69 protein-coding genes, 4 tRNA genes and 1 rRNA gene (1 of these 74 running past the window's edge) are annotated in these 54,559 nt (G+C 52.1%); 16 read left to right on the forward strand and 58 right to left on the reverse strand.

The annotated features are described in order from the left end of the window. Both hisS and F7C38_06620 read right to left on the reverse strand, forming a co-directional pair. Window positions 1–285 carry the 5' end (the start) of a histidine--tRNA ligase gene (gene hisS / locus F7C38_06615; GenBank protein ID MCE4601219.1) on the reverse strand. Its footprint begins 1,032 nt before the window's first position, so 285 of the gene's 1,317 nt are visible here — the first part of the coding sequence; the start codon lies at window positions 283–285; the stop codon falls past the left edge of the window. Window positions 286–340: 55 nt separating this feature from the next. Further along, window positions 341–1,294 (reverse strand): radical SAM protein, encoded by a 954-nt coding sequence (locus F7C38_06620; GenBank protein MCE4601220.1) that lies wholly within the window; start codon window positions 1,292–1,294, stop codon window positions 341–343. A gap of 202 nt (window positions 1,295–1,496) precedes the next feature. On the opposite strand from F7C38_06620, the gene F7C38_06625 reads away from it, so the two are divergent. After that, window positions 1,497–2,483, forward strand: a complete 987-nt coding sequence (locus F7C38_06625) for an AbrB/MazE/SpoVT family DNA-binding domain-containing protein (protein ID MCE4601221.1) — start codon at window positions 1,497–1,499, stop codon at window positions 2,481–2,483. A gap of 19 nt (window positions 2,484–2,502) precedes the next feature. Here the strand turns inward: F7C38_06625 and F7C38_06630 are convergent, their stop codons facing one another. The 12 genes from F7C38_06630 to F7C38_06685 form a co-directional block, all read right to left on the reverse strand. Next, window positions 2,503–3,243: an ABC transporter ATP-binding protein gene (locus F7C38_06630; GenBank protein MCE4601222.1), complete on the reverse strand. Its 741-nt coding sequence runs from the start codon at window positions 3,241–3,243 to the stop codon at window positions 2,503–2,505. 7 nt (window positions 3,244–3,250) lie between these two features. Continuing rightward, complete coding sequence (locus F7C38_06635) at window positions 3,251–4,240, reverse strand: iron ABC transporter permease (protein MCE4601223.1); 990 nt, start codon at window positions 4,238–4,240, stop codon at window positions 3,251–3,253. Between the two features lie 2 nt (window positions 4,241–4,242). Then, a complete protein-coding gene (locus tag F7C38_06640; GenBank protein ID MCE4601224.1) occupies window positions 4,243–5,541 on the reverse strand; it encodes a helical backbone metal receptor in 1,299 nt (432 codons plus the stop codon). 166 nt (window positions 5,542–5,707) lie between these two features. Next, entirely contained in the window at window positions 5,708–6,592 is an 885-nt protein-coding gene (locus F7C38_06645; protein ID MCE4601225.1) for a universal stress protein, read from the reverse strand. Between the two features lie 12 nt (window positions 6,593–6,604). Continuing rightward, window positions 6,605–7,714 carry a DUF1646 family protein gene (locus F7C38_06650; GenBank protein ID MCE4601226.1) on the reverse strand — a complete coding sequence of 370 codons (1,110 nt, stop codon included), beginning with the start codon at window positions 7,712–7,714 and terminating at the stop codon, window positions 6,605–6,607. 137 nt (window positions 7,715–7,851) lie between these two features. Next, window positions 7,852–8,766, reverse strand: coding sequence for an electron transfer flavoprotein subunit alpha/FixB family protein (locus F7C38_06655; GenBank protein MCE4601227.1), 915 nt, complete (start codon window positions 8,764–8,766; stop codon window positions 7,852–7,854). A 17-nt stretch (window positions 8,767–8,783) separates the two neighbouring features. Beyond that, window positions 8,784–9,584: an electron transfer flavoprotein subunit beta/FixA family protein gene (locus F7C38_06660; GenBank protein ID MCE4601228.1), complete on the reverse strand. Its 801-nt coding sequence runs from the start codon at window positions 9,582–9,584 to the stop codon at window positions 8,784–8,786. 114 nt (window positions 9,585–9,698) lie between these two features. Then, the gene (locus F7C38_06665; GenBank protein ID MCE4601229.1) at window positions 9,699–10,019 is read right to left on the reverse strand and encodes a DUF424 family protein; all 321 of its coding nucleotides are present in this window, start codon (window positions 10,017–10,019) and stop codon (window positions 9,699–9,701) included. A 19-nt stretch (window positions 10,020–10,038) separates the two neighbouring features. Next, a complete protein-coding gene (locus tag F7C38_06670) occupies window positions 10,039–10,617 on the reverse strand; it encodes a hypothetical protein (protein MCE4601230.1) in 579 nt (192 codons plus the stop codon). Between the two features lie 53 nt (window positions 10,618–10,670). After that, the gene (locus F7C38_06675) at window positions 10,671–11,612 is read right to left on the reverse strand and encodes a thiamine pyrophosphate-dependent enzyme (GenBank protein MCE4601231.1); all 942 of its coding nucleotides are present in this window, start codon (window positions 11,610–11,612) and stop codon (window positions 10,671–10,673) included. After that, window positions 11,602–13,536, reverse strand: a complete 1,935-nt coding sequence (locus tag F7C38_06680) for a 2-oxoacid:acceptor oxidoreductase subunit alpha (protein ID MCE4601232.1) — start codon at window positions 13,534–13,536, stop codon at window positions 11,602–11,604. The genes F7C38_06675 and F7C38_06680 overlap by 11 nt, the downstream gene beginning before the upstream one ends. 30 nt (window positions 13,537–13,566) lie before the next feature. Further along, complete coding sequence (locus F7C38_06685) at window positions 13,567–13,908, reverse strand: hypothetical protein (GenBank protein ID MCE4601233.1); 342 nt, start codon at window positions 13,906–13,908, stop codon at window positions 13,567–13,569. 149 nt (window positions 13,909–14,057) lie between these two features. Here F7C38_06685 and F7C38_06690 point away from each other — a divergent pair, with 149 nt between their 5' ends. Continuing rightward, window positions 14,058–14,759 carry a DUF2258 domain-containing protein gene (locus F7C38_06690; GenBank protein ID MCE4601234.1) on the forward strand — a complete coding sequence of 234 codons (702 nt, stop codon included), beginning with the start codon at window positions 14,058–14,060 and terminating at the stop codon, window positions 14,757–14,759. Window positions 14,760–14,821: 62 nt separating this feature from the next. Further along, a tRNA-Leu gene (locus F7C38_06695) sits at window positions 14,822–14,909 on the forward strand. Window positions 14,910–14,941: 32 nt separating this feature from the next. Here the strand turns inward: F7C38_06695 and F7C38_06700 are convergent. Further along, the gene (locus tag F7C38_06700) at window positions 14,942–16,264 is read right to left on the reverse strand and encodes a DUF4010 domain-containing protein (protein ID MCE4601235.1); all 1,323 of its coding nucleotides are present in this window, start codon (window positions 16,262–16,264) and stop codon (window positions 14,942–14,944) included. A gap of 6 nt (window positions 16,265–16,270) precedes the next feature. Continuing rightward, window positions 16,271–16,765, reverse strand: coding sequence for a hypothetical protein (locus F7C38_06705; protein MCE4601236.1), 495 nt, complete (start codon window positions 16,763–16,765; stop codon window positions 16,271–16,273). A 199-nt stretch (window positions 16,766–16,964) separates the two neighbouring features. Here F7C38_06705 and F7C38_06710 point away from each other — a divergent pair, with 199 nt between their 5' ends. From F7C38_06710 to F7C38_06720, 3 genes are all read left to right on the forward strand, one after another. After that, window positions 16,965–17,393, forward strand: a complete 429-nt coding sequence (locus F7C38_06710) for a universal stress protein (protein MCE4601237.1) — start codon at window positions 16,965–16,967, stop codon at window positions 17,391–17,393. A gap of 50 nt (window positions 17,394–17,443) precedes the next feature. Continuing rightward, window positions 17,444–17,532: transfer RNA gene (locus F7C38_06715), tRNA-Ser, on the forward strand. Window positions 17,533–17,580: 48 nt separating this feature from the next. Further along, the gene (locus tag F7C38_06720) at window positions 17,581–18,468 is read left to right on the forward strand and encodes a hypothetical protein (protein ID MCE4601238.1); all 888 of its coding nucleotides are present in this window, start codon (window positions 17,581–17,583) and stop codon (window positions 18,466–18,468) included. Here F7C38_06720 and F7C38_06725 read toward each other — a convergent pair. From F7C38_06725 to secY, 9 genes are all read right to left on the reverse strand, one after another. Next, the gene (locus F7C38_06725) at window positions 18,458–19,111 is read right to left on the reverse strand and encodes a phosphatase PAP2 family protein (protein MCE4601239.1); all 654 of its coding nucleotides are present in this window, start codon (window positions 19,109–19,111) and stop codon (window positions 18,458–18,460) included. The two genes, F7C38_06720 and F7C38_06725, sit on opposite strands and share 11 nt — an antisense overlap. A gap of 59 nt (window positions 19,112–19,170) precedes the next feature. After that, window positions 19,171–19,926 (reverse strand): RNA-guided pseudouridylation complex pseudouridine synthase subunit Cbf5, encoded by a 756-nt coding sequence (locus F7C38_06730; GenBank protein MCE4601240.1) that lies wholly within the window; start codon window positions 19,924–19,926, stop codon window positions 19,171–19,173. A gap of 70 nt (window positions 19,927–19,996) precedes the next feature. Continuing rightward, window positions 19,997–20,272 carry a tRNA pseudouridine synthase A gene (locus F7C38_06735; protein ID MCE4601241.1) on the reverse strand — a complete coding sequence of 92 codons (276 nt, stop codon included), beginning with the start codon at window positions 20,270–20,272 and terminating at the stop codon, window positions 19,997–19,999. A 96-nt stretch (window positions 20,273–20,368) separates the two neighbouring features. Further along, window positions 20,369–20,656: a 50S ribosomal protein L14e gene (locus F7C38_06740; protein MCE4601242.1), complete on the reverse strand. Its 288-nt coding sequence runs from the start codon at window positions 20,654–20,656 to the stop codon at window positions 20,369–20,371. Between the two features lie 40 nt (window positions 20,657–20,696). Next, window positions 20,697–21,305 (reverse strand): AAA family ATPase, encoded by a 609-nt coding sequence (locus tag F7C38_06745; protein MCE4601243.1) that lies wholly within the window; start codon window positions 21,303–21,305, stop codon window positions 20,697–20,699. Next, window positions 21,248–21,523: a 50S ribosomal protein L34e gene (locus F7C38_06750; protein MCE4601244.1), complete on the reverse strand. Its 276-nt coding sequence runs from the start codon at window positions 21,521–21,523 to the stop codon at window positions 21,248–21,250. The genes F7C38_06745 and F7C38_06750 overlap by 58 nt, the downstream gene beginning before the upstream one ends. Before the next feature lie 39 nt (window positions 21,524–21,562). Further along, on the reverse strand, window positions 21,563–21,994 hold the full coding sequence (locus F7C38_06755; GenBank protein MCE4601245.1) for a hypothetical protein: 432 nt from the start codon (window positions 21,992–21,994) through the stop codon (window positions 21,563–21,565). 10 nt (window positions 21,995–22,004) lie between these two features. Beyond that, the gene (locus F7C38_06760) at window positions 22,005–22,613 is read right to left on the reverse strand and encodes an adenylate kinase (protein MCE4601246.1); all 609 of its coding nucleotides are present in this window, start codon (window positions 22,611–22,613) and stop codon (window positions 22,005–22,007) included. A gap of 6 nt (window positions 22,614–22,619) precedes the next feature. After that, window positions 22,620–23,987: a preprotein translocase subunit SecY gene (gene secY / locus F7C38_06765; GenBank protein MCE4601247.1), complete on the reverse strand. Its 1,368-nt coding sequence runs from the start codon at window positions 23,985–23,987 to the stop codon at window positions 22,620–22,622. Between the two features lie 162 nt (window positions 23,988–24,149). Here secY and F7C38_06770 point away from each other — a divergent pair. After that, a tRNA-Leu gene (locus tag F7C38_06770) sits at window positions 24,150–24,237 on the forward strand. A 347-nt stretch (window positions 24,238–24,584) separates the two neighbouring features. Here the strand turns inward: F7C38_06770 and F7C38_06775 are convergent. The 10 genes from F7C38_06775 to F7C38_06820 form a co-directional block, all read right to left on the reverse strand. Further along, the gene (locus F7C38_06775) at window positions 24,585–24,800 is read right to left on the reverse strand and encodes a hypothetical protein (GenBank protein ID MCE4601248.1); all 216 of its coding nucleotides are present in this window, start codon (window positions 24,798–24,800) and stop codon (window positions 24,585–24,587) included. Between the two features lie 14 nt (window positions 24,801–24,814). After that, window positions 24,815–25,087 (reverse strand): hypothetical protein, encoded by a 273-nt coding sequence (locus tag F7C38_06780; GenBank protein MCE4601249.1) that lies wholly within the window; start codon window positions 25,085–25,087, stop codon window positions 24,815–24,817. A 3-nt stretch (window positions 25,088–25,090) separates the two neighbouring features. Further along, window positions 25,091–25,330, reverse strand: coding sequence for a hypothetical protein (locus tag F7C38_06785; protein MCE4601250.1), 240 nt, complete (start codon window positions 25,328–25,330; stop codon window positions 25,091–25,093). Window positions 25,331–25,335: 5 nt separating this feature from the next. After that, window positions 25,336–25,896: a hypothetical protein gene (locus F7C38_06790; GenBank protein ID MCE4601251.1), complete on the reverse strand. Its 561-nt coding sequence runs from the start codon at window positions 25,894–25,896 to the stop codon at window positions 25,336–25,338. A gap of 59 nt (window positions 25,897–25,955) precedes the next feature. Beyond that, entirely contained in the window at window positions 25,956–26,270 is a 315-nt protein-coding gene (locus F7C38_06795; protein MCE4601252.1) for a hypothetical protein, read from the reverse strand. Between the two features lie 215 nt (window positions 26,271–26,485). Then, window positions 26,486–26,659 carry a ribbon-helix-helix protein, CopG family gene (locus tag F7C38_06800; protein MCE4601253.1) on the reverse strand — a complete coding sequence of 58 codons (174 nt, stop codon included), beginning with the start codon at window positions 26,657–26,659 and terminating at the stop codon, window positions 26,486–26,488. Next, window positions 26,656–27,276 (reverse strand): hypothetical protein, encoded by a 621-nt coding sequence (locus F7C38_06805; GenBank protein MCE4601254.1) that lies wholly within the window; start codon window positions 27,274–27,276, stop codon window positions 26,656–26,658. Before F7C38_06805 ends, F7C38_06800 begins: the two co-directional genes overlap by 4 nt. Beyond that, window positions 27,270–27,443 carry a hypothetical protein gene (locus F7C38_06810; protein MCE4601255.1) on the reverse strand — a complete coding sequence of 58 codons (174 nt, stop codon included), beginning with the start codon at window positions 27,441–27,443 and terminating at the stop codon, window positions 27,270–27,272. The genes F7C38_06805 and F7C38_06810 overlap by 7 nt, the downstream gene beginning before the upstream one ends. A 14-nt stretch (window positions 27,444–27,457) precedes the next feature. Then, entirely contained in the window at window positions 27,458–27,823 is a 366-nt protein-coding gene (locus F7C38_06815) for a hypothetical protein (GenBank protein ID MCE4601256.1), read from the reverse strand. A 7-nt stretch (window positions 27,824–27,830) separates the two neighbouring features. Next, complete coding sequence (locus F7C38_06820; protein ID MCE4601257.1) at window positions 27,831–28,091, reverse strand: hypothetical protein; 261 nt, start codon at window positions 28,089–28,091, stop codon at window positions 27,831–27,833. A 137-nt stretch (window positions 28,092–28,228) separates the two neighbouring features. Between F7C38_06820 and F7C38_06825 the strand changes: the two genes are divergently transcribed. Continuing rightward, a complete protein-coding gene (locus F7C38_06825; protein MCE4601258.1) occupies window positions 28,229–28,567 on the forward strand; it encodes a hypothetical protein in 339 nt (112 codons plus the stop codon). 5 nt (window positions 28,568–28,572) lie between these two features. Here F7C38_06825 and F7C38_06830 read toward each other — a convergent pair whose 3' ends face one another. Further along, complete coding sequence (locus tag F7C38_06830) at window positions 28,573–28,722, reverse strand: hypothetical protein (protein MCE4601259.1); 150 nt, start codon at window positions 28,720–28,722, stop codon at window positions 28,573–28,575. A gap of 116 nt (window positions 28,723–28,838) precedes the next feature. Between F7C38_06830 and F7C38_06835 the strand changes: the two genes are divergently transcribed. Next, window positions 28,839–29,399: a phospholipase D-like domain-containing protein gene (locus tag F7C38_06835; GenBank protein MCE4601260.1), complete on the forward strand. Its 561-nt coding sequence runs from the start codon at window positions 28,839–28,841 to the stop codon at window positions 29,397–29,399. Here the strand turns inward: F7C38_06835 and F7C38_06840 are convergent. From F7C38_06840 to F7C38_06905, 14 genes are all read right to left on the reverse strand, one after another. Beyond that, the gene (locus F7C38_06840; protein MCE4601261.1) at window positions 29,382–29,519 is read right to left on the reverse strand and encodes a hypothetical protein; all 138 of its coding nucleotides are present in this window, start codon (window positions 29,517–29,519) and stop codon (window positions 29,382–29,384) included. The genes F7C38_06835 and F7C38_06840 overlap by 18 nt on opposite strands. After that, window positions 29,516–30,373 (reverse strand): hypothetical protein, encoded by an 858-nt coding sequence (locus F7C38_06845; GenBank protein ID MCE4601262.1) that lies wholly within the window; start codon window positions 30,371–30,373, stop codon window positions 29,516–29,518. The genes F7C38_06840 and F7C38_06845 overlap by 4 nt, the downstream gene beginning before the upstream one ends. Beyond that, window positions 30,361–30,678 carry a hypothetical protein gene (locus tag F7C38_06850; protein MCE4601263.1) on the reverse strand — a complete coding sequence of 106 codons (318 nt, stop codon included), beginning with the start codon at window positions 30,676–30,678 and terminating at the stop codon, window positions 30,361–30,363. The genes F7C38_06845 and F7C38_06850 overlap by 13 nt, the downstream gene beginning before the upstream one ends. Further along, window positions 30,662–30,982: a hypothetical protein gene (locus F7C38_06855; GenBank protein ID MCE4601264.1), complete on the reverse strand. Its 321-nt coding sequence runs from the start codon at window positions 30,980–30,982 to the stop codon at window positions 30,662–30,664. The genes F7C38_06850 and F7C38_06855 overlap by 17 nt, the downstream gene beginning before the upstream one ends. Then, the gene (locus F7C38_06860) at window positions 30,975–32,015 is read right to left on the reverse strand and encodes a hypothetical protein (protein MCE4601265.1); all 1,041 of its coding nucleotides are present in this window, start codon (window positions 32,013–32,015) and stop codon (window positions 30,975–30,977) included. Before F7C38_06860 ends, F7C38_06855 begins: the two co-directional genes overlap by 8 nt. A gap of 2 nt (window positions 32,016–32,017) precedes the next feature. Continuing rightward, window positions 32,018–32,350 carry a hypothetical protein gene (locus tag F7C38_06865; protein ID MCE4601266.1) on the reverse strand — a complete coding sequence of 111 codons (333 nt, stop codon included), beginning with the start codon at window positions 32,348–32,350 and terminating at the stop codon, window positions 32,018–32,020. Window positions 32,351–32,356: 6 nt separating this feature from the next. Beyond that, window positions 32,357–32,608 carry a hypothetical protein gene (locus F7C38_06870; GenBank protein ID MCE4601267.1) on the reverse strand — a complete coding sequence of 84 codons (252 nt, stop codon included), beginning with the start codon at window positions 32,606–32,608 and terminating at the stop codon, window positions 32,357–32,359. Further along, window positions 32,601–32,954, reverse strand: a complete 354-nt coding sequence (locus F7C38_06875) for a hypothetical protein (GenBank protein ID MCE4601268.1) — start codon at window positions 32,952–32,954, stop codon at window positions 32,601–32,603. Before F7C38_06875 ends, F7C38_06870 begins: the two co-directional genes overlap by 8 nt. Continuing rightward, window positions 32,951–34,111: a pre-peptidase C-terminal domain-containing protein gene (locus F7C38_06880; protein ID MCE4601269.1), complete on the reverse strand. Its 1,161-nt coding sequence runs from the start codon at window positions 34,109–34,111 to the stop codon at window positions 32,951–32,953. The genes F7C38_06875 and F7C38_06880 overlap by 4 nt, the downstream gene beginning before the upstream one ends. Further along, a complete protein-coding gene (locus F7C38_06885; protein MCE4601270.1) occupies window positions 34,108–34,551 on the reverse strand; it encodes a hypothetical protein in 444 nt (147 codons plus the stop codon). Before F7C38_06885 ends, F7C38_06880 begins: the two co-directional genes overlap by 4 nt. Window positions 34,552–34,576: 25 nt before the next feature. Next, window positions 34,577–35,545, reverse strand: a complete 969-nt coding sequence (locus F7C38_06890; protein ID MCE4601271.1) for a hypothetical protein — start codon at window positions 35,543–35,545, stop codon at window positions 34,577–34,579. A 109-nt stretch (window positions 35,546–35,654) separates the two neighbouring features. Further along, entirely contained in the window at window positions 35,655–35,885 is a 231-nt protein-coding gene (locus F7C38_06895) for a ribbon-helix-helix domain-containing protein (protein MCE4601272.1), read from the reverse strand. Then, window positions 35,885–36,628 carry a hypothetical protein gene (locus tag F7C38_06900; GenBank protein ID MCE4601273.1) on the reverse strand — a complete coding sequence of 248 codons (744 nt, stop codon included), beginning with the start codon at window positions 36,626–36,628 and terminating at the stop codon, window positions 35,885–35,887. Before F7C38_06900 ends, F7C38_06895 begins: the two co-directional genes overlap by 1 nt. Window positions 36,629–36,884: 256 nt before the next feature. Continuing rightward, entirely contained in the window at window positions 36,885–37,307 is a 423-nt protein-coding gene (locus F7C38_06905) for a hypothetical protein (protein ID MCE4601274.1), read from the reverse strand. Window positions 37,308–37,431: 124 nt separating this feature from the next. On the opposite strand from F7C38_06905, the gene iorA reads away from it, so the two are divergent. Beyond that, window positions 37,432–39,372, forward strand: coding sequence for an indolepyruvate ferredoxin oxidoreductase subunit alpha (gene iorA, locus F7C38_06910; protein ID MCE4601275.1), 1,941 nt, complete (start codon window positions 37,432–37,434; stop codon window positions 39,370–39,372). Continuing rightward, window positions 39,369–39,983, forward strand: a complete 615-nt coding sequence (locus F7C38_06915; GenBank protein MCE4601276.1) for an indolepyruvate oxidoreductase subunit beta — start codon at window positions 39,369–39,371, stop codon at window positions 39,981–39,983. Before iorA ends, F7C38_06915 begins: the two co-directional genes overlap by 4 nt. A 46-nt stretch (window positions 39,984–40,029) precedes the next feature. Here the strand turns inward: F7C38_06915 and F7C38_06920 are convergent, their stop codons facing one another. Next, the gene (locus F7C38_06920; protein MCE4601277.1) at window positions 40,030–42,132 is read right to left on the reverse strand and encodes an acetate--CoA ligase family protein; all 2,103 of its coding nucleotides are present in this window, start codon (window positions 42,130–42,132) and stop codon (window positions 40,030–40,032) included. A gap of 93 nt (window positions 42,133–42,225) precedes the next feature. On the opposite strand from F7C38_06920, the gene asnS reads away from it, so the two are divergent. After that, window positions 42,226–43,527, forward strand: a complete 1,302-nt coding sequence (gene asnS / locus F7C38_06925; GenBank protein ID MCE4601278.1) for an asparagine--tRNA ligase — start codon at window positions 42,226–42,228, stop codon at window positions 43,525–43,527. A 12-nt stretch (window positions 43,528–43,539) separates the two neighbouring features. Here the strand turns inward: asnS and F7C38_06930 are convergent, their stop codons facing one another. Both F7C38_06930 and F7C38_06935 read right to left on the reverse strand, forming a co-directional pair. After that, window positions 43,540–44,136 (reverse strand): DUF998 domain-containing protein, encoded by a 597-nt coding sequence (locus tag F7C38_06930; GenBank protein MCE4601279.1) that lies wholly within the window; start codon window positions 44,134–44,136, stop codon window positions 43,540–43,542. Window positions 44,137–44,216: 80 nt separating this feature from the next. Continuing rightward, the gene (locus F7C38_06935) at window positions 44,217–44,384 is read right to left on the reverse strand and encodes a hypothetical protein (protein ID MCE4601280.1); all 168 of its coding nucleotides are present in this window, start codon (window positions 44,382–44,384) and stop codon (window positions 44,217–44,219) included. A 438-nt stretch (window positions 44,385–44,822) separates the two neighbouring features. Between F7C38_06935 and F7C38_06940 the strand changes: the two genes are divergently transcribed. Next, window positions 44,823–44,930 (forward strand) — tRNA-Arg (locus F7C38_06940). A gap of 81 nt (window positions 44,931–45,011) precedes the next feature. Here the strand turns inward: F7C38_06940 and F7C38_06945 are convergent. After that, window positions 45,012–45,440: a LexA family transcriptional regulator gene (locus F7C38_06945; GenBank protein MCE4601281.1), complete on the reverse strand. Its 429-nt coding sequence runs from the start codon at window positions 45,438–45,440 to the stop codon at window positions 45,012–45,014. A gap of 13 nt (window positions 45,441–45,453) precedes the next feature. Beyond that, the gene (locus F7C38_06950) at window positions 45,454–45,981 is read right to left on the reverse strand and encodes a hypothetical protein (protein MCE4601282.1); all 528 of its coding nucleotides are present in this window, start codon (window positions 45,979–45,981) and stop codon (window positions 45,454–45,456) included. 109 nt (window positions 45,982–46,090) lie between these two features. Here F7C38_06950 and F7C38_06955 point away from each other — a divergent pair, with 109 nt between their 5' ends. Continuing rightward, the gene (locus F7C38_06955) at window positions 46,091–48,052 is read left to right on the forward strand and encodes a beta-propeller domain-containing protein (protein MCE4601283.1); all 1,962 of its coding nucleotides are present in this window, start codon (window positions 46,091–46,093) and stop codon (window positions 48,050–48,052) included. A gap of 17 nt (window positions 48,053–48,069) precedes the next feature. Here the strand turns inward: F7C38_06955 and F7C38_06960 are convergent, their stop codons facing one another. The 3 genes from F7C38_06960 to F7C38_06970 all read right to left on the reverse strand — a co-directional run bounded on the left by F7C38_06960 (window position 48,070) and on the right by F7C38_06970 (window position 51,199). Continuing rightward, window positions 48,070–48,960, reverse strand: coding sequence for a DMT family transporter (locus F7C38_06960; protein MCE4601284.1), 891 nt, complete (start codon window positions 48,958–48,960; stop codon window positions 48,070–48,072). Window positions 48,961–49,094: 134 nt separating this feature from the next. Continuing rightward, a complete protein-coding gene (locus F7C38_06965) occupies window positions 49,095–50,294 on the reverse strand; it encodes an ABC transporter permease (protein ID MCE4601285.1) in 1,200 nt (399 codons plus the stop codon). 38 nt (window positions 50,295–50,332) lie between these two features. Then, window positions 50,333–51,199, reverse strand: a complete 867-nt coding sequence (locus F7C38_06970) for a VTT domain-containing protein (GenBank protein MCE4601286.1) — start codon at window positions 51,197–51,199, stop codon at window positions 50,333–50,335. A 179-nt stretch (window positions 51,200–51,378) separates the two neighbouring features. Between F7C38_06970 and F7C38_06975 the strand changes: the two genes are divergently transcribed. Together F7C38_06975 and F7C38_06980 are read left to right on the forward strand one after the other, a co-directional pair. Next, the gene (locus F7C38_06975; GenBank protein MCE4601287.1) at window positions 51,379–52,014 is read left to right on the forward strand and encodes a class I SAM-dependent methyltransferase; all 636 of its coding nucleotides are present in this window, start codon (window positions 51,379–51,381) and stop codon (window positions 52,012–52,014) included. 585 nt (window positions 52,015–52,599) lie between these two features. Further along, a 16S ribosomal RNA gene (locus tag F7C38_06980) occupies window positions 52,600–54,558 on the forward strand. Window position 54,559: the final 1 nt, after the last annotated feature.

Raw genomic sequence — 54,559 nt, forward strand, 5'->3', positions numbered from 1 at the left:
GTGGTTAGCTATGAATCGGGCCAGTGGGACTGTGAGGTCGTATCGGAGAGCATAGTCTCTCCCGCTCCATGGATCTTGGAACCTCCATATGAGCCTGGACTCAGCCTCTTCACCGTACTTGCCTGCTAGAGTCTCCCAGTATTCTATCGCTGGCGTATCTATGGGGTCGAAACCGTATCTCTGATATACCTTCTCCAGCTGCCCTAACAGCTGTTTCCTTAGAATCATTCTGTCGGGCGGGAAGTCCCTGAAGCCCCTGGGCGGTCTCGGAACCCTGCTAGCCATTCTCCTAAACCTCTCAGCGGGTCCAGGGATATCTCCAGATGCTCCGTGCAATTATTTAATCGATGCTGGCATCGTTGCAGTCGATGATCCTCGATGTAACTATGGGTTCCCTAGAAGGCGTTGGGTATACTTCATATGCAATACACTTACCCTCACGGTCCTTCTCGATGTATATTAGAGTCCCTGACCTGGTTACCTCCTCGAACCAGCGTTTATCTCTCCTCGCCGTGTTAACTAGCCTATTCCTGGTCTGAATAGCATCTTTATAGACTGCCGGGCAGAAGTGCACGGGAATGGTCACGTTTTCCTCGGCCCACTTCAGCACCTCTACAGCCGCTTCATACGCCCCTTCGACCGTGAAGGGCCTCTTCCTTGACTCGCGGAAACCTCTTTTTAGTAATTCTACGGCGTTTGGCTCGACGAACTCCAACTCGTTGAGGTTAACGAAGGACGCCCCCATTCTATCGGCCTTAAGTATGACCTGCTTGGCCCATTCAATTAAGCCCGGCCCTATAGGTATCTCGATGCCGACGTCCATGGACGTCGTTCGAAGCGCTGTTTCCACCCTTTTGATTAGCTCTGGCCGTGTTGGATGGAATCTTATCTCGTCGAGGCCTGAATACTCTAGGGCTTTGAGTATTTCTGGGGTCGCGTATCTGCCGCTAGTGTATAAGTGTATGTGGAAACCATGTGAGAACTCGTTTTTCAGCCCTTCTATGATCTCTATTGTCCTATCGGGCCTGGTCAGCGGATCTCCCCCTGTTATGCTTGCACTGCTTGCTCCCGTCCTCTCAACCTCCACTATTACCTCTTCGATGCTGGCGACTGGAGTTTCATTGACATAGAAGACGTCTCGATAGAGTTTTTCTCTGTTGACGGGGCAGTAGTAGCAACCGTCGTCGCACAACCCTGTTATGAAAATTACTGCTTTTACTCCCATGAAGCAGAGTTCGCATCCTCTAGCCATCTTTGGCCTAGTTAATAGTGCTCTGTCCGAGTGTCCATACACCTTGGTCTTCTCCCTAGGATGGATCTACAGTAGCATGTAAGCGGTTAATTTGTACTTTGTGGTAACGCGGGTGGATTGGATTCGCCGGGATTTGTGTCGAAGGGGCCTGTGGAGTCTATATTTTGGGGGATTGGAGGGGAATGTATTTACATTTACTCATACATATATAGTCGGGCATATATATTTTTACTCGGGGTGGGTGATGAGCGTAAACGTTGAGGAGAGGCGTGTACAGCGGCTAGGAACCAGCTCACTCATAGTCACGCTGCCTAAGAAATGGGTTAAGAAGGTAAATCTAAAACCAGGAGATAAGGTGGCCATCGTAATCGAAGGCGACGAGATAAAGATTCTCCCCCCTTCAAGCACTCCCATCAAGAGAGAGAAGCAAGTAATAAAACTACGCGAGCTGGAAAATAAAGTGTACCTACAGCAACTACCCACGTGCCTCTACATACTGGGTGTGAGAGACGCTATCCTTAACGGCCATTCACTCGATATAACAACGATAAATAAGATTATAACACAGATATCAGGCCTATCCGGGACCCAGGCAACCTGTCTCGGAAACAACAAGATCGAGATAAAAGTATTCATCGACTCTGAGGACGTCTTGCCCCTCCTCGAATCCATCTTTAGAAACCTCGTGCTCATGCTGAGAACCATAAGGAAGGCGCTTGACCGTGAGGAAACCATTACAGAGTTAGTCGATGACGCTAAAATGCTTCAAAAAGAAATCTACAAGAAATACTACCTCATGCTACGGCTAGCACACAAAAATACAGGTCCCACCCATCGAAGACACGAAATCTCTGAGACCCTATTGTCTTCAGAGCTAGGATTACTATCCCTGCTCCTCGGTAGGCTAGCCCTAGAAACTATAAGCACCCTCGCGAGCATAGGAGAGAGGGATTTCAGCCAGGCCACCCTTGAAGCGACAGACGAGCTAATCAAGGCTGTAGACGAGCTGGGATTAATTCTGCGTAAACCCGATCATGCGAAGCTAGCCTCCATATACGATGTCATCAGCCGTGTAAGGAACAAGCTAGACACTATAATACGAGAGGGCGGTAAGACCGACCTCTTCACCGCATCGAAAATCCAAGACTTCTTGATACTCTTAGAGGAAGCCACGTCACTTGTGTCGTGCTGGCAGACTATAACCATACTACTAGAGGACAAGGTATTCTAGGGGTCTTAAAGCACAATTTTTAGTTCAAGCTCCTTAGGTCGGGGATAAAGGAGCTGAGTTCACCCTTTACTGGCATGCGCATCAGTTCTATACCATAGACCCGTTCTAAGAGGTCTTTGGAGAGGCTAGAAGGGTCTCCATGGTACGCTAGAGAGCCCTTGCTGATTATAGTGACGGTATCAAAGGCCCATAGATAGTGTATTTCATGGGTCGTCAAGAGTACAATCGCGCCTGTTTCCATGGAGTATCTACGTAGGAGTTTTATCACGGCAACCTGGTTTCTCACGTCCAGGAATGACAGCGGCTCGTCCAGTAAGAGTAGCGAGGGGGCTCTAGCTAGTGCCCGTGTCAAGCACACCAGGCGTTGCTCTCCACTGCTGAGTGAGGTGAACCGTCTGTGCAATAGGTGGTTTATTTGCAGGAGCTTAAGGTACTTCATGGCATGATCCAGGCCTCCTCTTGAATTGAAGAGCCCGGCCCTGAGCACATCGTATACTGTTGCTAGAGGGTCTATCACCGGGGTTGCTGGCGTATATGAGATCTTAGAGCTGATTTCACTCGTCCTCTCACCACAGTATTCGATTGTCCCGGAGTGGTTTTGGACTCCCGCTATTGCCTTGAGGAGCGTTGTCTTGCCAGCTCCGTTAGGGCCTGCTATCGCGTGGATGCCTTTGATTAGTTGTAGCGTGATGCCTTTGATTATCTCCTTGTCCCGGCTGGTCTTTACAGTTACGTCTCTTAGAGATAGCCTGCATTCCATTTCCCGGTCACCATCCTGTCTTTTTTGTGAGGTAGAAGAGTAGTGGTCCTCCGAATAGCGCTGTGAAGGCGGTTAGTGGAACTTCCTGGCTTGGTGATACTAGTCTTATCATGATGTCTGATGTGAGGGCTAGTGCGGATCCCATTAATATCGACATCGCTAGCGTGACGTTGAACTTGCTTCCGACTAGTAGTCTTGATAGCCATGGAGCGGCTAGTCCTATGAAGCCTACTGGGCCTGCTAGGGCTACTGTTGCCGACGCGGTAAGTGCGCTCATTAGGAGTGTCGTGTATCTTACGTGTTTTACGTTGACCCCCATGCTTTGGCTGACTTCGTCTCCCAGCACTAGTGTATATATTTTATCTGATAATATTAACAAAAATATTGTTCCGATTGACACGAGTAGAAGTGTTATAGAGAGTGTTTTCTTAGTTACATAAGCAACCGTCCCAAACAACCACATGAAAGTAATATTAATTTTATATAAATATTTATTTATAATGAATATCGTTATACCAGACAACGCATAACTAACCGAAACACCAGCCACAATTATAGAAGAGGGGGATCCACCCGACTTAGCACCAATACCTATGACTATAAAGAACGACACCAACCCCAACATCATAGCAACAGTATAGATCAGTACCGGATGAGGCCTATTGACATAGACTAATACCATAACAACACCTAAAGCCGCCCCAGAAGAGACTCCCAGAAGGAACGGATCAGCGAGTGGATTCCTCAGCGAGTACTGCATTGAAAGCCCCGATACAGCCAAACCAACACCCACAGTCATTGCCGCTATAGTCCTGAACAACCTATACCTCACTATGCCCGCATTATCCCCAGTACCATAAATAATATATTCAATCACATCGCCTATATGAACTCCTTTGAAGGGCCCGGTGGTTAAGGAGAGTATAGCTAGTATCGAGGTAATTATAATGGCCGAGAGGAAAAATACCGTGGTTCTCATGGACAATGCCGCTTTCACGCTCATGAAACCGCTGGGGGTTCTGGGACCTCTGGAAGCGTCTCGTTATTTATACAGGCTGGTATATGGGCTCTATCCATGTTATACAGCTCTGGATGTGCTATTAGCTGTATTATAATAATGGCGTCGACTATTCTTGGCGATGGTCTATTGAACAAATCGCTGTAGGGGTAGCCTATACAGTATACCCTACCATCGGCGATTGCAGGTATCTCTCCAGCGCTATCCCCTAGCTGAGACTCTACGGTTGAGATAACGTCGCTAGCGTTTATGCCAACCGCTATTATTATGTCTGGCTTCGCGACGAGCAACTGCTCAATGTCTATGCTGGCCCAGCCGGAGATGTTTTCGAAAGCGTTCCTAGCCCCAGCCCAGTATAGTGCTTCCGATTGGAAGGTCGAGTTCCCTGCAACCCAGATGGGGTTCAGCCATACGATCAAGGCTATTCTCGGCGTGGTAGTATAGTTCGCGTACTTTATCCTTGCTAGTTTGGATTCGAAGTCAGCTGCAGCCCTGATGCTCTCATCGATGTTGCCAGTAGCCTTTCCGACTATTAGTATCGATCTCTCGATGTCACTTAGAGAGGCCTGGGGCAGTAGTATGACCGGTATATTGTATGCCTTGAATAGGTTCTTTATGTGTTCATGCGCTGGGACGCCCACGACTCCTATGACTAGGTCCGGGTTAACTGATAGTATCTTCTCGACGCTGGGGTCAAAGAATCCTCCTACGTCGGTTAGGGTCCCGTTTTCTCTGGCTTCTGGAATCCACTCGGGGAAGTTGCTGTAGGAGTCTACGCCTACCAGTCTGTCGGTAGCGTTTACATAGTAGAGTATCTCTGTCACTGAGGGTGCTAGCGATACTATCCTGGTTGGCTTTGACTCTATTATTGTATCCTCTCCGGTTCCGTCTACCACTGTTACCGGGAACTTCATTCTCTCTTCTAGCTCTTTGATCTTCTCCTTGATAGTAGCTATGTCTTCTGCTAGACCGGATTGGGTTTCTTTCAGTGACTTCAGTGACCGCTCTAAGCTGGCTAGCTTGCTCGCAACTTCCTGGAGCTGGTCTACTGTGGCTACGGTTGCGAGGCTCTTATTGAGCTCTGCTATCTGTACCTCCAGATCTTTTATAGTTTTAGTATTATTTATTGATTTTATATTGGATTTAAGTGTGTCTATCTTAGAGTTCACCTCATCTATACTTTTATAGGTCTTGTAGAATAGAGCCCCTGCTAGCGATAGACTGATAATGGCTATGAGCAGGGAGGCATAGACTAGCGTCGTAGTCGATCCTCTGGACACCGTATCCAGCACCAGGTCTCCCTATACAGGCAAAAACCCCTAAATAAATCCTAGCATACAACCCGGTTAACGACAAGAAAGGGATCGGTCAATGAAGACAACACGATAGAGAAAATACCGATACCTCTGATGAGATTGGGTGCAAGCACCGAGACCGATCCACCAGCTACTCAATCCTCTTGACCGGATAGATTACGAGAGGCCTTGTAGCCCTAACCAGCACGTGATCGAGAGTACTACCCAGTACCCATTCAATAAACCCCTTCCGGACCGTCCTCCCCAGCACTATAGTCGACTTAGTGTTCTCGGCAAAGCTAGCTATCACCTTTGCCACCTTATGCGAAGCCAGTATAACCCTATGGATCTCCTCAACTAAACCCTCAAACTCTCTCTGGATCCTTGATAACATCTTCTCCACGGTGTCTCTAGACTCTCCCTCCTCCATTACATGGAGTAGATAGAGTTCGCGTGTTTCATAGTAACGGGCCAGGTCCTTCACATAGCCTACCATGTCTTCACTAACGTTCTCGTCGACCGCCAGGAGGATTCTCTCAGTCAGATCCACCTCGCTAACTACTCGGACCCTTCCCTGCTCCTTGTCGTACGTTACATGGAAGAGTATCACTGGTTTAGTTGATCTCTTTATGACCTCCTTTACAGTGCCGCCTAAGAGGATGCGCCTCTTAACCCTCCATCCTTTATTCAATAATAAGATCTCTGTCGCACCTACTCTAGACGCTATACTGACTATAGCGACAGCTGGATCCTCTACTGGGAATTCATCGTATACGTCAACAATCACTCCTTTACGCTCTAATTCCTCCTTGTACTCGTTGAGCTTGTTTCTAGCGCGTTTTTCGAGGGACGCTATGAGGCTCTCCGGGTCGAAGCCTGCTGCCGCATGGTCTATTACCAGGGAGTCGATTACGTGGGCTAGCACTATTTCGCTCTTGTACTTTAACGCTAGTTCACCAGCTATCATTACTTGAACGTCGCTTGCCAAGGATAGGTCTAGCGGCAGTAGTATCCTCTCTAGCGGCTTCTCACGCATTAGCCGTCACCCCTAGTAGATCGATATGTGGATGCCTAGCACTTCTATAATAATGAAGTATAGTAGTAGTAGTGCTATGCCGAAGGGCACTCCTACCCTAGCCCACTCTTTACTAGTTATCTTTAGTCTGCCAGCAGCGACGATGTTCGGTATGTTGCCTGGAATGAGCATGCCACCTGATATTAGCAGACTCATTAGAGCGCTCCTTATCTGTTCTTCGGTTAGTGCTTTGTTTATTTCAGCCGCTGTGAGGGTCGCGTTGTCTACAACCGCGCTGATGGTATTCAGCCAGTACAGCGCCCATGGGTGTAGCCTGCTGAAGTAGCAGTAGGCTAAGTAGGTGAAACTGTGTCCCAGTAGTTCGAGGGCTGCGACAAATATGTAGACTTTAACGGCTCGTATTATAACGCTCCTCAGGCTCTCACCGTATACCGCTTCGACTCCATAGACTGTGGCGCCGCTTTTCTTGAGCCTGTAGGCTGTGTATGCGGCTATCATTATTATGCCTGGTATCACGTAGGGGCCTAGGATTCTCAGTAGGTAGTCGAAGCTTTCATTGAGCCTGGATATTGCTATGGTGGATAGGGGTTCGCCGACTGGTGTCAAGGCTGCTCCTAGTCCTACGGCGAATGCCGAGAGGACTACGAATTCTATCTTGTATTTTCTTTCGAGCTTTAGTGCCGCTGCTATTTCGGATATTATAACTGCTGTTACTATTACTGATATTATGCTTGATATGAGTCCGAAGAGTAGTGTGAAGATGAAGGCGAACATGTAGAAGCCCAGCTTATCTATAAGTATATTAATAAATCTATATATTTGTTTATAATAGTAGTAGAATATTAACCCGAATATCAGGACGACTTGAGTTATCCCGATGGGTGTTCCAGAAATGGAAACAGGAGTGATGACTGCCTTGCGGAACACCTCCATTAATTCCTCGTAATGAGTGACTCCAAAGTAGTAATTAGTTGCTATCCCGATTAAACCCATGACTAGGAAGAAGGGTTCTAGGTTCCTCTCTATCTTATGCGATTTGAATGGCAAGAAGAGTACCAGGAATAGTATCAAGAGTAGGGAAGCGAGAAGCCCTGGCAGTGGTTGGCATGTCAACGCCTCCAAGCAGTCACACCATTCCCTAGAACCCGGGGGGATCGAGATTTATACTATAATTCCTCGTTGCAAGTAGTGGCTTGATAGAACATAGTATTAAAATATTAAAAACTGAATAATATATAGGTTAGGATGGGTTCTTCGAGCTATGCTTTCTTCAGCTCTTCTAGCTTCTTTATCAGTACCGGTAGGAATTGGTATAGGTCGGCTACTACGCCGTAGTCCGCTTGCTTGAAGACGGGAGCTGTCTTATCCTTGTTAATAGCAACTATGATCTTTGAATTCATCACTCCAGCCATGTGCTGTGGAGCCCCGCTTATACCGATTGCTATGTAGAGCTTTGGCGCGACTCTCTTCCCGCTTATGCCTATCCATGCATCTTCGGGTAGCCACTTGTAATCGGCTGCGATAGGCCTTGAAGCGCCTACCTGGGCTCCTAGCAGCTCTGCTAGCTTGAAGGCTAGTTCGAGGTCCTCCTTCTTCTTGAATCCCCTGCCGACTCCCACTATTATCTCGGCTTCCTCTAGGTTGATCCCGCTTAGAACCTTCTCCTTTACACCGACTAGCTTGACCTTTTCCCCTTCAACGCTTAGCTCTACAATCTCTCCTGCCTGGCCAGCCGCGTCTACGGGCTTGAAGACTTTCTGGTTTATCAGGACCACCGCTGGATATGGTATCTTCTCGGTTGCAATGGCTCTCTCGCTCAGGAAGCCTCTCTTGTAGATAACCCCATCGTCTGCAAACTCTAAGCCAATGACGTCAGTAGCCATGGGAAGATCGTGTAGTCCTGCGAAGTAGGATAGCGCGGCCCTGTTATTCTTAGTTACCCATCCAATCACCAGTTTTGGTTTGAGCTCCTGGAATAGCTTCTCTACAGCATTCACGATATGGTCGGGGTGGGTGCTCTTCAAGACGTATACCTTTACTCCAAGCGAGCCGAGCTCGCCTGCCTCGGCAGCCTTACCATAGGCTAGAACTGCTTTCTCGCCAAGGCTTGCTACAGCACCTAGGGACTCCTTGATCTCGGGTATCGAAGACCCAACCACTAATGCCTCCACCATCCCGATCACCCTCCCCTCTATAACTTGAGTACGCCCTCCTCCTGTAGAGCCCGGATAAGCTTCTCCGCGATCTCCTCTAGGTTATCGCCCTCGATGATTACCTGCTTCCTTGAGACGGTCAGTATCTTGTATTCGAGCCCTTGTTTAACAGGCATCACCACGCCGTCTAGATCAGCCTTCTTATAATACTTCTGGGGTTTCTTGGCGGCCCTCCTGATCTGTATGAGGGTCGGCGGCCTGGGCTCGTTGATCTCCTGGGTCACGCTCACTACTGCTGGCAGACCTACTTCGAGTATCTCTATGTGCTCCTCTAGGTCTCTCTCCGCGACTAGCTTGCCGTCTTTGACTTCTATTTTCCTGGCAAAGCTCACGTAGGGCAACCCTAGCTTGGCGGCTACTCTACCAGCTATCTGGCCTGTTGTCTGGTCTATAGAAGCCTCCGCGGCAAGGATGATGTCGGGCTTTAAGCCGGCTTTCTTGATAGTAGCTACTATCGCCGAGGCAGTGGTTATGGGGTCGCCCGGCGTCAAAGCGTCGTCGGCTATGATGTGTGCTTCGTCTGCTCCTCTAGCTAGAGCTTCTTGGGCTACCATTCTCAGGTCTTTGGCTCTCTTGTCGACGGGACCCCAGGTTAGGAGTAGGATAGCTGCTATCTTACCTCCGAGGGCTTTTTTCAAGTTCTGTGCTTCGAAGAGTGCATTGGCGTCGATGTCGTCTAGCTTTAGGGGGATAGCGTCGATATCCACTGTACCGTCGGGCTTCGATCGAACCATGTCGGGGTTGAGAGAAGGCTTTACAAGCACTACTATGTCTCCCATCGCCGTATCACCGGGTTCTCCGGGAGAGATAGGTGGATGCTCTAGTCCTTATAGGATCCTATAGAGGGGCGTATAAGCTGTATTTAGTGGACTCTTAATTTACTCTCAAACCGGCTAGTACATTATCTTGAATATCTGCACGTGTTTTAATCCCTTCACGTCGAGTACTGAGTCGGCGCTCGCGTAACCGAGCCTCACAGCTAGCTCGGTTATGTTCTCACCATATAGGACCGCGACGTCGGCACTAGATAGTGCCTGTATCGCCTCTTCGTCGCCCACCAACTCTCCCTCGGCTAGGAACTCTGGAACCCTCAATACTACCTCTCCGTCATCGCTCACACCACTTCTACCAATCGCATCCTCGTCCGAGATGATGACGATCCTGGTGAGCCCCTCCGGACCATACCTCTCCTTCCTGACCAACCTGTACCTCATAGACCATCCACCTCAGGCGCTAGAATAGCAGTCTCCAGCCCTTCCTCTTGGTATCATAGTAGATCATGGAGGAGTTGCGCATGGTATAGAACGCCTCCTTGAACCTGCCCAGCATGTTTGCAGCCTCGTCGGGATCCGGAGTGTTGATTCTCGATAGGAGGTTTATGAACTCGTTATATGTATCCTCAGTGAATACAATGAAGTCAGTACCCGTGTCCAACACTACGAACCCGCTGGCACCCTTTAGGCTGGCAAGCCTATAGCCGCTTACGCCGGTTTTTTGCATGGATTGACTGGCTAGCAGGAATCCCTCCTTCTCTATGAGCCTCTTAACTCTTTCTATTCCAGGGGATCTCCTACCCGGCCTAGAGGGACCCTCACCGCTGGAACTCTTTACTCTTTTATCCAGTCTTTCAACAGCATCCCTCAGGTTCGAGACCTCTTTTCTGAGCTCCTTTAACTCTTTCATGAGAGGCTCCATGAACTCGGCTATGGTTATCTCTACGATCTTTTTGATTTGTTTCTCGCTACAGGTCTCCCTTTCGGAGCGGAGTCTACCTCTATCGTCACCGAGGTAGTCGCTGAGTTTCGGTACCACTGGCTCGCTACACCATGTAGGAAAAATGTGTTGGTGAGGCTGATTAGGTTTGTCTAGAGCTTGAAGGTTTCTATTACTTTTTCTTTGAAGACCGTCCAGGGGTCTACTAGTGGCTTGCCCTCGACTTCGACCGGCCTCTTGCCTGGAGGGTACTCGAAGTAGTTTAGTATTATCTTGCCTAGGCGTTCCTCGAATGTGTCCTTTGCTATGTTCCTATAGAGGATTCCGAGGGGTATTTTGTCTCCCCACTCGACTAGTTTAGCTAGTATCTGGGGCATCTTTGCCAGTAGCTCTTCCTGGGTTGAAACTGTCGGATTCCAGTCGGGCTCCTTCTCTGCGAGATAGTATATTCGCTCCTCATACCACTGCTTTGTCATTATGTTATTGTAGGTTGGACATGGTTGTAGTATCTGGACTAGGCTCGTCCCCTTATGTTCTATAGCCTGCTTGATCAGCTCCTTGGTCTGTTCTACGTGGTAGGCGTAGGCTCTTCCTATGAATGTGTAGCCGCTGGCGAAGGCTAATAGCACGGGGTTTATGTTGTCGTGGAGGTTTGGCCCTGGGAGTGCCTTTGTCTGTATCCATGCTGGTAGAGTTGGCCCTGCCTGTCCCTTTGTGAGCCCGTAGACCGCGTTGTCGTGGACTATTACAGTTATGTCGACGTTCCTCCTGCCCACGGAGACGAAGTGCTCCACGCCTATGCCAAGCATGTCGCCGTCGCCTCCTAGGGCGATGACTGTCTGGCTGGGGTTGGCTAGCTTTATCCCGGTTGCCGCTGGTATTGCTCTTCCGTGGACTACGTGCATGTTGGAGCCCTTGATGTAGTAACATGACCTACCGGAGCAGCCGATCCCGGTGACTATGCTTAGCTTCCTCGGCTCGATATCGAGCTCTGCTACCGCCCTATGTATGGCGGCTAGTATCCCGTAATTGCCACATCCTGGGCACCATTGCACCCAGGCTGGCGTCCTGTACTCCATCCAGTTACGCGCCACCCTTCATCACCACCTCCTCCTTACCGGTCTCAAGAATCTCTATTACTGCGTTGGCTATCTCGGTGTCCCAGAAGGCCCTGCCGTTGAGCTTCTTAATATGGTGTTTAATCGCGAATCCCGTGAAGCCCCTAATTAGGAAGGCCGCTTGAAGCATGTCGTTCTGCTCTATGTTGATCACCGTCTCAGCCCTCGTCAAGACATCAAGTACCTCCTTTGCGGGGAAGGGATAGAAGAGCCTGATCTGCAGGAAGTTTGCATGAACTCCCTTCTCTTCGAGTATTTTCATGGCCTCCAGTATTATTTGCTTCGTCGATCCCCACGACACGAGTGTTACTGGAGCGTCGGGGTCTCCGTGTAGGACTACTTTCTCCTCGCTGGGGATCTCTTTGGCTATAGTCTCGAACTTCTTCCTCCTCTTCTCCACCATTTTGTCCCTCAATTCAGGGTCCTCTGTCGGATAGCCCTCCTCCGTGTGTTCCAGCCCGGTCAGTATCATTTCGCTCGCCCCTATGGGGGCGAAGGGGCTTATGCCAGTGTCTGTTAGAGCGTACCTCTTGTACCCTGGCGGGGGGTTCTCTATCCTCTGCCCGCGCTCTACAACTGCTTTTGAAGGGTCTACGTCCTCTGGGTATAGGGATGTGGTTGTGCTTGCTAGGTATTTGTCTAGCAGGTGGATTACAGGGGTCTGGTATTTCTCGGCCCAGTTAAGGGCTTTGATGGCGTCATAGAACGCCTCTACATGGTCGCCGCTCGCCAGGACTATCTTCGGGTTATCACCGTGGCCAGAGAACATGGCGTGTAAGAGGTCCTGCTGGCCCTCCTTTGTCGGCAACCCGGTGCTGGGCCCACCCCTCATCCATATCGTTAGGACCACGGGGATCTCGGCCATTATGGCTAGGCTCACGGCCTCGTTCATCAAAGCGAACCCTGGCCCGCTAGTGCTGGTCGCCGACCTTGCCCCCGCAGCTCCAGCGCCTAGAGCCATCATTATCGCTGAGAGCTCGTCCTCCGTCTGAACGATGGCAGTGCCTAGCTTTGGAACTCCCAGTTTCTCGCTCGCCTCGTCTGTCAGCTCGTGGTACCTGAACTTCTCCATGTATATAGCCTCGTCGCTGGCTGGGGTTATGGGGTAGTAGCTTTGGAACGTCAGGCCTCCCGTTATCTTGCCCATAGCTACGAGGTCGTTGCCGGTAGCTAGCATTACTTTCTTGCCCCTGTGGGGCCCGTCGGGTAATACAATGCTGGGTTTTCCGAAATGCTCCTCGACGTATTCGATTGCGAGCCTACTGGCTTCCACGTTTATGTTGACTACTTTCTTCTTAGCCGCGAAGTGGGTAGCTATTCCCCTCTCGATGCACCTCGGCTCCACTCCCATGAGGTACAGCATTGAAGCTAGGCCTAGAGTGTTGACCGCCCTGGAGACCGAGGTTAGGCTTGCTCCGGTCTTCTCGGCTAGCTTCCTGACTAGTTCACGAAGTGGTAGTGGGACTAGCTTTACACCGTTCTCCTCGGCTAGTTTAACTGCGCTCCCGGCTGTTGGAGGGAGGTTCCTGGAGGCGAATAGATCCTTTAGCCTCTTCTTCAAGACGGCCTCCATGGGCTGTATAGCGTCTATCTTTGTGTTCAGCACGTTCAGGTCGTATACTAGTATCCCGCCTGGCCTGACGTCGTTGAAGTGCGTGAGTATGCTCTCCGCGTCCAGGGCCACTGCAGCATCTACGGGGAACCTGATTGCGCCTGGCCTATCGAATCTCGCCCTTATCGTGTAATAGCTATGGGCGCCCATTATGTTGCTCTTGTAGTCGCGCGTGCCTATTACAGCGTACCCCTTCAAGACCAGCGTTTTCAGGGCGATCTGGCCAGCGGATTCTATCCCCCCGCCCTGGGGGCCGCCTATGAGAAGTAGCACATCCGGGTCGTTCAATATACACCACCTACCCAAGCCTGGGTTATGTTAGAAGACACTATATAGCTCCTCCCTAACATCGGGATCGACATAGGCACCCCTGTGCACCCTATGCCCCCTTCTTAGGAGATCCCTTGCTTCAACGCCGATTATTCTAGTCTTACACGTGGAACACCAGTAAAATTCGTAGTCGTTTATTTTTAACTCTCTCCACTCGCTACAGCTGTCGTCTTCGAATGTAAAGCGTGCATGGCGCGTGCAGTATCCTATGAAACCATAGTGTATGTGGGGGCGCCAGTAATCGCAGGTGACGCACATGCCTGGTCGCCGTTCTCTGGCATTATTGTCATGGCCCTCGCGGGCTCCAGTCTCCGGTGGTCGGCTCTCCATAGCAGGCACCTCTACCAGGGGCCCGCTCGGTACCGGGCTAATTAACGTGTAGGATGCCAGGGATTATAGGTGTGAAGTGGAGGAGGTGATCGTCCTCCATAAAAGTAATTAGACGCGTCTAGATAGTCTATAACATGGGTGTCTAAGTTATGGCTACAAACACCTTAAGGACGGGATTAGTCATAGCCGGCGGCTACGCGGATAAAGTGAGGCGCGTCCTCTTCGCCCAGCTGAGGGATCTAATCAAGAACGGCGAGATAACCAATACCGATGTAGCGCGCGCCGCGGCAGAGCTCAACCGGCTGCTCTTCGAGATCCTGGTTAACAAGCTACAGGTGGATAAAGGCGATGTAGTCAGGATCTCCATCGACTATACCGTTGACGAGGAGGGTATTAAGTGGAACCTAGAAACGCTCCAGGTACAGGTATGGAAGAGAATTCCCGACGAGGAGGTAGAGGCTAAGGTTAAAGAGGCGTTACCCGAGGCCGAGGCCCTGATGAAGGGCGCTATAGAGCTCCAAGTAAACAAGCTTGGCGAGACAGACACAGGGGATATAGTATACGAGGTAACCTACAACAACATGCGAGTAGGAGCCCTACTAGTCACGCCACTAAACGGTAACGCCGTTGTCAGAGGCGCTATAACAGAACCCACCCCAATGGTACTCAAGAGAAGCGTAGTCGAGGTCGAAGGCAGCCTAGACGACTTCATAAGCGAGAACGCCTCCAGGCTCATCAGCAACGCCAGAAACACCGAGAAGAGAGAGGCCGAGAAAGTGGTGAGAGAGATACTCGCATTGACCAAGGCGGAAACAGAGATCGAAGAGGAAGAACCCTACGAGCCCGAATAGGAAAGGGCGAAACCCACTTAAACACCGGAGCCTAAATCACAGGTCTCTAATGGTTGTGTTGGGCGGGGGTGCCCGAGCCTGGCCAAAGGGGTCGGGCTTAGGACCCGATGGCGTAGGCCTGCGTGGGTTCAAATCCCACCCCCCGCACCAATGACATAAGAGGTTCTACTGGATTCGGCTTCTTAGGGGTAGAATAGGTATAGCACTATGCTTAGGGTGAATGGGAAGATTGATTCTATGATGCTCCATCTTAGTATCAAGCCGATTTCGGCGCTGTCTAGTTTGGATGTATCGGCGTAGAGTATCTTGTTGAGTGATGCGGTGCCTATTGATAGGAACATGCCTGCTAGGGCTACATTCACGGGGATGGAGTCGTATACGGTTGCCAGGGATAGTATGGTTGCCGTCGCGTTGACTAGGCCTCCAAGTGCGGATATGACTAGGGTGGCGATTGATACGGGGAGTATTGCCTGGAACTCGTTGACTATCTGGAAGGATAGGGTGAGGACTAAGTATGCCGCCGCACTCTTCAGCGCCAGGCTCCAGGAGAGCGGGTTGGTCACGTGGAGCGTTATCTGCCTGCCGTGAGTGACCTCCCTTACACCGCCTAGCGAGACGGCTAAGTGCACGAGGACCAGGGTTAAGACGGCTAGCGCCGCATAGACGTCGATCGTGTTTGTGAAAATGTATAGCGCTATCAGGATCAGCGCGGAGGCTCTGATCTGGAGTACTGCTAGGATCATCCTTACAGCCATGGAGAGGATCCTCCTCCTAAGCTTGGGGTCGTCTATGCCTGGTAGTAGAGCAGTGACTCCTCCAATAGCGGCCTCGCTACTGACTAGGCTGCCGAGTCCCGCCGCGTAGAGTAGTCCCCTGCCGCCCCATATCTTAGCCGCTGCATAGCTTACGAATGAGAGGAGTAGTACTATGGCGAAGAAAATGTACACCTTATAGACTATGTCAACGCCTGCCTGGACAGCGTAGGAGTGTACAATGGGGCCTATAACCAGGGATATAGCGGCGACCTCAAGCATAGCAAGCATCTCGGAATAGCTTATCTCCGCGGCCAGCCTCTCGGCAGGATACTTCAGGGCCAGTATGAGCGTGACTATTACCGCTAGAGAGGCCGACTCTATATGGAGGCCTAGGCCGGCTAGGAAGCCGACTATGAACGTCACGAGCATGACCAGGTACGTGGTTATACCCAGGATCCTCTGGCGGACCATGCGTGCATAGGCGTGTATTAACACGATTAACACGAGGCTAAGGAAGGCTAGGGGCAGTACTATCCCGCCTCCAGGCATCTCGGGCGCCAGGTAACGGGCTATGTAAGAAGAGACGGCCCCGTAGATGCTTAGGAGGCCGAAACTCCTCATGCCGGGTATACTACCCGCCTTGCCCTCCGATTCCTCCGGCCTCAGCTGCGCCCTCTCACGCTCCAAGCCTATAAGTATACCGCCTAGAAGCGATATTATCACGTTAACGACAAAGTCAGCCCCGCTCAAATAACGTCACCTCCAGGCATCCTCTAGGCTCCTCGCAAGTCTTGCAGCCGAGGCCATTGCATCCCCGACCTCGTCTACCGCGAACTGGAACGCTGAAGACGGCAGTATGTATGGTGGATTCCTCGAACGTGTTTCCCTGCCTAGCTTGACCACGAGAGACTTACCTACGAGTTCTGCGAAAACATAGCGGCCCTCGACGACGCCATATGCGGCATTCTTGCCCGCTATCCTCCTCCATTTTTTAACCGCGTTGGGGCCGGGCAGGCCGCTTGCACCCCGGCATACTATCTTGACCTCGAAGGACGCGGCTGAGGCTCTCTCAGTTACCAGCTCGCGTATCCTGTCTAGAGCGTTTGGAGTGAACTCTACGACGATCCTGCGTGTGATCTCGTCTTTAAAGACTAGTTTTCCGGCTGAGCCCAGTTCTCGGAGCGTCCTAGTCCAGGGGCTCTCCTCTCTGAGGTACATGGTTGCTATACCATATACCTGGCATCCCTTCACGGCCCATCACCTACTGGTCAGGCGGGGATAACCTCTTCACTACTCGGGTTACCTCGATATCATCATCCCATGCTCTCCTAGGCAAATGCCGCCCCTTCGGGAACACGAGCCCTCTTCACTGCTCCGACGCGTGGCGATCCACATCGGGGCCATAGCTATATTGCCCAACGCGACCTAATAATAGTGGTGAACGGACCCCTTGTACAAGAAACTACTCGTCGGAGTCGACTGGTCGGAGGCATCTCTAAAGGCCGTGGAGAAAGCCGTTGAGATGGCTAAAGCCATGGGGTCAAAGCTAGTCTTGGTAACCGTTGTTCCTCCTCCGACAGTCTTCCTCGGAGAAGCCATGGCGCCCGAAGTCGTCGACACTACCCCGCTTGTAGAGGCAACCCGGAGGAAACTATCGGAGCTCGCTGACAGGTACCGGGAGGAGCACAAGGTAGAAGTCTTGGTAGAAGTCATTGTCGGCGAACCCTCGGAGTCCATAGTCGAGTATGCCACGGAGATCGAGGCTGATTTAATTGTCCTCGGCAAAAGGAGGCTTTCCGGCATTGAACGCTTCATCCTTGGCAGTGTCACCAAGAAAGTCGTTGAGAAGTCGCCAGTCGACGTCTTGATCGTGACGTGACCCGGAGGAGTAGACTCTAAAAACCTAGTATGCTATCGGTTATCACGGAAGCCGGGGTGCCCGAGCGGACCAAGGGGACGGGCTTGAGACCCGTTCCCCCTCACGGGGGGCGTGGGTTCGAATCCCACCCCCGGCGCCATTATATTGGCTTGATGGTTGGTTGCGGCTCTGAGAGAGGTAGTAGTGCATGTGGAGGGGCTTCCGGGAGAATAGAATTATACACATTATAATAATATTAGTGATATTAGCTTTTATTGTAGCTGGGATTCACGGTAGGAACCCTGACTCGCCCGACTCGCATAAGCCTGTAGAGGCCAAGACAATGAAGCCCGAGGTCAAAGCGTATTGCATGAGTCATGTGGAAGACCTGAATTGTATATTATTAATAAAAAATAATTTAAATAAATTAATATATATTAAAAGAGCTGCTATTCTCTACGCGAACACCAGCATAGACCTGGACCTAAACATGAATGGAATAACAATAGAGCCGAGAAACTATTCAACAATCATCCTAGATATAAACAAGACCAACACTAAGATAACCCAAATCAGCTACAACGGAAACAGAACTATAACTATAGCATTAGATGCAGGCCCCCTCCTAGACGCCTTGAAAGACCCTGAGGAGACGCCCACACCGATGCTCAATGTCACGCGGAGTCTAGTTATAGATGCGGGAGAAGGAGCTATAATACCGGTCGACTACGAGTTGAACTTGAGCGGCTCTAATTGGAACCTGCTCGCGTGGATAGAAGCCAACACCTCCTCAGGCCTCCTAATCGACACTAAAATCTTCCTGTGGAATGATATACTATACTATGAGAAGGTGGTGAATGTATGGGGGGGAGAAGCAACTATATCCCTGCCAATACCAGGGACTAATGCCCCTGACTCCATAGTAAGTATGATAACAATAAATATTATTAATAAATATAGTCACCCGGTTAACGTGACGGCTTCCATAGCGATCATGGAAACCCCTGGAGTCAATATTTATATAGAGTACATCGGGGGAGGGGTCGAAGTAAGCGCACCCATGGAAGCCGCCATACCCCCGAATCCTAAGGCCTAGAGTAGATCCTTAACACTATATCTCCGATCTTTACGGATACGAGTGCCACTATGAAACCCGCAATAACGTCTAACAGGTAGTGGTTTCCAGTATAAATTACCGTGAATGGGACGGCAATCACCATGAAATATCCTATGAGGAGTAGTTTGGCGTGCTTGTTTCCAAATGCCTTCTTGATGTAGTAGTAGAAGAAGAATGAATACGCCACATGCATGCTTGGCATGGCCGCGTAGGGGTTCGGGTCTATTGATTTCTCTAGCCCAAGCGCCCGGAATACTATGTTTTGTATCCTGGTTATCCCGGGGTAGGCTATCCAGGGAGGGGCTACCGGCCATACTATGTAGGTTGCTACGGCTATGAGGCTAGCCGTTCCCACTGTTACGAGAGCGTGGATGTAGTTATCCAAGTCAAATACCAACAAATATAATATTAATATAAATAAATATAATGGATGTAGCGAATAAATGATAGAGCAAAAAACGTCGAGAAGCCACACCCTATGCAACTGAAAGAACACAGCCAAAGGAGCACCGAAAAAATGTTCCTCGAAAGACAACGGAAGACCATACGTAACGCCTGAATTAAACCGGAAGGCGATAGACCTCGACGCCTCATAGAGAATAAATATAACTGCGAATGGCATGGCTAGTGCTATCCTGTATACGACGGGCTTCAATAGTCTGGCTAGACGCACTAACCGCGTCACGCGCTCGGAGCCTCCCCACTAGCAGACTTAGACCTCCACATCCTCGGATAGAGCCCGGGCTCCATTATCACGCGTAGAGGCTTAAACGCGATCCCCCTCTCAGCACTCATGACCTCATCGCTCGACATCTCGGCTCTAGCCAGCCCTATTAACTCGCCCTTCAGGGACAGCAGCGCGACGGTATCACCCCTCTTTATCCCGCTGTGCAGTCTAGCTACGCCGGGGACCGCGAGCATCGCGCCATGGACTATGCTCTCAACCGCACTATCTCTAACAACCACCTTGGGCAGATGGCATATAGAATACTCTCCTGGCAGTACGTATTTCCTAAGCAGGTCCTCCTTTGACTCCTCCCTATACCTTAGCAGGGCCTCGGCGATATGCTGCATCCAAACTAGGTTGCGGTCCTCGTGGAAGGGTCCTGTGCGTATTCTCCTGAGCTCCCTCATGTGGGCTCCCACGCCTAGCACGAGCCCTATGTCCCAGCATATCTTTCTCATATAGGTTCCGGCCTCCGACCATATGTGGAGGAGACCGTATTTGCCGGTGTACTCGATTAGATCGATCTTATAGACTCTCTTCTTCCTGAGAGCCCTCTTCACGCTACTCCTCAATGGTGGCCTCTGGTATATCGTGCCCACGAACTCCCCGATTACCTCTCTAAGCCTATCCTCGTCTACAGGCTTGTGGAGCTGCATGACACAGATGTACTCCTTGTCACTGTGGATGACGCTGCCCACCACTCTCGTCATGCGCTGTAGAGCTACGGGCAGGACACCTGTAACCTTAGGGTATCCCCGCCCTTAACCCCCGCTCAGAGGGTTAACAGGGCTCTAGGGTCCCTCCGTGTCCCGCCCGCTCTACGCCGAACATCCGCTTTATCCAGGCCACTACTTCATGGCTCGTCGGGCCCGGAGGCTTATCTAGGTTTATCACTCCATACTCTATGTATTTTTCCAAGGGCCTCTCGTAAGGCACGAACCCGTACTTCGGGTCGGTTGGCTCGTCTATCTTCACAAGCCACTCTCTGTTAAACCCGCAGAATTCGTCGAGAGATCTTATGAACTCCCTTCCCTTAGCAGTCACGTCTTCAGCCAAACCCAGACACCAAGGATCCACGCGGTGTAACAGGGGCTTTAAGAGGTTTCAACGCCTAGGAGTGTTTGTTTCGAAAGAATGGTAGACGGGTTTTAGCTATATTGCGGGGGCTGGCTTTACCCTCTCTCTCATGAACTCTGTGAGACCAGCTTTAGCTAGGGCGTCGAGGACTTCCTCGTCGCTAGCCCCCTTGCTTACCTCTATCTTCTTGTCTAGGGGTTCGATATGATCGATGTTGGCTCTCCTCCTCCTGACCCCGGTCAACTGTTTTGGCCCTGTTATGAGGACGTAGTTCTCGTCTATTATGTCTACAATGACGCACTTCCTGCCAGCTTCACGGCCGTATACCTTAACGCAGATCCTGCCCACCTCGATCGCTGCCATTATACCGACACCCTAATCTCGGGGCAGGGGCTGAGCCTATTTAAATGGAATCTCTATCGAGCCTATAGCCTAGCCCCTTTAGCTTGTAGAGGACAAAGGTCTTTATCACACTATAGACCTCATCGATCCCCAAGACGGAGGTATCAACTATTATATCGAAGGACGAGTGGAGGGTCGTATCGTATCCATAATATCTATCGAACCTTTCCCATTGGCTGGCCTCTCTTGCACCAGTCTCTACTATAACATCTGCCATAGGACGCTCTTCTCGCTTGGCAATCCGCTCTACCCGGATAGGGAAGGGTGCTGTGACTAGAATGCTGACATCTGCTATATCGGATAGAACCCATGCCGCCAGGTGGCTATCTATAACATATCCCCCCTTCGATGCGAGCTCCAACGTAGTCCTGTCAATAAGCAGGTCTATAGAGGGGTCCCTCTCAGCTAGCCTGCTTAACTCCTCTAGAGACAGCCCCCTTTCCTCGGCCATTCTCCTGAAGATGCTGCCGGTTGTAGTGTAGCGTAGGCAGAAATCCTGTGAGAGGAGTCGGGCGTAAGTGGACTTCCCGGAGCCCGGTGGACCGGAGACCACTATGACTGGGCTCTTATTATCGACTCTCGTAGGAGCTCTGCAAGACAATTCGGGCAAAGCACACCACCGTACGGCCTCTCAGGCCTCTTCGAAGACTTGCTGAATTTTCCGAGCACGCTGGGTCTGAGCCTCGGGACCCCTGCAAGGGGTCTACCGCATCTAGCGCACCTGGCAGGGCCTGGCTTCCTCTTCTCATAGCGGATCACGGTCCTGCCCCCCGGAGTCCTTTTCTTGGCCCTTCTTAGGCTCCTGCTCCTATAGGCGGGCCTGACCATGATCCGGCACCCCTTTGGTTGGAGGTGGAACCGGAGTGATTATAAGAATGTATCCCGGAACACGAGGAACACTAGGATGTAGACTAGGAAGTAGAGTATAGGTGAGAACACGTAGTAGGCGCCATCCCCCTCCATTGTTAGAGGCGGTAAGTTAAAGGGAGCTGGTATCGCTGGGATATAGAGGAGTACCAGGAGGCTGCCGAGCATATACGCAACCAGCAGCAGTACCATCTTCAATATAATGCTCCGAGTGACTATGCGTTTCGCCCTCCTGTACTCGGGCTCGATCGACCTCAGCTTTTTCATAAGCCTCTTACTTGAAGCGGCCTGCTTCCTTAAGGCCCGGTATTCGGCTATTTTGTCAACCGCTGCCTTCACTCTTTCATAGGGGTATATGCTCCTGTAGAGTGTCGCGGTTGAAAGGGCGAGTACAAGGGGTATTATCAGGATTAGGAGGGGGTAGGGGTTCAACACCGCTACCTCACAGGTTCCTCATGTAACCGAGTAGCTCGCGGGCAGCTTCTACGGCCTCGCCCTCCCTGTTCTGTATTATAGCCACGGTTGACGCGTAGAAGACAGCGCTGGCGAATCCAGCTGCCCTGGCGTACTCCATCAGCCTTCTAACCCCTTCCGCGCCTCCGAAATCAGCTCTGTAACGGGTCCTGTCCCTAGCCTGTCTCGCCGCGACGATCTCCGGCTCAGCCTCTACTATCACTATCATGTCGGGCTTCAGCTGGTCTATCACATGCCTTGGCAGGCCGGGCCAATAGCCGGCAACAGTACGCACCAGCGCATGGGTATCTATTATTAGGAAGCCGTCGCTCCCCAGCTTCTCCCTGGCATATTCTATTATGGCCTTGGCGGCCTTCTCCTGGAGTTCGAGTTGCTTCCTAAGGGGCAGGGTCCTTATCTTGTCCCTGTCCTCTATGATGCCCTCCTTCACTGCATAGTCTAGCATGAATGAGCCGAAGTTAACTACCTCGACCTTTAGGGATTCCTTGGCGGCGAGGTCCTGTAGGTGTTTTATGACCGTGGTCTTCCCTACCCCGGGGACCCCCGTTACAATGACTACCCTGAAGGGATGCCTCACGGGAGCTCACCCTTCTCCCAGTAGCTTGCGGAGCAGCGGGTAGGTCTCCAGCGCTCTCTCGTATGATATCATTGTGTAGTACTGGTTAATAATTCCGACAGCGAGCAGTATACCTGTCCCGGTTCCATAGGCGCCGAATATATCGGCCGCTATGGCGATGGCCGCTACTATCAGGCTTGAGAGGAGGGTCAGCGGGTAGATGTACTTTGCCAGTATGCCCTCCAGTATCCTGGGGTTCCTCCTCATGCCAGGGACCTCCATCCCGCTCTTGACGAGCCTCTCGGCCTGGTCTGAGGGGTTTAACCCTGCTAGCTCGACCCACATGTAGCCGAACAATACGGCCATTATCGTCCATGAAACCGCGAATACTAGCGTGCGTAGCGGGTCCGATAGAGCCGGGATTATACCTCTCGGGGGCGACACGTAGTGGACCATTGTCGAGTAGTAGTGGGCCCATTTGCTACCGGGTCCTGCTAGGTTCTGTATTATCCCGTTGAAGAGTTGGAGGTCCGAGACTAGTATGCCTACGAGTAGGATTGGTATGTTTGTCACATACATGAATTGGAGGGGGACCCTCGTCCTTATACCCCTGAGCCTAGCCGAGGTAACGGGTATCTCTACCCTCATGGCCTGGACATACACTAGGAACAGTATTATAGCGATTGTAGCCAGCAGGCCTGTTAAGTCCGGATAGCCGTTGGGCCTGGCGATTAATATGAGACTCCTCTCCTTGAGTAAGGCCGGAATGAACCCGTAAGTCTCTGCTATTCTGGGCACGTAGCCTAGGAGGCTCCAGAAGACCTGGTATGCTACGCCGGAGAGTATGAAGAGACTTATCGCGCTACCGATACCCCAGCCCTTCTGGAGCATCTCGTCGAAGAGCTGGACTAGGAATGCGGCGAAGGACAGCTGTGTGATGACTAGTATCTTTGTCGTCCAGCTGGGGTGTATACCGCTTCCAACCCAGTACTTCTCACCTATCACGTACATGGTTGCCTCGAAGATAGCGAAGAGGATGGCTAGGCTCTTCTGGGCGGCCGTGAACTTCTTCCTGGCCTCGGGGTCGTTTAAGTCGATATCTATGAGTTTAGCTCCAACCAATACCTGTAGTATCAAGCCGGCAGTGACTATGGGGCCTATGCCCAGCTCCATCAAGCTGCCAGCGCTGCTGGCGAAGATAATCCTCTGCAGAGAGACACGAGTCTCCGTAGCCTGAGCGGGTATCCCGTAGAGGGGTATGTTCGCCATCACAAGATATAGGACCAGTATAATGCCGGTCCAGGCTAGTCTCCTGTAGAGGCTTGGACGGGGCACAGGCTTCTCCACGGTCGGGAACCTATCTGCAATGGCTGCTAGAGCATCCAGTACGCCCACACTACTTCACCGTAGCCCGTTAAGCCAGGCACCAGCCAGCACTCGCCTGTAACATGGCCAGCACTAACAGGTTAAAAAACTAGGAGACCCCCTAAGTGTGGGATGCAAGGTAAAGGTTTAAGTCCTACAGGAGCGCGGTTGAGATACAAATGGTTGTGTTGGGCGGGGGTGCCCGAGCCTGGCCAAAGGGGTCGGGCTGAGGACCCGATGGCGTAGGCCTGCGCGGGTTCAAATCCCGCCCCCCGCACCATAAGGCTAACGCCTTATCATCTACTTCATCTTTGAATGTCTCTAGGATTTTCCTGAAGCTGAGGTGTAGTAAGACCTTCTTACGTTTGGTTACTGGATCGTATGCTTCTATTACGAGATACCTGTATAGTTTACCGTTTTGTTTAACAGTTTTAACGAATGCATACATGTTGAAGCCCTGGTTTGAAGCCTTATCGAGGAAACACTCTATCAAGTCTACGCCCAAATAACACCACCCCCGCCTGAGGAGACGGCTTCAAAAACGCCCGAGTAACGGGCTTCAAAAAACCTTTGAAGCCTAGGCTTGCTGCTGGGTTTCACGCCCCACCACCCCCAGCTAGTAGCAGGCTAGTAGCAGTCTAGTTCCTCGTCTAGGTCGTCGCAGTCGTCAGGGTCTATGTCTTCCCACTCCTCGCAGCTGCTAACAAAGTAGCAGTCCCACCAGCCATTCCAATCCCTCTCACACTCTTTCTGTAATCTATCATGCTCTTCCTGGCTGCAATCGCAACAGCCAAAGATACCTTCATCGCTATATTTTTCACGACATACGCATTCTAACGGCACCAGTCAGCCACCCCCTACCATGTGGGTTTATTTTTAATAATTTTCTCGGCATTTCTCGCTTGTTTAACCCAGTCCTTGCGATTACTGCACTTCTTACCCTCACACCATGCATCGCACTCCAACATATCGAAATCCAAGTCAACCAGTGGGCTAGACTTCGACACGAAAAACCGCATTATCGTGTAGGCTATTAGAGTCCACTTGTCAGCAGGCATATCTGCGTTAATAGTAATCCGCCTCTCCTTGTCATCACTATATCCACGACAAGTAATCCTAACTCTAACCATCACTCAACCACCCCTACCAACGTAAATCTTTACTTTCTCTAACCTAATTACATCTAATTTATTAATTAGACGCTCAGGATTACTGGTAATAACTGTCACTGCGAAGCCGTCTAAATCAGCGTCATGCACTATTATCTTCTTTGCGTGTTTTAGTACAGCGAATAGCAATCTACCAATATCCGCGTAGGGTAGTGGTTCCTCGGGGTCCCACCGCCACGCCGCGCTAATGTAAACCCTAGCCATCACGTTCACCCCCTCTCAAGGATTCCAAACCATGTGGGGCGTGGCATCTTGCTTAGCCTGCTCCAACCCTGGAACCAGGTTTCCGCAATTACTCGGTAGCCGTACGGTATAGTCTTCCAGAAGAAGTGGACCAATAATGGAACATTGAAGTGTTCAGACGCCTTAAGCGCCTCGTACATACAGAGCGCTATGCTGCCGTTATCCCTGTAGTGGCCTCGTTTCTCCCAGCCCCTATTGTATGGGCTGAATGGTGGGTCCACAACCACTAGATCGAATGCCTCGGACTCAAGTCCGACACGTTTCCAGTGCTCGCAGCTCTTCTCATAGAACATGTATGGCTTTACTATCCAGTTCAACAGTCTAATATCAAATGCATAGACGCGTACCCTGCTCCGTATACTGTAATAAAATATGCCCTGGCCATATGTTAGGTCCAACACTTTTAGAGGCTCGAATGGCTTGAGTAGCCCAGCCTCATTCAGTAAATCCCTAACAATGCAGCTAGACGGATAAGCCGCGCAGGGGCCGCCTTTCCGCTGGACCTCAACCTGGTGGATTACCTGCATGGTTCACCCCCTCACAGGCCCCCTAACAACCACTTGACCATCTATGGCTGCCTTTGCCGTTAGCCAGTTGAGGAATGGGATTGGGCCAGTCTTCCAGTCTGGCTTGTAGAGTGCCACTTCTGTATCGGTAGGCATCTGTGCGGTCGTTCATCCTCGTATAGTTTGCCTGGCTTTGCCAGGCTTGTAAGGAACTTTGTTATCGGGGCCCATAGTATGCGGCTCTGAGTCTCTAAAACATAGGCTACCCAAGTCCTATCCTGTAGCCTGTGCTTGTATGCCTTGTCGATCTTCCACTCTCCCACACAATAGCCCAGGCCCTTCTTAGGCCTCTTATCATAGTCGAGGCCCGTGACCTCGACATAAGCAAGTGGCAAACCGTTAAAGTATATCGTGATGTCGAAGGCTTCCCCAGCACCCCGATAAGAACGCGGAATATACTCAGAACTCCCCGCGCCCAACCCAGAAAGCCGTGGCTCAAACACAGGCGGCAGATACACTTTAAGAAATAATAATACGAAGTGCTCCCTAGCATTGGATTTAACCCAATCAGCATTATACCGTTGCTTGAGTTCGTCCACGCTAAGCACGGCTAGTACACCCGTACGCGGCGGGTGATGTAGATCTTGTTTCGGCCTGAGAGCTCTGCAATGTAGCGTGATAGTGCTTCGCGTATCAGCTGCGACTTACTCTTACCATACTCCCTGGCATAGTTTTCCAGGATCTCGATAGTGAGCTCATCCGCCTTGAACGATACAACCCTCATAGCTCGACCACCTTGACGAAGTCGTCTATCCTTGATGTTGCTTGCGGCCACTTGCCGCGAAGCCAGTCAACTACCCTAGCTGTTATGACAATGTCTCCCGGGTTCTTCACGTAGTAATCGACCTCAAAGGCGTCCTTTAGATTCAAGATCGCTAGTAATGTTACCGGGGCATTGTAGAGCCATGCGTAGAGCTCTGATCTAGTGAACCATTCAGGTGGATATCCGCCGCTTCTCCTGGTAGTCTTCAACTCGACTGGGACAAGTCTCTGGTCGTACGGAATCATTCCATCAGCGTTGCCGCAGACAACCACATACGGGTGTCTGTCGTCGCGTACCCATCTATCCCTGACGCGTTCATCAAGTTCCTCGACGATCCACGGCTTAAGCTGGATCCTCTTACAGACGGGATCCGCCTTGAAGACGACGCTAGCCAAGCCCCTATGAACTAGTTCCCCGATCAACACGAATTCATTGTTGAGTATCGACTCTGGGATACCCTTCTCTTCGAGGGCAACCCATACAGGCCTATCCAAGTGATGCGCATATATCACATCGTAATTCCTACGCTCGTACTGCTTTACGAGCTCCTTGATAGAATCAAGGATACGCGCTACCACTTTGTCTTCACCCCCACTGGCTTCTTTTTTCTCGGCTGGATCTCGTACGGCTGGCATTCGGCGTAAGGCAGATCGAGATACTCCTTTGAGATGTACTCGGCTTGCCTGATGTCCCGGGCGACAACGATCCTCTGCTCCCGCTTATTCCGACACCTAAACCAGGGCATCACGAATCACCTAGCTAGTGAGGACATCCTGATCCCTCGCAGTCACGATACGCTGGCTCTCTTGCCCGTAGCTTGCCGAGGAATGGCTCTAGGAACTTGCCGTTGCGCTTCGCTAGGACAAGCCTCTCGTCATTATAGTGTATTAGGTAGGCTTCATTCCTGCCTTCGACTATTATCTCCCAATAGGGCTCCCTGAAAGGCCTTATAGTTAGCTTCCCTTCTTTTGCATATTTTTGGAGTCGCCAGACAGCCGCGATCTCTTCGAGCCGCTCTAATTCTCTAACGAGTATGTTGAACGCTCTCTTAGCCCTCTGCTCCTGGATATACTCGACAGCCCGCCTAGCAACCCCGACAACATCACTAGTATTCCTAAGAGTCATCGAAGAATCACCCCTCAACAGGCCTAGCCTCAAGAACCGCCCGCTCCCCAGGAGTCAGCATGTCTTCGCAGATGTAGACTAGTTCATCGTTCTCTTTGTCGTAACTTAGACAGTCTGACAATGCTAGGATTTCGGGTAGTATAGCATATCTGAAGTGTTTGTAGCTGTATCCCGCCATTTGAGCTAACTTAGCTAGTTTCTCTCTCTTTCTCTCTACCACGTGGGAGACGACACGAGCCAACCTCTTACGTCTTTCAACCACGTACACGGGATCTCACCTGTTCCAATTCGGGATCCCAATTCCGATTTGGGATCCAGGATACTATATAGGATAAGAGGCCTTATATTTCTTTCTCTCTTTCTTTCTCCGAATCGGAAAACGTATTGGGAATCGGTGACAATGAGATGAAGTGGTGGAAAGTACTGACGCAATCACAGCTTCAGGAGTTATATGAATTAAAAGAAAACAAATTTTTAAGACCATATGCAAAATTAATAATACTACTCTACAAATATGAATATGAATATCATTATACAAACGCAAAGAAGGAACTCTCGATCGCCGGAATTCTGAGAGAGGTGCTAGGTGGAAACTACATGGCTCTTGTAAAGGAAGGTGTACTCGACGGATTAATTAGATACGCAAGAGGAGAACCGCCAAGACTAACTCAAAAAGGTGTTGAGGTTGCTAAGAAGTTGCTACAGTGCTGGAAAATTCTGAGAGAGAAAGAGAGAGAAACATAAGCAGGTTAGCGCCATAGTTCTAGGTCTATCTCCTCGGATACTATTTCTTCCAGCCTTGCTATGTAGACGTCTATTATCGATTTATCCTGATCGCACTTCATCAGACGCTTGAGCTTCAACAGGAATGCTAGTAGTTGCGTACGCCTGCACGCCATACTCCATCTCCGCCCTAATCTTACTATAGTTTTTGAACCTGGCCCGGGGATGTCCGGAGAGAGGGAGAGAAAGAGAGAAATAAAGCCGGGTCGAATATAAATACAGGGTGGCATTTTTGCGTTCGTATGCTGGTCGGGGTGTGGGAGCCCATTTTATAAATGATCTCTTCCTCGCCGAGAAATACGTTTACGTGGTTTCCCGCTGGATCAGCCCAGAATATGCTCGGAAGCTCGTGGAGAAAGCTGAGAGTGGCGTAGAAGTCAAGGTCTTGACTAGTGATGACAGCGAGAAGAGCCACCAGGAGTCGCTTAAGATCTTGCTTGATGCCCTGAAGCCGCCCAAGCTGGCTTTCTTCAGGAAGTCTTGGACTCCAGTCAACATGGAGCTAGGCGTTATCAGGGAGAAGTACTTGCACGTCAAGATGTACGTATGGGACAGGGGTGCTGCGGTCGGCAGCGCTAACTTCACGCAGAACGGGATGTGGCACAACATCGAGCACATCATAGTATTCGACAAGCAGGAAGAGATCGAGGCGATAAAGAAGGACTTCAACACGCTATGGACGCTCTACACAGAAGACAAGGAGACCGCCAAGGAAGTGATAACACTCTTCGACATCGCAAAGAAGATAGGAAAACCCCTGAGCGAACTCAAAAAACTATTTAGAAAGGAGTAGCCTCGCCAGCAGACGCTCTAACCGCTCAAGCAGCTTCTCGGCCTCGCAAGCCTCACTCACTCCAGCCCTGCAATCCACCATGACTGCTAGTTTGAGCTCGAAGAGCTCCCGCTCGTTCAAACCACACCCCCTACGAGGAGATCCTCAAGCACAAGCCCGGCCTTCGCGAGCACGTATTCTCCAAAGGGCGTTAGCTCGTTGTCCTTATCGACTATCCCCAGGCCGTATAGGAGTTCGACGTCTACCCTGCTCAGAGACTTCAGTAGATCCGCGTATATCTTTGCTAGCTTCGTCCGGCTAGCGATTCTGGCCTTCTCTTTCGCTCTATGCGCCTTCTTCTTCATCTTCTTATAATAACTATAGAGATTAGGATCAGCCTTTGTCCATTCAAGCTCCCCCTTGACCTTCCATGTCTTGAACCAGAGGTAGCGCTTGTATCCGAAGAGCTTGGCCTTGCCTCTCCTCACGCAATCAACCATGTAGTTTGCCGTCCCACGCATTTTCGGCGGAAGCATATCGGCCTCTACTACCGTGCCGATCAGAACCGCTATGTCCTCGCGCACGCTCTGGAAGTTCTCGATGAACTCAGTCATCCGCTGTCTAAGATGCGGTATAAACCACTGGTACGTAGAGAAGTGGAGCCCCATGTCATCCCACAAGAGCGCCTTGATCCGCCCGTCTCCCCCTGATAACAAGTTATCCTGCTTGTTCACTATCGAGTCATAATCATCGATCGTAAAGATAGTAGCACGCTTGACCCTGCCAGCATCTCCACCATATATCCAGTTAAGGACATTCAATGCAAGCGTTGACTTGCCCTTTCCACGCTCACCTATAATCAAGACAAACAAAAACCCATCTTCATGTATCGCTTCATCAATCTTGTCTCTTAACAGTCTCCATCCATTGCCTCGAACAATATTGTACTCGACTGACCTACTTCTCGAAGAACCGAACAGACTTAGTCTTCCCATTCCTCTCCCCTCTCCCTGCCTGCAGCAGCTATGAATAGCATTGACTGCTCGCTTAGCTTCCTGACCCCTGTCAGGGCCGCTTTCCGCAGCACACGCCTCTTCAACGCGTCCCACTCCTCGCTTAGCTCCTTGTCACCCCAAGTCTTGACCGCGCTGTCAATATCTATCAGGGCTTGGGCAAGCCGTGGTTCTACGAAGACAAGCGGTCCCAGGCCAAGCTGCTTACCAAGCCTGCTAGCAGCTAGCCTCTTGAGCTGGGCGATGAGCACACCTATATCCGAACTGATATCAATCCTCTCCCTCACTCTCAATCACCTCACGCGCAGCCCTGAAAATACGAGATAGCTTTTGCACAGCGACACGATCAGCCAGAATCGTTAGCCTCGCCTCTAGGTTCACATACTTTGACCTCAATTCCATGTTTTCTTTAAGCAACTCCTCAATCATTCCGCCTTCCTTCATCCATTTGATTAATGATTCAGCGTCTCTAGGGCCGAGAGCCCAAATCCTCAATACGCGTATCTTCTTCGCCTTGGGTTCGATCTTTTCCCGTACCTTTTCTTTGACTTTCGCTGTGGTCTTCTTTATCGTTCCTGAGACTTCACTCATAGAGGCTCACCTCATTCGTTTTGCCTGGTATTCTTTCTTTCGTTAGCTGTGCATCAATGACCAAGAGGCCTTCTGATTTCTCGTAGAACTCGACATCTTCGACTGTCCAGAATTTATCGTTGCTTATTTCTCCTAGCCGGTTGAGTTCTGCATCTTTTAGTATAATGTGGCTGCCTAGTATGCGTTTGAATGCCTCGGTTACTGATTGCTTCGCGTATGCGAGCATCCCCTCGGCAGTCCTATAGAGTATTGCTCTCTCCCAGAGGACCTTTCTGAGCGAGGGGATTATCTTGATCAAATACACTTTACGCCCAGCTGGTACAGCCGAGTAAGCTATTAGATAGCTTAGCGTGAATGGTGCTGCTAGCCATTGCGAGTGCTCTGCTCTCGGAGCAACTATCCATATCAGCGAACCAAAACTACTAACTATCAATATATTCAATATATTGAATGTTCTAAGCAACAACGTCTTCCGCTTGACAGCCACCGCAGCCGCAATAGCAACCGCAGCTAAGAAAGCAGCATACTGTGCCTCTTTGTCCAAGAATTCTTTGAATTTGTCTAACGAGACTACGCCAGTTGGCCGCTCCTTCTCCTTTATCTCCTTTACTATTTTGAAGTTTAGCGTGTAGGTTTCTCCGCGGTATTTGACTATGAGCTTGTATGGCTTGTTTACGTCTAGCTTGCTGACGTTTAATGCCAGGCCCCATTGAGCGCTAGCCGTGTGATTATAGTTATCATAGAACTCTACTGGCAGCCCTGTCCGCGAGTATGCATACACCATAATAGGAGCCACCGCTTGAGAATTATTGTATGCGACCCTCACCCAGGCCCCAAACTTGAATAGAACGAACACAGTCGTATTGTCTGGCATGACAAGCGTGGGCTCGGGTTGTTGCTTGACTGTGGCTCCATGCGCCACTATACATAGTGATACGAGGATCATGAAGACCACCATGAGCGCCAGGACAATATACCCTACAATCTTCAGTAGCTTTTTTATAAAAGAAAAAAGTTTGGGGTTTGGGGGCATCGCTAATCCGCCTCTTCAAGCGCCTTCATTATAGCGTCTCTTATGATTCTACCTACGTGTTTCACGGTCTCTGTCATTGTGAATATGCCGCCGCTCCGCACCGTCTCCCAAAACTCGCTTGTAGAGTGCTTCCAGACATCATACTTTAGATCGTCTGGTATGTTTGCATCGTTCTTTATGCGATGCCAGAACTCTATGTTGACGCTTATGAACGCACTCGCATACTTCTCCAGCAAGTCAATATTAGTCATGGCCTCAGCGATCAGCTTAGCTCTCTTCGTAGCCTCATCCTCTTGTATGATTACGCGATCCTGTTTCTTTCCACCGAATACCATCTACGATCACCCTCTTAGAACATTAAGTTTAAACTGTATTTTCTTCAAAATTTTCTTCCAATGACTCCCAGCAAGCCTGCGTAGAAACTTCTCGTCCTTGGCTAGTTTACGGAGTACTCGGTCGTTTATCTCTACTATCTTTCCGCGTTTGGATATGAAGGGGTCGCCATACTTCCTCGCTATCTCTTTCCTGTGGCGCTTGAGCCACCTGGTCAGGGAGCCCCAACGAATTTTCTTCCAACGAATACGCCTAGACATTCTTCTTCCCCCTGAGAACAGCTTTCATAACATTATATCCAAAAAACACTCCAAGAATAATGCTTAAAAAACCATAGATCGGGGAGCCCGTGAGCTCCACCGCCGTGTTGTATAAGTCCAGGGCGTAGGGCCAGGCGAAAGCTAGCACTACCAGGCTGAAGCCGATTTTAAACGTCATCATCCATAGCTTATAGCTGCCGATTCGACTCGCTCTCAACGCTTTGAATACTGCATAGACAGCCACTACAATACCCGCCAGCAGAAGAGCCCATTGGAGTTGCGTCCAGTCACTAGTCAATTGTTTGAAGTATTCTATTATGTTGTTTATGATTTGTGCTGGGGTCATCTCCTAGCCACCCCAGCCGCAATCAACAATACTGCTGCGCCAGCCGCCAGCATCCACCACTCTAATGTGCCTCTCTGAATGAGCCCAGCTACTACCAGGATTACTCCTAGTCCTGTCAGCGGCATTGCTCCCATTAGAAGTCCTATCACTGTTAATGCTAGACCCAGCGTTAGTACTCCGTTGTCGCTGAGCCATGCTCCGATCGTGTCGCCTAGCCCGCTGCTTATGCTGTTCAACAGCGTCTCGATCGCGTTGATGAACGCTTCTATCGCCTGCTCGAAGAAGTATATGACCCCGCCTACAGCGTTCTTCACGATCTGAGCTATCGCGTTGATGAATGAATTGATACCGTCTGCGAGTGCGACGAAGAACGAGCGTATCCCCTCTGCTATCCCGAGTATGATATCCCTCACACCGTTTACTATAGACTTGATCGCGTTGACGATCCCAGACGCGAAGCCGACTATCGCGTCTTTTATCGCCCCGAAGAAGTTCTTTATCCCGTTGACTATGCTGTTGAACGTGTCTACTATCGCGTTCTTCAGCGAGTTAATGGCGTCTGTAATTTTTTCTATGACGCCGACCGTGTTGCAATACACTCCAGCCAACGCGCAACAAATGTCGTGTGCTATTGGTAAATCCGGGCATGAAAACGGCGGGTCGCAGTCCACGTCGCAGTCATCGTCATCATCGCCGCCGCCATTATTGCTACAATTGTCGGGGTCTGGCTCGGGCGGCCAATACAACGAATCAGTCAATGAAATCGAGAAATAGCCGACGTCACTATCGCCGTCAACATACTGTACCTTGAAGTAATAATACCCGTCGTATGCCGCCGTGAACTTTATCTGCTCGGCGGCATCGTATCCGCTTGTCGTGCTCTGGTTTATCAGGTTTCCATTATTGTCGTAGAGGTAGAGATCCAAATCAGTATTCTGATCCGGGTTAATACTAATATAATATGTTCTGCCCGCGAGGACGTAACCGCCATAGAAAACGTACTGGTCGTTGTATGTGACGTTCTCGCATTCGAATACCTCGTTCATGCCGATAGGCCGCCACGAAGGCGGCTCCCAGGCGTTTGCAGTGACTGCAACAGTTGCTAGTGCCAATAACTTGATGAATAGAAAAAATATGAGGAGTGTTCTGCGGTTCAAACCGCCCTCACCAGGAGCCATAACGCCACTATCATTAGTACAATGCCGATCCCTCTCGCTATGTTGTCGCGTTTGCTTAGCATGACTACGCCAGTAAGCGCGCTGGCGGCAGCGATTAGGAATGGGACGAGCGCCTTGAACATCTCGAATAATGATGACATCGTGCCTGTGACATCGAAGCCGAAGCCGAAATACGCCGCGACAGCGAATAACATCAATGCGAAGAATGTTGCTATGAAATCGTCTGCTTTCGAGCGTGTCTGCATTGCATTGTATATGATGTAAACGCCTGAAGCAGCCGCTAAAACGCCGATTGTCAACCTCGCAAGATTGCTGAAGTCGCCCAGCAGGCCTGGTTTAACGTAGTCTAGCACTGTTAGCAGTAGCACTACTCCTAGTATCAGCGTCGGCGCTGCTCGGCCACGAAGCATTTGTAGCAATTTGGCCTCACCCGCGTGGCGTAAGTTATCGTTTCTTCATTGTCACGAAGACTATCGTGATGAACACGACTGTTAGCAGCAAAGCGACCACGGGGTCGCCGATTAACGCCGTCAGGCTGAAGTGCGTGAAGAACCCGCCAAACAATGTCGTAGCATACTGCTTGACTCTCCTGGCGACTGCTAGTATCCCGGTATAAAGTGTCGCAATCACAGAGTAGACGGGCTCTGTTATAGCGCTAAGAACCGGTTTCTCGCTCACAGCGTATATCGCAATTTTTACTTTTAATCCGTCTAAGTTTTGTATATCGCCCATAAACCGTGCGATACCTATAATGTTGTCGCCTTTTCCTGTTATCTTGATTGCAACGCTTGCCAAGTCAACATCAATCTCTCTATTCACTGTGCCATTATCCGGCCAGAGCTTTCTCCACTTCTCAGTATCGTTCGCTGTACTCGTTGTCTCCGTAGAAGTTATTTTAATCAATGCCGTGTCTTCCCACGGCCATATTTTACCGTTTCCGGTATCAACAAAGAGATACAGCCTGCCGACGCGCCACGTTGGCATGAATGTGACAGCCGTACTATTTATCGGCTCCATGTAGATGTACATCTTGTTTGCACCGTGCTCGACTATATACCGCCCCGTAACCACGTCTGCACCAGTCATGTTGAACAACGAGAACGTCCTTAGAACGAAGCCATCCAGCCTCGGAATAGAAATGTAGAGATAACCGTCATAGTATGTGGCTACATCAGCTAGACTATAATACTTGTATGTCGACTGACTCGTGTCGCTCGCATTCACATACATGAGCCCTATAATTGTTGTGTTCGCATGCTCCCAGAGATCCTCAGTTGTTAACACAGGCGTCGCTTTCGTCGTCGTTACAGCGTTCAAGAAGCCGAGGAATATGATTATCAAGACTAAGCCGATCCCGATCTCGAACAACATCTTGTTCTTTTTACTCATATACCTGAGCCTGAGGCGTGCCACGAGACCCACCTCTGTGGCATAGAATAATGAATTCTATCATTAATATATATTAGTAATACAAAAGTAATACAGATTAGCGATAACTAAATAGAAAATGTATTGCAAAGTATTACGTCTTAGCAAGTCTACGGAAAAGTGATGTGAGTGCCGCAGCACGCTCTTGCTTATTCACTTTAATGCTATATCTCTCAGAGACAAGAACATAGTGCTGTAATAAATCACGCACTAAATCGCTTAGAGTCTTGTAGCCGTCTCTCTCAGCGTAGTATGCAACTTTCTCCAGTAGTTGGCTTGGAACTCTCAAAGTTATCGTTCTATCATACTTCTTTGGCCTGTACATTACCCCCGCCCCCCACCAAGCCACTCCCTAAGCCAAGCTGCATACCTGCGATAGCAGTTGTCGGCTCTGGCCGTGAGCTCTACGTAGTGTTTTGTTAGGATTCGACTCGGTGTTCTACCCTGTATGAAGTCTATAGTGTCTAGGTCGCAGCCCATACTAGATAGCTTCTGGGCTACCCACTTCCTATAGTATTTCGGTGCTAGTAGCTTGTTCTCTCTTGCATAGTCTGAGACTGTCTTTGCATCGACTAGTATCCTCGGCGGTTTCTCGGTTAGGTAGGCCCAGAATGCCTTCTTTGTCCCCCTCTCTAGGCTTAGCTCTGCCCTGAGGAATCCGTCTAACTCTACTATCCTTACCTCTTCTATCCTTGATAGGAGATATGCGGCTTCGGTTAGCCTGAGGCCAGACTGTGCCAGTACCCAGAAGACTGTGTTGAATGGTTGCTCTGCCCTTTCTATGCTTTCCCTTACTTCTTGGTCGCTTGGTATGTAGAGGTCGCTCTTGCTCCTCTTACTCTTTATCTCCTTGAATTTTTCACATGCCTTCTTGTCATGCCTTACCTCGCACTTGTATTTCCAGTATCTCTTCCAGGCGGTTATACTCCATCTATTCTCTGGGTTCAATGGCTTCTGTAGGTATGATAGGTAGCCGCTGCATACTTTCCCGCTTGCGTGCTGCGTGCACCACTTGTAGAAGCCTGCTAGGTCTTTTTGAGAAAGCCCCGAGCCCAGCTCTTGCTTCAAAACTCCATGACTTCCGTTATTACTTAGAATACCACTATTATGTTGACGCGTTAGCGTCAGGTCGGGCTGAGGACCCGATGGCGTAGGCCTGCGCGGGTTCAAATCCCGCCCCCCGCACCATAAGGCTAACGCCTTATCATCCCCTAGCGCTGCATTAAAAACCCGGTCCCCTAGGACGTTCCTCTAGCCTACGAGTCCGGAGACAATGCTATCGAGTAGCTTGTTAGAGGCAGGCTTGTTAAAGTTGAGGGACCCTCTACTGTCTTATCATTGCTAGGATTACGCCTACGAGCACGCCTAGCGCTGAGGGGCCGACTATGGTTACGCCGACAGCTAGCACGAATTGCTTCAACACTGGCAGTAGGTCTTTTAACTCCATTCCCAGGGTTTTTGCTAGTTCCTCTGGATTGCTGCCTAGGCTCCAGGCCGATAGCGCGCTTCCTAGGAGGAGTATCCCGATGAATGCTAGGATGTACTTGATCGCCTTGACGCCTATGTAGCCTAGCGCTACCCCGAGGAGGAATTCTATTAGTATCGTAGCAGCCATCCTAGGGTTGCTGGCCGCCGCTCCGACTATGTTGCCCACACTAGTGCTGTTATCTCCTGGAAGAGCCGCTGAGGCTACGGACCCTGCGAGCAATGGTACAAGTAATAGTAGGACGTATACGTGTCTCCTCATCTCTACGCTCACCGGTGATGGTAGTCGTGGACGAGCCCTTATTTATAGAGACCACTATCAAACCACGTATTGGCCAAGACTGTTATACCCTTATCCCAACACCAGTCCCTGGGAGGAGATACTCTTGCCCCACAAGGAGGTCCTCGCAGAGCCCGGGAAACGCGTCTTAATGCTGGGTAACGTGGCGATAGCCCGGGGAGCCCTGGAATATGGTATAGGATATGCATCCGCATACCCTGGGACGCCTTCCACCGAGATTGTGGAGGCACTCTCATACGCGGCTCGGAAGCTTAAGATGCCCTATGTAGAGTGGAGTACCAACGAGAAGGTAGCACTCGAAGGAGCATACGGCGCTGCGCTAGCGGGTGTACCAGCCCTCACGGCTATGAAGCACGTAGGCGTTAACGTGGCCGCGGACCCCCTCTTCAGCAGCGCCTACACAGGGGTTAGGGCTGGCTTTGTAATTGTCTCAGCAGATGATCCGGGCATGCATAGCAGTCAGAACGAGCAGGATAACCGGTGGTATGGGGTCCACGCGTATATACCTGTCGTCGAGCCAGCGGGAGCCCAGGAGGCGAAGACGGCGACGATAGAGGCGTTCAAGCTCAGCGAGGAGTTCAAGCACCCAGTCATACTCAGGACGTCGACGAGGGTAGGGCACACCAGGGTCCCGGTCTACACGGGAGAGATAAACTACGGAGGGCTGAGTTCCAAAGGCAAGTTCAAGAAGGAGATCGAGAGGACAACGCTGGTTCCAGCCCACGCCAGGAGACTTAGAGTTGAGCTAGTCGAGAAGTGGGAGGAGATCGCCGAGAGACTATCCAGCCACCCCCTCAACAGGGGAGAGGGACCCTCCGACTCCGACACGCTCATCGTGGGAGTAGGCCTCGGTTACAGATTCGCCAAGGAAGCCCTAGCCAGGCTGGGCCTGTTAGACAGGGTGAGGCTACTCAAGATAACGGCGTCCATCCCAGTACCCTCCAAGCTCCTCCTCCAGGAGGCAGCCGGGAAGGAACGCGTGTTCTTCGTGGAAGAAGGCGAGCCCGTAGTAGAGACCCTCGCCAAGAACATCTTCTACGACGAGGATCTAAGGGTTAAAGTCGGAGGAAAGGGTGGAGGCCACATAACCAGGATAGGGGAGCTCACCCTTGAGAAGGTATTGCCGGGCCTAGCAAAGTTCCTTGGCATGCAGTACACGCTACCCGAGCCTCCTAAGGTGGATCTAAAGGCTCCACCTAGGCCGCCAGCCCTTTGCCCAGGATGCCCCTACAGGGCAGTTTTCTACGCCCTCCGGAGGGCTGTAGGCAAGGCAAGAGTCAGGCCCATCTATAACGGAGACATAGGATGCTACAGCCTAGGCGTGCTGCCCCCCTTCCAGATGCAGGACACTATCGTGGAGATGGGCGGTAGCATAGGCCTGGCTAACGGGATGGCCCATGTGGTCGAAGACCAGGTTCCCATAGCGATAATAGGCGATAGCACCTTCTTCCACGCGGGCCTACCAGGGCTGGCTAACGCTATCTACAACAAGGCGCCCATGCTGATAGTGGTACTCGACAACAGGACCACAGCCATGACAGGCCACCAGCCCCATCCGGGCGTAGGATTGACTGCTTCCGGCGAGGAGACCGTGGAACTCGACCCCATAAGAATCGCCGAGGCTATGGGAATAGAATACGCGGTCGTCTCAGACGCGTTCGACATCAAAACCCAGGAGCAGATATTCTACGACGCCCTGGAGTACGTGAAGAGGGAGAAGAAGCCGGCCATGGTTGTTGCCAGGGGTGCATGCATACTAGTAGCCATAGCCAACGCCAGGAGCATGGGAGTAAGATACCCCACCTACTATGTTGACGAGGAGAAGTGCACGGGATGCGGACTCTGCTATAGAGCCTTCAACTGCCCCGCGATCTACGCCAAGGACAATGGGAAGGCTACTATAGACCCGCTTCTCTGTACTGGATGCGGCGAATGCGTCCAGATATGCCCCTTCGACGCCTTCAAGCCCCAGGAAGAGCCCAGTAAGGAGTGGCTAGGTATCATGAGGGAGGCTAAGCCGAGGTGAGCAGAGTGGAGGGCAACGGTAGATTGCTGGACATTGTCCTGGCCGGGATAGGCGGGCAGGGTATAATAACGATGGCCACAGTCCTCGCCGACGCAGCCGTGAGGGACGGCTACAATGCCATAGTGGCCGAAACCCACGGATTGAGCCAAAGGGGCGGAACCGTAATAGTGCACGTGCGCCTTGGAGACGCCGAGGCACCCTTGATCATGAAGGGTAGCGGTGACGTACTCCTCTCCCTGGAAGCTACGGAGACCCTTCGATACCTCGAATACCTTAGGAGGGGTGCCATTGCGATAGTCGATATGAGGATCATACCGCCACCACTGCCGGATGTTAAGGTACCGACGCTCGTGGAGGTTCTAGAAGAACTTGAGAAGGCCGATGTACAGGTATACCCCGTTAACGCGGTTGGAGAGGCCCAGGCGCTGGGCAATCCCCGAGCCGCCAACATGTATCTGATAGGATTTGGGTTGGCCGTACACGGCTACAACGGCATCGTGACGCTTGACGCCCTAGAGAAGTCCATCAGGGAGAGGGTGAGGAACCCCGAGTCCAACATTAAGGTGTTGAGGAAGGGCTATGAAGACGGGTTGAAGGCGGTGAACAAGTAGTCAAAGGCTAAGGGTCCTCTCGGCCTCTATCACTATTATCCCAACTTTATTCTAACATTATTCTAGCATCGACAGCGACCGAGCCCTTCTCATACAATATGACGGGATTGACATCGATCTCGGCGATACCTGGTATCTCGCTTATGATCCGTGACACCACAACTATGTGTCTGGCTAGAGACTCCTTGTCCTTGGGCCCACTTCCACGATAACCCTCCAGTAGTTTCCTGGCCCTAATGGATTCTATCATGCGTGAGGCCTGGCATCTGCTCGCTGGTGCTAATCCCAGTGCAAAGTCTCTTAGGACCTCAACCATTACTCCCCCTAGGCCGAAGAGTACTATAGGGCCAAATGCGGGGTCCCTCCTCCCGCCTATGATGACCTCTAGGCCGGGCCGGGCCTGGTCTTGGAATAGGACTCCGGTTATCCGCGCGCCGGGGACCCTAGCCTGGACGTTCTCTACTATAGCTTTAAACGCCTCTACAGCTTCGCTCTTGTTTACGCCGATTATAACGCCTCCGACATCGCTTTTGTGGATTATGTCGGGTGAGACCACCTTGGCCACGATCCTCTCTCCCAGACGAGACGCGCACTCCGCTGCCTCGCCGGGAGTGGTAGCCAGACAGTACCTGGCCACTTCTATACCGTAGAGTTGCAGTATCCGTAGTGCCTCGTGCTCTAGTAGCTTTGTCCTGCCCTCGGCCTTGGCTTTCTCGACTATGGCTAAGGCTTCCCTTGGAGGCTTACCGGGCTCTGGTAGCGGACATAGCTCCCTTGAAGCCTCTACTAGGGAGTGGAGTGCGGCTGATGCCCTGTCTGGCAGGGGATAGGTTGGTATCCCCCTCGAATCCAGGTATTCCTTCACTAGGTCCCCGTACTCGGCTCCTATGGTCATTACGACTCCGGCCTTCTTCGACCTCCATATGGCGTCCGCGATTATATCGGCGACCTTTATGGTCATGGTTGCTGGTTGTACAGGAGCTATTATCACCATCGAGTCGAACCAGTCGTCATTCTCCAACACCGTGTCCAGGACGATCTTGTAGTCGTCGTCTGTGGCTTGGCCCGTCAAATCTATCGGGTTTTCGAGTGATACAATGGGAGGGAGGACCCTTCTAAGTCTCTCACGCACTCTCTCCGGTGGTCGAGGAGCTTCGAGGCCCCTTGACGCCAGCTCATCTGTCGCTAACACGCCTGGCCCTCCAGCATTGGTCAACACGAGCACTCGCTTCCCAGCGCGTAGATGGCCTATACTGGCCAGTGCTTTCGCTGAGTCCACGAACTCCGTGGGGTTCCGGGCTTCTACCGCTCCAGCCTCTCTTATGGCGGTTGAGAAGACCTGGTAGTCTCCAGCTAGTGCCGCTGTATGGCTCCTCGCGGCTCTGGAGCCGTAGCTAGTCTTTCCTCCCTTCAACACGACTACCTTTTTCCCCTCTTCCCTCGCCTTTCTTATGGATTCGACGAGAGGCCTGCCCCGGCCCGGGTTAACCCCTTCTATGTATACCATTATCGCTTTCACGTATTCCTGTGATGCATAGTATTCTATCACCTCGGCCTCGTCCACGTCAACCTTGTTGCCTATGTTTATCGCCTTTACTATACCCACGGATTCGGCGGCGAGCCAGTCCATCATGGTGGTTAGGAAGGCTCCGCTCTGGCTCACCACTGCTATATATCCCCTTGGGGGCCTCCTCATCTTCTCCGGCGGTAAGAAGAACGTGTCGAGCCCGTTGACGGCGTTATAGATACCTATACAGTTAGGGCCTACAACGCGTATACCGTATCTCTGGGCTATGGACGCCACCTCCTCCTGGAGCTTCGCACCCTCTTCGCCAGTCTCGGCGAACCCTCCTGCGACTATGACTGCGCCCTTGACGCCCTTCTCACCAGCCTCTTGTAGGGCATGGGGGACCCGCTCCGCTCTAACCGCTATCACCACCAGGTCGATCTCATCCGGGATCTCTTGTATCGATGGATAGCTTGGGATCCCGAGTATCTCCCTGTATTTTGGATTCACTGCATAGAGACGCCCCTTGTAGGATCTAGCCAGGTTGCGTAGCATCTCGTGGCTGAAGGCTCCCGGCTTGCCGGAGGCTCCTATGAGCGCTACGCTCTCCGGGTAGAAGAACACCTCGACTCCACTAGCCACTATCCAGTCCCTCTAGGAGAGTAGGAAGCCCTCCCTGTACAATAATATTACACTGTAAACCTATACCTTGGGGATGCGTGACGGGGATCCAGCATGGCCGACGACTATCTCTCGGCGAGGGAAGTCAAAGAGCTTGAGCCCGGGTCCAGGGCTAAGGTTAGAGGATGGGTTTACAGGCACAGGGACCTGGGCAGGAAAGTCTTCGTTGTCATGAGAGATTCCACGGGAATCCTACAGCTTGTGGCCGACGAGAGGTATACCCCGGCTGAGTACGTCGAGGAGGCCCGAAGAGCTACTATAGAGTCCAGCATTGTGGCGGAGGGAGTTGTAGCCAGAGATCCCCGTGCTCCAGGCGGCGTGGAGCTTAGACTCTCCCGGTTCGAGATCGTCGGACTGGCGGAGGACTTCCCGATTAAGGGCGGCGAGGGCATTGATTACCTCCTCGATGTGAGGCATCTCTGGATTAGGAGTAGAAAACTGACCGCTGTATGGAGGATCCGGGAGACGGTGTTCAAGGCGTTCCGCGAATTCTTCGAGCAACGTGGGTTCTGGGAGGTCAGCCCCCCTATGCTGACCCAGGCCGCCGTAGAGGGTGGTGCAACCCTATTCAAAGTAGACTTCTTCGGGCGGCCAGCCTATCTGACTCAGAGCAGCCAGTTCTACCTTGAAGCGCTCATCTTCAGCCTGGAGCGCGTCTGGACCCTTGCCCCGAGCTTTCGAGCCGAGAGGAGTAGGACTAGGAGGCACCTCTACGAGTACTGGCACCTTGAGGCTGAAGAGGCCTGGGCTGGCATGGAGGATGAGATGAGGCTTGTAGAGGATCTCGTAGCGTATGTGACGCGGAGGGTCTTAGAAGATAGGCTTGAGGAGCTGTCCCTCCTTAAGAGGGATACCGAGCGCTTGGAGCCCGCTACTAAGACGCCATACCCCAGGATCAGGTACGAGGACGCCATATCTAGGCTCCAGGCTAAGGGCGTAGACATAGTGTATGGCGATGACCTGGGGGCCGACGAGGAGCGCCTCCTCACCGAAGACTTTGACAGGCCCTTCTTCATAACACACTTCCCCATGGAGTTGAAGAGCTTCTATATGAAGCCGGACCCAGAGAATCCGAGGGAAGCGCTTGCCTTCGATCTTCTAGCCCCAGAGGGTATAGGCGAGATAGTGGGTGGTAGCGAGAGGCAAGACGACTACCAGGAACTGTATAGGCAGATCGAGTCGAGGGGATACGATCCCAGGGATTACCAGTGGTACCTTGACCTCAGGCGCTACGGGTCCGTCCAGCACAGCGGCTTCGGGCTTGGAGTGGAGAGGTATGTTATGTGGATAGCCGGGCTAGACCATATCAGGGATTCTATACCGTTCCCACGGTTCCGCGACAGGATATACCCGTAGAGGGACCCCTTCCTAGGCCCCCGCCACCCTTCTATAATCGATGTAGACTAGTATCGCTACAACGTCAATCACGAATATCCCATAGGTCTCTAGGACAGCGGCACTAGGCCAGGGAAATATCCTGTCCAGAAGGAAGGCTACGGGAAAAGCTGCTAGAGAAGCCCAGAACCCTGCATAGGATAGCCTGCTCCCTAGTCTAATCCACGCCCCTAGGGTTACGAGTATCAGGGCCATATCCGCCTGTACGAAGAACCAGGAAGACACGAATACGTGGGGCCTAGTCCCTCCCGGGTATACCCCTATGAGTGCCAGGAATACGCCCGCCAGGACCATATAGGCGCTACCGCCTACCTCGAACTTGTTCTTACCGAGAACCCACAGGGATACCCCGTATAGGGCTAGCAGGAACCCCACGCTTATCAGGCCGTAGTTGTAAAGCCCAGGGCAACAACTCGTGCTGGTGCCGAAGTCACTGTAGGCGTCTCTAGCGAAGACAAACCAATCCCTGTTGAGGTACCAGGATAGGCCTATCACCACCCACGCCGCTACTACAGCCAGTGGACCAGTGTGGATTAGGTACCCTGCCACGCGCTGTCCTCTACCTGTCATAGGAGGCTACCCGTCGATCTAGAGTGCATATCGCGTGTTCGAGTAAAGGGGAAAAATAATTTGGATGGGGTTCTCCCGGGCTAGGCTGGGCCTAGTATTCTGGCGATCTTCTTGCCGGTGTATGGGCTTATGGCGAAGGCGATCTTTACCTTCCTGCCTTTTTTGGTCGTCCTGACCTCTACAGTGTACTTGTCGGTCTCGAAGGGCTTCTTCGCGACGATATCGAAGAACTTTAGCTTCTCCGGCATCCTAGTCCACCTCCTTTTCTTCATTACTATTATCGCTAGGCGAGAGGCGATATAAGCGTTACGCCATGGTATCCGTGTCGTGTGAACGCGTCTCGCGTCACATAGCAATATACTGCATTATCTATACGAATATAATCGCGGTGGCCAGGATGGCCGCCTTAATTGCGCTCCTCCAAGGCACACCACCAAAAACAACATATAAAAAATTAATAGAAAAAAATAATATAAAGTTATGTAATACTGTCTCTAGAGTTCCAGCATACAATAAAGCAGAATTATACAAGAAAATCTACGAAGAATCGTAATACAAATACCATAGATACCTATACTGGACTCCCTCCCGGTTAATCCAGGTGCACACGATAGAGGGATCCTTAACAGCTTCCCGCCCATGACAAAACCTTGATAAACTCGACTAGACAAGCCAACTACAAGGAAGGGCCCGTAGCTCAGCCAGGACAGAGCGCCGGCCTTCTAAGCGCCGGACAAGCCTGCCTGTGCGGGAGACGCCGGCGGTCCCGGGTTCAAATCCCGGCGGGCCCGCCACAGTCAGTTGAGGGCTCCTAGACTTGAAACCTCTAGGCCGTGCCTTGAAGGATTTCCGTACTCTTTGTGTAATAGCCAAGTTTAATCCTTTTTAATTATGTTTTTTATTGATTTATATAATCTATATGTGTTTGTTGATTGCAGTATCGAGGCTACTGCCAGTAGGATGCTCGCAGCAGGATCGCGCCCCGGTAATAGCACGTATGCTATCGTCGCTGCTATCAGGAAGCCTGTTACGAAGATGCTTCGCGGGAGTAGTCTCCCCTTGATCACTATTATCTCCCGGAGGATCCCCTTCGGGGGGAGTGCTTTGTAGCCGGTGCTTGATTTTTTGAGGAGTCCGAGCTCGGCTAGGCGTTCGAGGTGGTGTCTGGCTGTGCTAGGGCTCTTGAAGCCTAGGGCTCTCTGGAGGTCGCGCACGCCTACGAAGTCGTCACGCGATAGTAGATACATGTACACTCGTAGGGCAGTACCGCCTAGTACTGCGACGGGGTCCCTCTCCTCGTCCAAACGGGTTGTCCCTCTAGAGCCTGCCTATCCTGGCGAAGAATAGTCCGCCTAGGAGCCCCGTTATCATCGCGATTAAGGCGCGCATTACTGCGTCTTCACCCGCTTTTTCTCCCCGGCTCTGTTGTTCTCTACTGGGGGCTTTAGGGGTTTCCTGGTTCTCCAAGCTATACGGCGTCAGGGCGGTTGCCGTCTTTATACCGGCAGTCCCTGTATTCATGGCTTTAGCCGGCGTCTCGGCTCCCAGGGTCTGTAGGGCTTGGCTTTGGAGTATCTCGGTTATGCAGGCCAGCACCTTTATCCTATCCCCGCTGGCCAGGCCTTTGCCTAGTATTGTAATCCTTGTTGTGTCGTTGCGGGTGTTGGCTCTGATATGCACTAGTAGTTCTAGCCCCTCACAGTTAACTGTTATCGTCTTGTTTTCGCTGGCATCGGGGGTTTCGACTGTGACCTCTGTCGTGGAGACGCCCATTGATATCGGCGCGAGTATGATTAACGCCAGAAACGTTAGTGCCGCTGTTATTGCATGCCTCATCGCGTTCAACCCAGTCGACACTGTCCTTGTCGAGGACGGGCCGTATAAGACTAACTGTTCGAACAGCGGCGTACGATCGCCTAGCTCTATTATCATAAATTAATCGGGTATAATGGCGGTGGTTGCAGTGGATAGCGGTGCCCGATATTACTCCATAATTATCATAATTATTATAATCTTATCTGCTTTCGTGGCATGGCACAGGGGCGGGGAGGATGGAACCGCCATTAGAACCTCCAGCGTTACAAGCCGTGTGGACACGGTGGCTGGTGCATTAGCGAATGTTAGTGCGATGGGTGAAGTCTACGGGCGGTGGTCTGAACTGGTAGATCTAATCCTTGACTACGCGTCTCACGGACCCCGCCAGGGCGTCATAGGGTACGGGGTCCCGGGCTATGTACCGGAGTACGGCCTCCTCTCGGAGACTCCAGTCAAGGCCGGTTATACAACGGCTGCTACTGCTGGAACCGAGCCAGCAGGACAGATCTACCAGGGCAACTTCCAGGTCCGGGGCGTGCTTGAGGGCGATATAGCCGCCTTCAATGGGACACACTTGCTCGTTGCCCGTGGAGGGTTCCTGCGATTGTATAATGTCTCCGATCCCCGGGCTATTACGCTTGTGAAGTCAATTAGCATAAGAGGCCTAGCCGAGGAGCTTGCCCCGAACGCCACTATCACGTTGATGGTCGATGGTAAGAGTATCATGTACAGGCTACCACTCGACGTACTATCTGTTCGCTTGATGATGACTGACAATAGGATAATAGCAATTATATCGGTCGCATATTCTGGCGTCGACTTCAACTTACTGCATAGTAATGGTACCCTGGAGTTCTACCCGGTGAAGACTATTGTAGCGGTAATGGACGCTGGAATGAATCCCGTAGGCTCAGTCATAGTGGACGGACGCCTCGTAGACACTAGACTTACCGGGGATACTGTATCCCTTGTAGCCAGGGAGGAGGCATATGTCAAGTATAGGACCGGCGTCTACGCCGTGATTCCAACAGTTAATGGCCGCCTCCTGGAGCCCGAAAGGGTGGTGGTCCTTGGGAACAGTACGATGCACTATACATTGGTAGCCGCTATTAACTCGACGGATGCGTCGTACAATGCAATGGCACTCTTAGGTTCCGCCGATAACATTGTAGCGGTCCTGTCCGCCGACTCAACCCTGTACCTGGCGTGTAGCAACCTCATAGTTCCTCGTGGAGAGGCGGGTTCAGGACATAATACTAGGCTTTACGCCTTGAGACTTAGGCCGGATAGGATAGAGTTGACGGGGACCACCACGGTTCCGGGGATCGTTGATAACAGCTGGCAACTCGAACCCTATAGGGGCTACCTCCTTGTCCTAACCGAGCCTTTATGGCTTAGTGGCTCGGTTTCCCTCTATGTGCTCAATGGCACTAGTCTTAGCAATGTATCCTCCCTGAGGGACCTGGCTCTGGATGAGAAGGTCTATGGTGTTAGATTAATCGGAGATACCCTGTATTTCGTCACGTACAGGAGAGTTGACCCGCTTTTCGCCGTAAACCTCAGCAACCCCGCAGAGCCTGTCGTTATAGGGTACTTGAAGGGGCCCGGTTTCGACTCGTACCTCCACCCGGTCGGCGATGATCTCCTGCTGGGTGTAGGGGTTGACGATCGAGGCTTCGTTAGGTTATCGCTCTACAAGGTTGATGGCGGTAGGCTTGTGTTGGTTGACAGGCTTGAGACTAAGTACTGGGATTCCCCTGTACTGCATTCTTGGGAGCAGGGGTATAAGGCTTTCACTTATGTAGACCGGTATGGGATTATCGTGTTTCCCGCGTGGTCTAGAGGCTCTGACGGACACGTGTACTATAAGCCGGTGGTGTTCGCCGTCGAAGACGGCCCCCGCCTGGCGTATCTGGGGGAGTTAAACCATGTAGGCGGTGTTAGGTCATACTATAATGGAGATGTGCTCTACACCGTCTCCCTCGGCGTGACGCCATACTATGTAATGCTAGATACTGGGACCTCCGATAATGCCGGTGAGATTCCAACCGTAGCGTCGTGGAGCCTAGAGACCCTGGATTTGCTCTCTGAGGCCCCGTAGGCTTCTGCACCAACACTCTATTTCTCGCCTAGCAGGACCATTCCTATCCCGGTGAGTGTTACCGCCATCCAGAGGGCTTCTAAGGGCGTGGTCGGCTCGCCTAGTATTATCCATGCTAGTATTGCGGCGCCTACCGGCTCCCCTAACACTGGCACTGTCGCTGCTAGTAGGCTTAGCTTCTCTAGGACGAAGTTGATTATTGTGTGTCCTCCCAGCATTGGTAGGAGGGCTAGCCCTAGGAGATATAGGTATGTTTCTAGCGTGTAGCCTGTAATGTTGTAGCCGGAGAGCTTCGTCAATAATGCGGCTACTAGGGCTGCAATGCTATATACTATGCCTGTATAGGTTAGGGTGCTATACTTAGCCCTCATAGCCTTCCCTATCAGGAAGTATACCGCCACTGCCACCATGCCAGCTAGCGAGAGTATAGAGCCCACTATCGGATCCCCGCCTGGCGGGTGCAGCGCCGAGCGGGTCGAGGACACGGCGAGCCCCGCTACTCCAGCCATGGCTATGAGGGAGCCTGTCAATTGGACCCGGCTATATCGTTCTCCCAGTATGTAGCGGCCTGTTATTGCTAGGAGGGCCGGGTAGCTGTCCACTATAGTGACGCTGGCTGCAACCGTTAGGTGGAAGAGGCTCATCATCCATAGCCCGAAGTGTAGTGCTAGCGCTATTCCGGACGCCGTCATGAGTAGCGCATCGCGTGTACTCAGGGCTTTCAGGCTCTCTCTGCCACTGGATAGGGAGAGTAGTACCAGGGTAATTGCCGATGAGAGTATCAGCCTCCATGTGGCCGCTACTAGCCCGTGGACTCCTGCTAGCCTTACCAGTATCGACGCCGTGGATATGTTCGCGACCGCTACTATGACTAGGGCTATATAGGCCCACTTCGACCTTAACAGCAATACTCCACCGGGAGAGTCTACGCTCCGCGTCTCCAGCTAAAATTTATGGGCTCGGCGTTGCACGGGCTAGGGAGGGCTGTGAGGAGGATAGCGGTCTCCGAGTTGCGATGGGGATGGATTAACCATCTGAGCCCCTAGTGGTGTAGCAGTATCCTCTCGCTGTCAAAGGATCGAGCGGCTAGGTATAGGAATATGAGGAGGAATAGGGCTAGGAGGGCTAGATGCTGTACTGGCCCGTTTGGAGCGCCTATTGCGTAGGTGTGGACTGCTAGGGCTGCGTGGGTGAAGGGTATTAGCTGTAGGGCTAGCGAGACGGTTGAGGGGACCCTGGATAGGTCTACTAGGAGGGCTGCGAAGTAAACCGCCATGGCCGCGGCTAGTATTATGAAGGATGCGTTCTGGGCCGACCTGACAGACTCGCTCCTAGCCGAGACCATGGCGACCATAGAGGAGGTGACTAGGATGACCAGGGCTGCCGAGAGGGACCAGGTCAGTGCTAGTCCTGTTGTTATGGTCACCTCTAGGCCCGATAGCTTGAAGAATACTAGTATTCCTAGAGCGTCTACTAGGGAGGCTATGAAGCCCAATATGAATGACGCTATCATCTTTCCGGCGAGTAGCTCTAGCTTGCCGACTGGTGACAGGAGCAACTTCTCTATGGTTTTCCGCTCCCGCTCGCCCACAACGCTATCCGCCATGTAGACTACAGCGGGGTTTACTACGAAGAGGAAAGCGAATTCGAGTAGTCGTGCGGTGAAGGCTGCTTGGGCCTGTTGCGGGGAGGCGGGGGCTCCTGTCGCCTCGTGGTAGGTCCTTGCTATCTTGATTGGGTCTAGGAGGGAGGCAGGGTCGACGCTTAATCCTGCCTTCTGCGAGAGTAGCTCTATCCTCTCGACTACGATCTGGTGCGAGATCACGGCTACTGCGTTGTTTAGTGCTTGTAGCGCTATGTCTCCCCCTGTGCCTAGTCCCGCGCTGACGATGAGCTTGGCTGTCTTGTCTAGGCTTGTCAGGTTATCTGTGAAGCCTTCTGGGATTGTGACTAGTAGGTCGTAGTACGCTGGCTGGAGTGGCTGGGTTGTGACTGTTATATTCACCCTGTAGCCGGATCCCTTGATGTAGTCCTCTAGCATGTGTGCGAGTTTCCCTGCGAGTCCTACTGCTCTCGCGTCTCTAACCGCTATGTTTATGGTGATTTGTTGGGTTGAGGCTAGGGAGCCCGCTATTAGGGCTAGTCCCGGCAGGCCTAGCAAGGGTAGTATTATCACGGCGGCTAGGGTTTTCCGGTCGCGTGATAGGTCTACGAGCTCCTTCCATAGTATTGTCTTTATCACTCTAGCGGTTCCCTCGTGGCCTATGGCTTGGAGCCTATTTACTGGTTGTTCACGGGTTTTGCCCGGGTTTTTATGTAATTATACAGTGCATATGCCTCGAATACCGTTATCCATGAGATGACCATGTATCTGGCGTCTTTTGTGTAGAGATAGCCTATAGGCGCTAATACTGTCGACAGGCATAGGGCTATGCATAGCTGGCTCTTCGCGGGTGGGTTCTCGGGGTTTATGAAGTTAAAGGTGGCCACCCTGACGAGCTCCAGGATTAGCTGTAGGGTAGCCTTTATCGATCCATGCCTCTTGTAGGTCATATAGATCTTTTTCCAGTCCATCGAGAATATTATCGCGGTTGCTATAATCGATGCGACTACCATGCCTCCCACTAGAAGGCCCAGATTCTCCTGGGCAGATGCTGAGGTTATCGACTCGAAGAGGCTCTTATAGGCCCTGCCTAGGAAGAATACCAGGGCAGTAAGTATTATCTTCCCCAGTATCACAGCTATGGCGAAGCTCGCTGCCCTGAACCCTGTGAGTCCGAGGGGTATGTATAGTATATCATCGGGTAATGGTAACGCTGCGAATAGCAAGACCAGTATAAAGACTCCCTTCTCGGCTTCCTCCCCGAGCCACTCGGTCTTCTCCTTGACGCTTTTCAGCCTCTTAGAGGCTCTTCCGAGGGCTCTCGATGACATAAACACGAATAGCTTCCCTAGGCCGGCTCCTAGTCCGGATACTATGATTGCTAGTGATGCATGGGTCGTGTCGGTAGCCACGAGTGCATAGGTCCCGACGAATGCCAGGTAGATCGCTGGGAACCCGGGTATCGCGTTGCTTATAAAGGAGACTAGGAAGAGTCCTGGCGGCCCGTATTCGTTGAGTTTGTCGAGCAGGTCTACTATGTTCAACCCGTGCTACACCATCTGGGGGTCCCGCTCGCTCCAGACCTTCTCCATCGCCCTTGCTTGAGGGCTCGGAACGTCCCTGCCCCGTCATCCCCCGTTATCTCCTTAGAGTTATTTGAATCAACAGTTTAAACCCGTAGCTGTCCACCCGCTACCCCCCGGGTCCGTGGTGGCGGTGGGTAGTGTCGACCGCCTCCGTCTTCGATAGGCTTTACGAACGCTATGACCAATGGTATCTAAGGCATCAGAGCCTAGCGTACAGCGAGCTTCTAACCGTTTCCAAGGCTTTAGAGGGTCTAAGCGGGCCCTGTGTCGAGATAGGCGTTGGCACCGGCTGGTTCGCGTCCAGGCTAGGCTGTGATCTGGGCGTTGACCCGAGTTTCAATATGCTTCGGGTTGCTAGGAGTAGAGGCTTAGAGGTGGTTGTTGGGGTTGGGGAGAGCCTGCCGCTGGGGACCGGTCGTTTCTCTACGGTCTTGATGGTCGTCACTCTCTGTTTCGTCGATGACCCCGTCAGCGTCTTCCGCGAATCGTCGAGGATCCTGGCCGATGGAGGGTCCCTTGTAGCGTGCATCGTCCCCCGGGACTCTCCATGGGGCGAGTATTACCTGCAGTTGTCCTCTATGAATCACCCCTTCTATCGCATCGCTAGATTCTACACGGTCGAAGAGGTAGACGAGCTGGCGGCGGGCCTGGGTCTAAGGAGGACTCATGCCTACGCGACTCTAACATACCCTCCCGGGGTTGAACGCGTAGAAGAGCCGAGAGCCTACCAGGGTGGAGAAGGCTTCGTCTGCCTAAGGTATAGTAGAAAGTAATATGCCGCTGCACGACTGCTAGTAGAACTAGCGGCTATGAACGGGCTCGAAAGGGCCTAGGCTCTCGCTGATGACGAGCCCGCGCAGGGTCGAGCCGCTCCCCCCACCCTAATAATAAAACTGAGGCAACGAACACCCGGGCGCTAACGGTTATACACTCCAGCCCCCAATAGTATACATGCCCGCGGCTTCCCGGCGGCGGCGCGGGGGCGACTAGGGGCAGAGCCCCCAGGAGACATGAACCGGGTGGATGAGCCTCCAGCCTCCAGCCGCGGGCACACCCCCAAGCCAGTTATAATACATGACCCCATCCATACCAGACCATAAGGGTTAAAACCCCAGACTGGGAATCAGTAGAAGCTTGGCCGGCCACCCGAGGAAAGAGAAACAGCGGGCGGCCGAAGTGTACGATTAACCAGTGGGGACCCGAACACCCCCAGAAAAGTAACCTGGGGAAGTTCGGGTCCGACAGGGGCTTCGAGGCGAGTCCGCGCAAGCCCGAGGGGCAACTCCGGGCCTGGACCCGCGTCTTAGCGGCCTCTACACCTCTTGGCCCGCCCGCGGCTGCGGGCAGCCGCGGCCGTAACTCCGGTTGATCCTGCCGGACCCGACCGCTATCGGGGTAGGGCTAAGCCATGGGAGTCGAACGCCCCGCCGCTGCGGGGCGTGGCGGACGGCTGAGTAACGCGTGGCTAACCTACCCTCGGGACGGGGACAACTCCGGGAAACTGGAGCTGATCCCCGATAGGCGGGGAGGCCTGGAATGGTTCTCCGCCGAAAGGCGCCGCCGGGGGTTATCGCCGGCGGTGCGCCCGAGGATGGGGCTGCGTCCCATCACGGTAGTTGGCGGGGTAACGGCCCGCCAAGCCTACGACGGGTAGGGGCCGTGAGAGCGGGAGCCCCCAGATGGGCACTGAGACAAGGGCCCAGGCCCTACGGGGCGCACCAGGCGCGAAAACTCCGCAATGCGGGCAACCGTGACGGGGCTACCCCGAGTGCCCCCCTCGTGGGGGCTTTTCCCCGCTGTAGGTAGGCGGGGGAATAAGCGGGGGGCAAGACTGGTGTCAGCCGCCGCGGTAATACCAGCCCCGCGAGACCGGGTTGTCTTCGAGTTGGCCTGGTGGGCGGACTTGGAGTGTAATAGTCTGCTTGAGTATCTTGCTGGATATGTTGATGGAGACGGCCTCTTGTATTTTGATCCCAGAAGAGGATATGAGCTCAAAGTCACTGACCGAGAGTGCTTGCAAATTGATTACCTGTCGGAGATAATCAGGAAATGTTTCAACACGGCCAGATATAGCGTCTACCGTGGATCTCGATACTGCTACCTACGACTATACCGGAAGAATGTAGTTACGGGTATACAGAGTCTAATTGACAGGTTAAGGGAGAACCCCACCGCCTATTATGTCAGTGGATTGTTCGATGCAGAAGGAGATTGTACTCCTTCTAAGGTTAGGGTCCGGTTCACAAACTCCAGGATCGAACTCATAGAGGCCGTCCCCAAGTACCTAGATGTATGTGGTGTAAAATATCACATATACCTGAGAAAGAAGGAGCGCCATACCTGGTACTCCCTTGAAATTTATGGGGTTAAACAGGTAGCGCGTCTGCTTGATTGCTTAGACCTCAAGCATCCAAAATGGTCCGCCTGCAGGCCAACCGGGACACCCGGCGCGTATGGTCGGGGTGCTTACTGGGCCTAAAGCGCCCGTAGCCGGCTCGACAAGTCCCCTCCTAAAGCCCCGGGCTCAACCCGGGGACTGGAGGGGATACTGTCGGGCTAGGGGGCGGGAGAGGCCGAGGGTACTCCCGGGGTAGGGGCGAAATCCATTAATCCCGGGAGGACCACCAGTGGCGAAGGCGCTCGGCTGGAACGCGCCCGACGGTGAGGGGCGAAAGCCGGGGGAGCGAACCGGATTAGATACCCGGGTAGTCCCGGCTGTAAACGATGCGGGCTAGGTGTTGGGCGGGCGAGAGGGCCCGCCCAGTGCCGCAGGGAAGCCGTTAAGCCCGCCGCCTGGGGAGTACGGCCGCAAGGCTGAAACTTAAAGGAATTGGCGGGGGAGCACCACAAGGGGTGGAGCCTGCGGCTTAATTGGAGTCAACGCCGGGAACCTCCACCGGGGGCGACAGCAGGATGATGGCCAGGCTGAAGGCCTTGCCTGACGCGCTGAGGGGAGGTGCATGGCCGTCGCCAGCTCGTGCCGTGAGGTGTCCTGTTAAGTCAGGCAACGAGCGAGACCCCCGCCCCCATTTGCTACCCCAGGGGTGACCCTGGGGGCACTATGGGGGGACTGCCGCCGCTAAGGCGGAGGAAGGAGGGGGCAACGGCAGGTCAGCATGCCCCTAAACCCCCGGGCTGCACGCGGGCTACAATGGCGGGGACAGCGGGATCCGACCCCGAAAGGGGGAGGCAATCCCTCAAACCCCGCCTCAGTTGGGATCGAGGGCTGCAACTCGCCCTCGTGAACGTGGAATCCCTAGTAACCGCGCGTCATCATCGCGCGGTGAATACGTCCCTGCTCCTTGCACACACTGCCCG

The organism is Candidatus Thermodiscus eudorianus (assembly GCA_015521085.1).
In the GTDB taxonomy this organism is placed as follows: domain Archaea; phylum Thermoproteota; class Thermoprotei_A; order Sulfolobales; family Acidilobaceae; genus Thermodiscus; species Thermodiscus eudorianus.

Excerpts from the sequence above, each read along its gene's own strand:
- F7C38_06625 (MCE4601221.1), top strand. The coding sequence starts at position 1,497 with ATGAGCGTAAACGTTGAGGAGAGGCGTGTACAGCGGCTAGGAACCAGC.
- F7C38_06630 (MCE4601222.1), bottom strand. The coding sequence starts at position 3,243 with ATGGAATGCAGGCTATCTCTAAGAGACGTAACTGTAAAGACCAGCCGG.
- F7C38_06645 (MCE4601225.1), bottom strand. The coding sequence starts at position 6,592 with ATGCGTGAGAAGCCGCTAGAGAGGATACTACTGCCGCTAGACCTATCC.
- F7C38_06655 (MCE4601227.1), bottom strand. The coding sequence starts at position 8,766 with ATGGTGGAGGCATTAGTGGTTGGGTCTTCGATACCCGAGATCAAGGAG.
- F7C38_06660 (MCE4601228.1), bottom strand. The coding sequence starts at position 9,584 with ATGGGAGACATAGTAGTGCTTGTAAAGCCTTCTCTCAACCCCGACATG.
- F7C38_06665 (MCE4601229.1), bottom strand. The coding sequence starts at position 10,019 with ATGAGGTACAGGTTGGTCAGGAAGGAGAGGTATGGTCCGGAGGGGCTC.
- F7C38_06685 (MCE4601233.1), bottom strand. The coding sequence starts at position 13,908 with ATGGAGAGCCGACCACCGGAGACTGGAGCCCGCGAGGGCCATGACAAT.
- F7C38_06690 (MCE4601234.1), top strand. The coding sequence starts at position 14,058 with ATGGCTACAAACACCTTAAGGACGGGATTAGTCATAGCCGGCGGCTAC.
- F7C38_06720 (MCE4601238.1), top strand. The coding sequence starts at position 17,581 with ATGTGGAGGGGCTTCCGGGAGAATAGAATTATACACATTATAATAATA.
- F7C38_06725 (MCE4601239.1), bottom strand. The coding sequence starts at position 19,111 with ATGCCATTCGCAGTTATATTTATTCTCTATGAGGCGTCGAGGTCTATC.
- F7C38_06730 (MCE4601240.1), bottom strand. The coding sequence starts at position 19,926 with ATGACGAGAGTGGTGGGCAGCGTCATCCACAGTGACAAGGAGTACATC.
- F7C38_06740 (MCE4601242.1), bottom strand. The coding sequence starts at position 20,656 with ATGGCAGCGATCGAGGTGGGCAGGATCTGCGTTAAGGTATACGGCCGT.
- F7C38_06750 (MCE4601244.1), bottom strand. The coding sequence starts at position 21,523 with ATGGTCAGGCCCGCCTATAGGAGCAGGAGCCTAAGAAGGGCCAAGAAA.
- F7C38_06780 (MCE4601249.1), bottom strand. The coding sequence starts at position 25,087 with ATGGTTAGAGTTAGGATTACTTGTCGTGGATATAGTGATGACAAGGAG.
- F7C38_06785 (MCE4601250.1), bottom strand. The coding sequence starts at position 25,330 with ATGGCTAGGGTTTACATTAGCGCGGCGTGGCGGTGGGACCCCGAGGAA.
- F7C38_06790 (MCE4601251.1), bottom strand. The coding sequence starts at position 25,896 with ATGCAGGTAATCCACCAGGTTGAGGTCCAGCGGAAAGGCGGCCCCTGC.
- F7C38_06800 (MCE4601253.1), bottom strand. The coding sequence starts at position 26,659 with ATGAGGGTTGTATCGTTCAAGGCGGATGAGCTCACTATCGAGATCCTG.
- F7C38_06810 (MCE4601255.1), bottom strand. The coding sequence starts at position 27,443 with ATGCCCTGGTTTAGGTGTCGGAATAAGCGGGAGCAGAGGATCGTTGTC.
- F7C38_06815 (MCE4601256.1), bottom strand. The coding sequence starts at position 27,823 with ATGACTCTTAGGAATACTAGTGATGTTGTCGGGGTTGCTAGGCGGGCT.
- F7C38_06825 (MCE4601258.1), top strand. The coding sequence starts at position 28,229 with ATGAAGTGGTGGAAAGTACTGACGCAATCACAGCTTCAGGAGTTATAT.
- F7C38_06830 (MCE4601259.1), bottom strand. The coding sequence starts at position 28,722 with ATGGCGTGCAGGCGTACGCAACTACTAGCATTCCTGTTGAAGCTCAAG.
- F7C38_06845 (MCE4601262.1), bottom strand. The coding sequence starts at position 30,373 with ATGGGAAGACTAAGTCTGTTCGGTTCTTCGAGAAGTAGGTCAGTCGAG.
- F7C38_06855 (MCE4601264.1), bottom strand. The coding sequence starts at position 30,982 with ATGAGTGAAGTCTCAGGAACGATAAAGAAGACCACAGCGAAAGTCAAA.
- F7C38_06860 (MCE4601265.1), bottom strand. The coding sequence starts at position 32,015 with ATGCCCCCAAACCCCAAACTTTTTTCTTTTATAAAAAAGCTACTGAAG.
- F7C38_06865 (MCE4601266.1), bottom strand. The coding sequence starts at position 32,350 with ATGGTATTCGGTGGAAAGAAACAGGATCGCGTAATCATACAAGAGGAT.
- F7C38_06870 (MCE4601267.1), bottom strand. The coding sequence starts at position 32,608 with ATGTCTAGGCGTATTCGTTGGAAGAAAATTCGTTGGGGCTCCCTGACC.
- F7C38_06875 (MCE4601268.1), bottom strand. The coding sequence starts at position 32,954 with ATGACCCCAGCACAAATCATAAACAACATAATAGAATACTTCAAACAA.
- F7C38_06895 (MCE4601272.1), bottom strand. The coding sequence starts at position 35,885 with ATGTACAGGCCAAAGAAGTATGATAGAACGATAACTTTGAGAGTTCCA.
- F7C38_06905 (MCE4601274.1), bottom strand. The coding sequence starts at position 37,307 with ATGAGGAGACACGTATACGTCCTACTATTACTTGTACCATTGCTCGCA.
- asnS (MCE4601278.1), top strand. The coding sequence starts at position 42,226 with ATGGCCGACGACTATCTCTCGGCGAGGGAAGTCAAAGAGCTTGAGCCC.
- F7C38_06930 (MCE4601279.1), bottom strand. The coding sequence starts at position 44,136 with ATGACAGGTAGAGGACAGCGCGTGGCAGGGTACCTAATCCACACTGGT.
- F7C38_06935 (MCE4601280.1), bottom strand. The coding sequence starts at position 44,384 with ATGCCGGAGAAGCTAAAGTTCTTCGATATCGTCGCGAAGAAGCCCTTC.